The organism is Bradyrhizobium sp. LB8.2 (assembly GCF_040548035.1).
GTDB lineage: Bacteria > Pseudomonadota > Alphaproteobacteria > Rhizobiales > Xanthobacteraceae > Bradyrhizobium.
In genome coordinates this window covers 1-57,025 of the sequence record NZ_JBEPQV010000039.1, presented here as the reverse complement: position 1 = coordinate 57,025, position 57,025 = coordinate 1, and the positions used below count along the sequence as shown (strand labels likewise).

At 63.9% G+C, this 57,025-nt stretch carries 48 protein-coding genes and 3 pseudogenes (1 of these 51 cut by a window edge); 32 read left to right on the top strand and 19 right to left on the bottom strand.

All coding sequences use genetic code 11. The annotated features are described in order from the left end of the window. Together ABIB06_RS33865 and cyoD are read left to right on the top strand one after the other, a co-directional pair. A protein-coding gene (locus tag ABIB06_RS33865; RefSeq protein ID WP_354052361.1) for a cytochrome (ubi)quinol oxidase subunit III crosses the window boundary here: on the top strand, positions 1-71 show its end. 571 nt of this gene lie to the left of the window's left edge; the window shows 71 of its 642 coding nt (coding positions 572-642); the start codon falls outside the window, past its left edge; its stop codon occupies positions 69-71. Further along, positions 68-457 carry a cytochrome o ubiquinol oxidase subunit IV gene (gene cyoD / locus ABIB06_RS33860; RefSeq protein WP_247348214.1) on the top strand — a complete coding sequence of 130 codons (390 nt, stop codon included), beginning with the start codon at positions 68-70 and terminating at the stop codon, positions 455-457. Before ABIB06_RS33865 ends, cyoD begins: the two co-directional genes overlap by 4 nt. Before the next feature lie 219 nt (positions 458-676). Here cyoD and ABIB06_RS33855 read toward each other — a convergent pair whose 3' ends face one another. Further along, positions 677-1,465, bottom strand: coding sequence for a thermonuclease family protein (locus tag ABIB06_RS33855; protein ID WP_354052359.1), 789 nt, complete (start codon positions 1,463-1,465; stop codon positions 677-679). Positions 1,466-1,663: 198 nt separating this feature from the next. On the opposite strand from ABIB06_RS33855, the gene ABIB06_RS33850 reads away from it, so the two are divergent. The 3 genes from ABIB06_RS33850 to ABIB06_RS33840 are packed head-to-tail and all read left to right on the top strand — an operon-like array spanning position 1,664 to position 4,793. Next, the gene (locus ABIB06_RS33850; protein WP_354069922.1) at positions 1,664-3,262 is read left to right on the top strand and encodes a GMC family oxidoreductase; all 1,599 of its coding nucleotides are present in this window, start codon (positions 1,664-1,666) and stop codon (positions 3,260-3,262) included. Between the two features lie 7 nt (positions 3,263-3,269). Continuing rightward, positions 3,270-3,719 carry a gluconate 2-dehydrogenase subunit 3 family protein gene (locus tag ABIB06_RS33845; RefSeq protein WP_354052357.1) on the top strand — a complete coding sequence of 150 codons (450 nt, stop codon included), beginning with the start codon at positions 3,270-3,272 and terminating at the stop codon, positions 3,717-3,719. Between the two features lie 60 nt (positions 3,720-3,779). Beyond that, entirely contained in the window at positions 3,780-4,793 is a 1,014-nt protein-coding gene (locus ABIB06_RS33840) for a S1C family serine protease (protein WP_354052356.1), read from the top strand. A 169-nt stretch (positions 4,794-4,962) separates the two neighbouring features. Here ABIB06_RS33840 and ABIB06_RS33835 read toward each other — a convergent pair. Further along, positions 4,963-8,451 (bottom strand): annotated as a pseudogene (locus ABIB06_RS33835) (indolepyruvate ferredoxin oxidoreductase family protein); the annotation flags it as partial. Between the two features lie 152 nt (positions 8,452-8,603). On the opposite strand from ABIB06_RS33835, the pseudogene ABIB06_RS33830 reads away from it, so the two are divergent. The 3 genes and pseudogenes from ABIB06_RS33830 to ABIB06_RS33820 all read left to right on the top strand — a co-directional run. Further along, positions 8,604-9,053, top strand: a pseudogene (locus tag ABIB06_RS33830) (hypothetical protein); the annotation flags it as partial. A gap of 205 nt (positions 9,054-9,258) precedes the next feature. Continuing rightward, positions 9,259-9,963, top strand: a complete 705-nt coding sequence (locus ABIB06_RS33825) for a cysteine hydrolase family protein (protein WP_354052355.1) — start codon at positions 9,259-9,261, stop codon at positions 9,961-9,963. 10 nt (positions 9,964-9,973) lie between these two features. Next, positions 9,974-11,626, top strand: coding sequence for a regulator (locus ABIB06_RS33820; RefSeq protein WP_354052353.1), 1,653 nt, complete (start codon positions 9,974-9,976; stop codon positions 11,624-11,626). Here ABIB06_RS33820 and ABIB06_RS33815 read toward each other — a convergent pair whose 3' ends face one another. The 10 genes from ABIB06_RS33815 to ABIB06_RS33770 all read right to left on the bottom strand — a co-directional run bounded on the left by ABIB06_RS33815 (position 11,627) and on the right by ABIB06_RS33770 (position 20,770). After that, positions 11,627-12,451 carry a carbohydrate ABC transporter permease gene (locus tag ABIB06_RS33815; protein WP_247348226.1) on the bottom strand — a complete coding sequence of 275 codons (825 nt, stop codon included), beginning with the start codon at positions 12,449-12,451 and terminating at the stop codon, positions 11,627-11,629. It lies immediately after the preceding gene. Next, positions 12,448-13,386 (bottom strand): carbohydrate ABC transporter permease, encoded by a 939-nt coding sequence (locus ABIB06_RS33810; RefSeq protein ID WP_247348229.1) that lies wholly within the window; start codon positions 13,384-13,386, stop codon positions 12,448-12,450. Before ABIB06_RS33810 ends, ABIB06_RS33815 begins: the two co-directional genes overlap by 4 nt. Continuing rightward, on the bottom strand, positions 13,383-14,705 hold the full coding sequence (locus tag ABIB06_RS33805; RefSeq protein WP_354052352.1) for an ABC transporter substrate-binding protein: 1,323 nt from the start codon (positions 14,703-14,705) through the stop codon (positions 13,383-13,385). The genes ABIB06_RS33810 and ABIB06_RS33805 overlap by 4 nt, the downstream gene beginning before the upstream one ends. 78 nt (positions 14,706-14,783) lie before the next feature. After that, the gene (gene soxA, locus ABIB06_RS33800; RefSeq protein ID WP_354052350.1) at positions 14,784-15,566 is read right to left on the bottom strand and encodes a sulfur oxidation c-type cytochrome SoxA; all 783 of its coding nucleotides are present in this window, start codon (positions 15,564-15,566) and stop codon (positions 14,784-14,786) included. Further along, positions 15,563-15,880, bottom strand: coding sequence for a thiosulfate oxidation carrier complex protein SoxZ (gene soxZ, locus ABIB06_RS33795; RefSeq protein ID WP_247441222.1), 318 nt, complete (start codon positions 15,878-15,880; stop codon positions 15,563-15,565). Before soxZ ends, soxA begins: the two co-directional genes overlap by 4 nt. Continuing rightward, a complete protein-coding gene (locus ABIB06_RS33790) occupies positions 15,880-16,347 on the bottom strand; it encodes a SoxY-related AACIE arm protein (RefSeq protein ID WP_247441223.1) in 468 nt (155 codons plus the stop codon). Before ABIB06_RS33790 ends, soxZ begins: the two co-directional genes overlap by 1 nt. Positions 16,348-16,351: 4 nt before the next feature. Further along, positions 16,352-16,804, bottom strand: coding sequence for a sulfur oxidation c-type cytochrome SoxX (gene soxX, locus ABIB06_RS33785; RefSeq protein WP_247441225.1), 453 nt, complete (start codon positions 16,802-16,804; stop codon positions 16,352-16,354). Continuing rightward, a complete protein-coding gene (locus ABIB06_RS33780) occupies positions 16,797-18,068 on the bottom strand; it encodes an FCSD flavin-binding domain-containing protein (protein ID WP_354052348.1) in 1,272 nt (423 codons plus the stop codon). Before ABIB06_RS33780 ends, soxX begins: the two co-directional genes overlap by 8 nt. 54 nt (positions 18,069-18,122) lie before the next feature. Beyond that, positions 18,123-20,309: a xanthine dehydrogenase family protein molybdopterin-binding subunit gene (locus ABIB06_RS33775; protein ID WP_354052346.1), complete on the bottom strand. Its 2,187-nt coding sequence runs from the start codon at positions 20,307-20,309 to the stop codon at positions 18,123-18,125. Positions 20,310-20,320: 11 nt separating this feature from the next. Beyond that, a complete protein-coding gene (locus tag ABIB06_RS33770) occupies positions 20,321-20,770 on the bottom strand; it encodes a (2Fe-2S)-binding protein (protein ID WP_247441256.1) in 450 nt (149 codons plus the stop codon). Between the two features lie 263 nt (positions 20,771-21,033). On the opposite strand from ABIB06_RS33770, the gene ABIB06_RS33765 reads away from it, so the two are divergent. Continuing rightward, positions 21,034-22,653, top strand: coding sequence for a B12-binding domain-containing radical SAM protein (locus tag ABIB06_RS33765; protein ID WP_354052344.1), 1,620 nt, complete (start codon positions 21,034-21,036; stop codon positions 22,651-22,653). A 4-nt stretch (positions 22,654-22,657) separates the two neighbouring features. Here ABIB06_RS33765 and ABIB06_RS33760 read toward each other — a convergent pair whose 3' ends face one another. Beyond that, positions 22,658-24,046, bottom strand: a complete 1,389-nt coding sequence (locus ABIB06_RS33760; RefSeq protein ID WP_354069925.1) for an MFS transporter — start codon at positions 24,044-24,046, stop codon at positions 22,658-22,660. 163 nt (positions 24,047-24,209) lie between these two features. Here ABIB06_RS33760 and ABIB06_RS33755 point away from each other — a divergent pair, with 163 nt between their 5' ends. The 9 genes from ABIB06_RS33755 (at position 24,210) to ABIB06_RS33715 (ending at position 33,137) form a co-directional block, all read left to right on the top strand. After that, positions 24,210-25,271: an isocitrate/isopropylmalate dehydrogenase family protein gene (locus ABIB06_RS33755; protein ID WP_354052340.1), complete on the top strand. Its 1,062-nt coding sequence runs from the start codon at positions 24,210-24,212 to the stop codon at positions 25,269-25,271. An 84-nt stretch (positions 25,272-25,355) separates the two neighbouring features. Then, on the top strand, positions 25,356-25,529 hold the full coding sequence (locus ABIB06_RS33750) for a hypothetical protein (RefSeq protein WP_354052338.1): 174 nt from the start codon (positions 25,356-25,358) through the stop codon (positions 25,527-25,529). A gap of 64 nt (positions 25,530-25,593) precedes the next feature. Further along, positions 25,594-26,430, top strand: a complete 837-nt coding sequence (locus ABIB06_RS33745; protein ID WP_354052336.1) for an enoyl-CoA hydratase-related protein — start codon at positions 25,594-25,596, stop codon at positions 26,428-26,430. A 270-nt stretch (positions 26,431-26,700) separates the two neighbouring features. Continuing rightward, positions 26,701-27,573 (top strand): branched-chain amino acid ABC transporter permease, encoded by an 873-nt coding sequence (locus tag ABIB06_RS33740; protein WP_354052335.1) that lies wholly within the window; start codon positions 26,701-26,703, stop codon positions 27,571-27,573. Between the two features lie 4 nt (positions 27,574-27,577). Continuing rightward, complete coding sequence (locus ABIB06_RS33735) at positions 27,578-28,720, top strand: branched-chain amino acid ABC transporter permease (protein WP_354052333.1); 1,143 nt, start codon at positions 27,578-27,580, stop codon at positions 28,718-28,720. Further along, on the top strand, positions 28,717-29,475 hold the full coding sequence (locus tag ABIB06_RS33730) for an ABC transporter ATP-binding protein (protein ID WP_354052331.1): 759 nt from the start codon (positions 28,717-28,719) through the stop codon (positions 29,473-29,475). Before ABIB06_RS33735 ends, ABIB06_RS33730 begins: the two co-directional genes overlap by 4 nt. A 2-nt stretch (positions 29,476-29,477) precedes the next feature. Continuing rightward, positions 29,478-30,227: an ABC transporter ATP-binding protein gene (locus ABIB06_RS33725; protein WP_354052329.1), complete on the top strand. Its 750-nt coding sequence runs from the start codon at positions 29,478-29,480 to the stop codon at positions 30,225-30,227. Further along, positions 30,214-31,905 (top strand): AMP-binding protein, encoded by a 1,692-nt coding sequence (locus tag ABIB06_RS33720; protein ID WP_354052328.1) that lies wholly within the window; start codon positions 30,214-30,216, stop codon positions 31,903-31,905. Before ABIB06_RS33725 ends, ABIB06_RS33720 begins: the two co-directional genes overlap by 14 nt. 26 nt (positions 31,906-31,931) lie before the next feature. Beyond that, positions 31,932-33,137, top strand: coding sequence for an ABC transporter substrate-binding protein (locus ABIB06_RS33715; protein WP_354052326.1), 1,206 nt, complete (start codon positions 31,932-31,934; stop codon positions 33,135-33,137). 81 nt (positions 33,138-33,218) lie between these two features. On the opposite strand, the gene ABIB06_RS33710 is transcribed toward ABIB06_RS33715, so the two are convergent. Further along, on the bottom strand, positions 33,219-33,962 hold the full coding sequence (locus ABIB06_RS33710) for an SDR family NAD(P)-dependent oxidoreductase (RefSeq protein ID WP_354052325.1): 744 nt from the start codon (positions 33,960-33,962) through the stop codon (positions 33,219-33,221). 157 nt (positions 33,963-34,119) lie between these two features. On the opposite strand from ABIB06_RS33710, the gene ABIB06_RS33705 reads away from it, so the two are divergent. From ABIB06_RS33705 to ABIB06_RS33685, 5 genes and pseudogenes are all read left to right on the top strand, one after another. After that, positions 34,120-34,890, top strand: coding sequence for a methyltransferase domain-containing protein (locus ABIB06_RS33705; protein ID WP_354052323.1), 771 nt, complete (start codon positions 34,120-34,122; stop codon positions 34,888-34,890). A gap of 210 nt (positions 34,891-35,100) precedes the next feature. Further along, a complete protein-coding gene (locus ABIB06_RS33700) occupies positions 35,101-36,114 on the top strand; it encodes a DctP family TRAP transporter solute-binding subunit (RefSeq protein WP_247441263.1) in 1,014 nt (337 codons plus the stop codon). A 335-nt stretch (positions 36,115-36,449) separates the two neighbouring features. Continuing rightward, positions 36,450-36,695: pseudogene (locus ABIB06_RS33695) on the top strand (TRAP transporter small permease); the annotation flags it as partial. Between the two features lie 303 nt (positions 36,696-36,998). Then, positions 36,999-38,240, top strand: coding sequence for a TRAP transporter large permease (locus ABIB06_RS33690; protein ID WP_502916576.1), 1,242 nt, complete (start codon positions 36,999-37,001; stop codon positions 38,238-38,240). A gap of 124 nt (positions 38,241-38,364) precedes the next feature. Then, the gene (locus ABIB06_RS33685) at positions 38,365-40,296 is read left to right on the top strand and encodes an alkyl/aryl-sulfatase (RefSeq protein ID WP_354052320.1); all 1,932 of its coding nucleotides are present in this window, start codon (positions 38,365-38,367) and stop codon (positions 40,294-40,296) included. Between the two features lie 76 nt (positions 40,297-40,372). Here the strand turns inward: ABIB06_RS33685 and ABIB06_RS33680 are convergent, their stop codons facing one another. Beyond that, complete coding sequence (locus ABIB06_RS33680; protein ID WP_247348261.1) at positions 40,373-41,443, bottom strand: glycosyltransferase family 4 protein; 1,071 nt, start codon at positions 41,441-41,443, stop codon at positions 40,373-40,375. Positions 41,444-41,718: 275 nt separating this feature from the next. On the opposite strand from ABIB06_RS33680, the gene ABIB06_RS33675 reads away from it, so the two are divergent. From ABIB06_RS33675 to ABIB06_RS33655, 5 genes are all read left to right on the top strand, one after another. Then, entirely contained in the window at positions 41,719-43,482 is a 1,764-nt protein-coding gene (locus tag ABIB06_RS33675; RefSeq protein WP_354052318.1) for an ABC transporter ATP-binding protein, read from the top strand. Between the two features lie 56 nt (positions 43,483-43,538). After that, positions 43,539-45,743, top strand: a complete 2,205-nt coding sequence (locus ABIB06_RS33670) for an amylo-alpha-1,6-glucosidase (protein ID WP_247441268.1) — start codon at positions 43,539-43,541, stop codon at positions 45,741-45,743. Between the two features lie 21 nt (positions 45,744-45,764). Further along, positions 45,765-46,286 (top strand): PRC-barrel domain-containing protein, encoded by a 522-nt coding sequence (locus ABIB06_RS33665; protein ID WP_247348267.1) that lies wholly within the window; start codon positions 45,765-45,767, stop codon positions 46,284-46,286. Between the two features lie 23 nt (positions 46,287-46,309). Further along, entirely contained in the window at positions 46,310-47,623 is a 1,314-nt protein-coding gene (locus tag ABIB06_RS33660; protein WP_354052316.1) for an MFS transporter, read from the top strand. Positions 47,624-47,737: 114 nt separating this feature from the next. Further along, positions 47,738-48,682 carry an oxygenase MpaB family protein gene (locus ABIB06_RS33655; RefSeq protein ID WP_354052315.1) on the top strand — a complete coding sequence of 315 codons (945 nt, stop codon included), beginning with the start codon at positions 47,738-47,740 and terminating at the stop codon, positions 48,680-48,682. Positions 48,683-48,844: 162 nt separating this feature from the next. Here the strand turns inward: ABIB06_RS33655 and glgA are convergent, their stop codons facing one another. Then, on the bottom strand, positions 48,845-50,260 hold the full coding sequence (gene glgA / locus ABIB06_RS33650; protein ID WP_354052313.1) for a glycogen synthase GlgA: 1,416 nt from the start codon (positions 50,258-50,260) through the stop codon (positions 48,845-48,847). 191 nt (positions 50,261-50,451) lie between these two features. On the opposite strand from glgA, the gene ABIB06_RS33645 reads away from it, so the two are divergent. The 3 genes from ABIB06_RS33645 (at position 50,452) to ABIB06_RS33635 (ending at position 54,101) form a co-directional block, all read left to right on the top strand. After that, positions 50,452-51,648, top strand: coding sequence for a CaiB/BaiF CoA transferase family protein (locus ABIB06_RS33645; RefSeq protein ID WP_354052311.1), 1,197 nt, complete (start codon positions 50,452-50,454; stop codon positions 51,646-51,648). Between the two features lie 171 nt (positions 51,649-51,819). Further along, positions 51,820-52,887 (top strand): alcohol dehydrogenase, encoded by a 1,068-nt coding sequence (locus ABIB06_RS33640; protein WP_247348276.1) that lies wholly within the window; start codon positions 51,820-51,822, stop codon positions 52,885-52,887. 134 nt (positions 52,888-53,021) lie between these two features. Then, entirely contained in the window at positions 53,022-54,101 is a 1,080-nt protein-coding gene (locus ABIB06_RS33635) for an isocitrate/isopropylmalate dehydrogenase family protein (protein ID WP_354052310.1), read from the top strand. Between the two features lie 146 nt (positions 54,102-54,247). On the opposite strand, the gene ABIB06_RS33630 is transcribed toward ABIB06_RS33635, so the two are convergent. Both ABIB06_RS33630 and ABIB06_RS33625 read right to left on the bottom strand, forming a co-directional pair. Next, positions 54,248-54,565 carry an antibiotic biosynthesis monooxygenase family protein gene (locus ABIB06_RS33630; RefSeq protein ID WP_247441283.1) on the bottom strand — a complete coding sequence of 106 codons (318 nt, stop codon included), beginning with the start codon at positions 54,563-54,565 and terminating at the stop codon, positions 54,248-54,250. A 57-nt stretch (positions 54,566-54,622) separates the two neighbouring features. After that, positions 54,623-54,955 carry a DUF1330 domain-containing protein gene (locus ABIB06_RS33625; protein WP_456650823.1) on the bottom strand — a complete coding sequence of 111 codons (333 nt, stop codon included), beginning with the start codon at positions 54,953-54,955 and terminating at the stop codon, positions 54,623-54,625. Positions 54,956-55,037: 82 nt separating this feature from the next. Here ABIB06_RS33625 and ABIB06_RS33620 point away from each other — a divergent pair, with 82 nt between their 5' ends. Then, complete coding sequence (locus tag ABIB06_RS33620) at positions 55,038-55,937, top strand: LysR family transcriptional regulator (RefSeq protein WP_354052308.1); 900 nt, start codon at positions 55,038-55,040, stop codon at positions 55,935-55,937. Between the two features lie 4 nt (positions 55,938-55,941). Here the strand turns inward: ABIB06_RS33620 and ABIB06_RS33615 are convergent, their stop codons facing one another. After that, positions 55,942-56,763: an enoyl-CoA hydratase gene (locus ABIB06_RS33615; RefSeq protein ID WP_354052307.1), complete on the bottom strand. Its 822-nt coding sequence runs from the start codon at positions 56,761-56,763 to the stop codon at positions 55,942-55,944. Positions 56,764-57,025: the final 262 nt, after the last annotated feature.

Genomic DNA, 57,025 nt, shown 5'->3' with positions numbered 1-57,025 from the left:
TCTGGCATGCGCTCGACATCGTCTGGGTCGGGGTGTTCTCCGTGGTCTACTTGCTTGGGAGTGGCGTATGAGCGATCAGGCGCATGTGCGGACCGAACGCGACCTCGCGCCGGGCGAGGAAGAGCAACACAGTGTCGGCGCACGCATCCTTGGTTACGTGGTCGGCCTTGTGCTTGCGCTGCTGCTGACGGCGACGTCGTTCTTCATCGCCGGCACCGATCTGGTCTGGCAGCCTTCCATTCCCGTTGCGCTGATCGTGCTGGCGATCGCGCAGATGGGCGTGCATCTGGTGTTCTTCCTGCACATCACCACCGGCCCCGACAACACCAATAACGTGCTGGCGCTGGCGTTCGGGCTGCTGGTGGTCTTCCTGGTGGTCGGTGGCACCGTCTGGATCATGGCGCATCTGAATGCGAACATGCCGCCGATGGATCAGATCATGCCAATGCGCCGTTAGCGCATTGTGCAAAAAAGAAGAGCCGCTTGTTGTGACAAGCGGCCCAAGTCTAGGGAGGAAACGCCCGAGCAAAGCAATCGGGCCGGAACCGGATTGCCGCCAAGGAAACGCTCGCGCAAAGCGCTTGCGTACACATTTAAATGCAGCAACTCCCGATAGAGTTCAATTCCGGATGAATACTGTCTCCGGCTACCGCTCACGGCTGCGTGATGGGCTTCCTCATTTCGGCCGGCGGCAATTATAGGCCTTGCGGAAGCCCGCGGCCTGGGCGTCGTCCTCCGAGCAGAACCAGCGATCCGGCTTGGTGGTCGCGGGGTAACTCGGGCAACCCCGCAAATGATAGATGCCGATATTGCCGGTGACGCGCGCGCGCACCGCAAGCTTACCCTTAATGCTACAGCTCGGCGGCATGTTCAGATCCTCGGGAAACAACGCCGTGCGAATCTCCTTGTCGCGGTCGGCGCGGCAGGCGGCACCCAGGAGCGCGCCGTCCTTCTTGCCAGCGCGGAATTCTTGCGGTGCAACAAAGCAGCCCTTCCAGATGCCGGCCGAGGCCGATTTCGCGTCGGCTGCGGCCGACTTGACGTTCGCCTTGATCGGCTCGCGCGCGATGGCAAAGCCGAGCTTGACTAACTGCTCGTTCAAGCTGGTCTTGTCGCCCTCGGCCGTGCAGATCGCGCGGTGCCGCTTGCCGAAGCTTTTTTCGGGGCCGACATCGTCGCAACGCACGGATCGTTTGCCGATCAGCTTCGCGAGCTGGTCGCGGGCCTCGATGCCGCAGGTCCAGGGATCGGCGTGATCGTCGATACAGACCTGGTCCAGCTCGGGCGCGTCGACGCCGTCGAGGCGGTAGGTGACGTCGCCGAGCTGGATGGCGTTGCCGTCGCGGACCGTCGCGGCGGCGGTCAGTGCAGAGGCGGGGCCGGAGGTGCCCAGAAATCCGGACAAAGCGAGAAAGAAAACCAGCGCGAAAGCGCGAGCGGCGGAAAATGAATTCTCGAAGGACATACGGTCTCGCTATCGATTGGTCTTTCGCCTTGTTCCTAGCATCCGGATGTGGCGATACCAATGGTCTGCGCCCTGCGAAGTGCGACATTCCGGCCCCGCGGCTTTACTCAGCCGTAGCTCTGATCCTATCGTTGCCCGGCCTCGCGGACCGCGGAGGCCGAATCGCCCGTGAAGCGGCGAGGGAGGGAAAAGGTTGCGATGAAAGACCCCGTGGACGTCCTGATCATCGGTGCCGGCGCTTCAGGCGCGGCGGTGGCATGGTCGCTGGCCGAGACCAAAATGCACATTCTCTGCCTGGAGCAGGGTGGCTGGATGAACCCGGCGGAATATCCCAGCACGGGCCGGGACTGGGAGGCCAAGTTCTACGGCGAGTGGTCGTCGAGCCCCAACATCCGCGGCCGGCCCGAGGACTATCCGATCAACGACGACAATTCGCCGATCAAGGTCGTCAACTACAATGCGGTCGGCGGCTCGACGGTGATGTACACCGCGCATTGGCCGCGGCTGCATCCCTCCGATTTCAAGGTCAAGACGCTCGACGGCGTCGCCGACGACTGGCCGATCGACTACGACGCGCTGACCCCGTTCTTCGAAGAGAATGACCGGATGATGGGGACGTCAGGCCTGTCGGGCGATCCGCTCTCGCCGCTGACGCATCCGCCGATGCCGCAACAGCCGCTCGGCCTGTCCGGCGCCATCATCGGCAAGGCCATGAACGAGCGCGGCTGGCACTGGTGGCCGTCGGACACGACGGTCGCGACCATGGACTATGAGGGCCGCGCGCGCTGCATCAATCTCGGCCATTGCACGCCGGCCTGCGCGCAAGGCGCAAAATCCTCGACCGACATCACCTATTGGCCGCACGCGGTCCGCGCCGGTGTCGAGCTGCGCACCCATTGCCGGGTGCGCGAGATCACCACCGACGAGAACGGCATGGCCACGGGCGTGGTCTACTACGACAAGGATAGCGTCGAGCAGTTCCAGCCGGCGCATGTCGTCATCATCGCCTGTAACGGCGTCGGCACGCCGCGGCTGCTGCTGAACTCGGCATCGAACCGCTTTCCGAACGGGCTTGCCAATTCGTCCGGCTTGGTCGGCAAGAACCTGATGTTCCATCCCTATGCGCAGATCTACGGCTACGTGAAGGAGCCGACCGATAGCAACCGCGCGCCGCCGACCTGCCTGTGGAGCAAGGAGTGGTATGACACGGACCTCTCGCGCGGGTTCGTGCGCGGCTATGGCGTCCAGTTCGTGCGCGGCGCGGGGCCGGTGTTCGAGGCTGTCGTCAGCGAGCAGAAGGGCATTCTGCCGTGGGGCGCCGATCATCACCGCATCTTCCGCAAGCTCAACGGCCACCGCCTCGGATTTTCCGCGATTTGCGAGGACCTGCCGGAGGAGCATAACCAGGTCACGCTCGATCCGGTCTTGAAGGACAGCCACGGCATTCCCGCGCCGAAGATCGACTACACGATCAGCGAGAACAGCCGGAAGATGATGGAGCATGCGCTGGCGCGCGGCCGGGAGATTCTCGAAACGGCGGGGGCGAGCGACATCTGCGTCAACTCGCCGATCCCGTGGGGCGGCTGGCACCTGCTGGGCACGGCACGCATGGGCACCGACCCCGAACGCTCCGTCGTCAACGAATGGGGCCGCTCGCACGACGTGAAGAACCTCTTCATCGTCGATGGCAGCGTCTTCGTCACCTCGGGCGGCGTCAACCCGACCTCCACCATCCAGGCCATCGCGCTCTACGTCGCCGACCAGATGAAGCAACGCCTCGCCAATTTGTTCGATTGAGAATGATATGTCCGCAGAAAATCAACTGACACGCGCCCAACGCGACGACCTTCGCACCATCGCCGCGATGATCGTTCCCGCCAGCGACGCGTACAAGGTGCCCGGCGCCGATGATCCCGCGATCCAGGCCGACATGCTGGCGACGCTTGGCCGTGACAGCAGATTGGTGGCGGCGGCGCTCGACCATCTGGCGCGGCTTGCGGGCCAACCGTTCGCCGAGCTCGATGCGGCAAAGCGCGATCTGGTGGTGCAGGAGTTTCGCAATTCCGGCGGCGCGGCCGCGGTGACGCTCGTCCGCGTGGTGCTGCAATGCTACTACCGCGACGACCGTGTGCTGCACTCGCTAGGGCTCGAGCTGCGCGCGCCGTTCCCCAAGGGTTACGTGCTCCCGGATGGCGACTGGTCCCTGCTCGACCCGGTCAAGGCAAGGGCGGGCACGCTGCGGCGGGTGCCCTAAGCGGCCACTTGCGCTGGAGGGAACAGGCCACCATCTGTGTGACCCTCAAGGACTCTTGCCATGTTGGATTTTACCTCAGACATCGTCGATGACGCATCGCGAGCGACAGCGGCTGCCCCGGACAATGACCGGGTCCTGCTGGACGCCTATTCCAATGCCGTGATCGACGTGACCGATCGCGTCGGCCCTGCGGTGGTGCGCGTCGAAACCGGGCCGAAAGTGCCGAACGGCCGCGAGCGCGGCGGGCTCGGCTCCGGCATCGTGATCTCGCCGGACGGGCTCGTGCTCACCAATAGCCATGTGGTCGGCTCGTCGAAGGAGATCCGGCTGCGGGACGTCGAGGGTAATGTCGGCGAGGCCCGCGTGCTCGGTGTCGACCCCGATACCGACCTCGCGCTGCTGCGCGCCAACGGCGTGCGTGACTTGCCCTATGCCGCGCTCGGCAACTCCCAGAACCTGAAGCGCGGCCAGCTCGTGATCGCGATCGGCAATCCGCTCGGATTCGAGTCGACCGTCACCGCCGGCGTGGTCTCCGCGCTCGGGCGCTCGATCCGCTCGGTCAGCGGCCGCACCATCGAGGACGTGATCCAGACCGATGCCGCGCTCAATCCCGGCAATTCCGGCGGGCCGCTGGTGTCGTCGAATGCCGAGGTGATCGGCATCAACACCGCCATCATAAATGGCGCGCAAGGCATCTGCTTCGCGGTCGCCAGCAACACCGCGCAATTCGTGCTGTCGGAGATCATCCGCCACGGCTATGTCCGCCGCGCCTATATCGGCGTCGCCGGGCAGACCGCGCCGATCCCGCGGCGGCACGCGGTGCTGGCCGGCGTCGAGAACAAGATGGGCGCGTTGCTGGCGCAGATCGAGCCGGACGGGCCGGCGGCGAAGGCGGGCCTGTTGTCCGGCGATGTCGTGATCAGCCTCGACGGCGTCGGGATCAATGGCGTCGACGACCTGATCCGCGTGCTCGACCGCGACCGGATCGGCCGGCGGCTGGCCATGGACGTGCTGCGGCTCGGCCGGCTGCGGGCGATCGACATCGACCCGGTCGAGCGCAAGCCGGCCCGCTAGCTGTGGTCTTTCAGGAGGTTGTCCATCATTGCGAGCCAACGGGTCTGCGCGAAGCGCGGCCCGATGACGGGCTCCGCGAAGCAATCCAGACTGTCTCCGGGGAAAGACTCTGGATTGCTTCGTCGCAAGGGCTCCTCGCAATGACCAGGAGAGAGTTCGGGCCTAACCGCTACTCCGCAGCCACCGCAAAGCGGCTGTTCTCCAGCTCCGCTTCCAGCCGCGCCTTCTCGGCCGCGGCAAGCTTGATGTTGGCCTCCTTGACGTGGCCGAAGCCGCGGATCGTCTCCGGCAGTCGCGCAAGCTTTGCCAGCAGCGGGATCTGCTCCGCCTTCAGCCCGGCGATCCGCTGATCGATCATGCCGAGATAATCCGCGACCAGCTTCCGCTCGGTCCGGCGCTCCTCGGTGCGGCTGAACGGATCGAACGCGCCGCCGCGCAGGAATTTCAGCTTGGCCAGAACGCGGAAGGCGTGGATCATCCAGCCGCCGAATTCCTTCTTCTGGAGATGTCCGGTGGTCTTGTCGCGCTGTGCGAAGATCGGCGGGGCCAGATAGAACTTCAGCTTGAAGTCGCCGTCGAATTTCTCCGAGACCTTCTTGGAGAAGCTGCCGTCGGTATAGAGGCGTGCGACCTCGTACTCGTCCTTGTAGGACATGAGCTTGAATAGATTCTTGGCGACAGCCTCGGTCAGCTCCACGGACGCGGGCGAGGCAGCTGCTTCCGCCTTGCGCACCTTGGCGACGGCCGCGAGGTAGCGGTCGGCGTAGGCCTTGTCCTGGTAGCCACTCAGAAACTCCGCGCGGGTCGCGATGATGTCGTCGAGCGACTTCGCCGGCGCGGACGCCCGGCTCCTGAACTGGAGCACGCTGCGCACCCGCGACATGTCGTGGGCGGCGAGGCGTCCCCAGGTGAAGGCAAGCTTGTTCATCTCGATGGCGGCGCCGTTGATCTCGATGGCGCGGAGCAGCGCTTCCAGCGACAGCGGGATGGCGCCCTTCTGGAAGGCGAAGCCGAGCATGAAGGGATTTGTCGCAATCGAATCGCCCATCAGCGCCGAGGCAATGCCGGTGGCATCGATGATGTCGAGGTTCTTGTCGCCGACGGCGTCGCGCAGCACGGTCTGCATCGTGCCCATCTCGAAATCGAGATCGGGGTTTTGCACGAAGCTCGCGGTGGGCTGCAGGTCGGCGTTGACATAGGCCTTGGTCACGCCGCGCTCGGCACGGCTGAGCGCGGAGGGACCGGCCGAGACGATCATGTCGCAGCCGAGGATGACGTCCGCGCCGCCCGTGGTGATCCGGACCGCGGAGATGTCTTCCGGCTTCGCGGCGATGCGTACATGGCTCATCACCGCGCCGTTCTTCTGCGACAGGCCGGTGAAATCCAGCGCCGAGCAGCCGCGGCCGTCGACATGGGCGGCCATGCCGAGCAGCGCGCCGATGGTGATGACGCCGGTGCCGCCGATGCCGGTGACGAGGATGTTGTAGGGCGCCTCCAGCTCGCGCGCAGGCGGCAGCGGAAGGTCGGCGAACAACTGGCCTGAGTCTACTGCCGAGGTCTTCATGCGCTTCAGGCTGCCGCCATGCACGGTGACAAAACTCGGGCAAAAACCTTCGACGCAGGAAAAGTCCTTGTTGCAGTTCGACTGATCGATCTGGCGCTTGCGGCCGAATTCGGTCTCGAGCGGCTGCACCGAGACGCAGTTGGAAGCCTGCGAGCAATCGCCGCAACCTTCGCAGACCAGCTCGTTGATGAAGGCGCGCTTGGCGGGATCGGGATAGAGTCCACGCTTGCGGCGGCGGCGCTTTTCCGCCGCGCAGGTCTGGTCGTAGATGATGACCGTGAGGCCCTTGATGTCGCGCAGCTCGCGTTGAACGGCATCGAGCTCGCGGCGGTGATGAATGGTCGCGCCCTGCGGGAAGTAGTTGCCTTCAGGGTATTTGGTGGGATCGTCCGAGACGACCGCGAGCCGCTTGACGCCTTCGGCCCAGACCTGGTGCGCGATCTGCGCGACGTTGAAGCCGCCCTCGGCCGGCTGGCCGCCGGTCATCGCGACGGCGTCGTTGTAGAGGATCTTGTAGGTGATGCTGATGCCGGCGGCCGATGCCGCGCGAAGGGCGAGAAGCCCGGAATGGGTATAGGTGCCGTCGCCGAGGTTCTGGAAGATGTGCTGCTCGGTGGTGAAGGGCGCTTGTCCAATCCAATTCACGCCTTCGGCGCCCATATGCGAGATCAGATCGGTGCGGCGCGTCGGCATGCTCAAAGCCATGCCGTGACAGCCGATGCCGGCCATAGCGCGGCTTCCTTCGGGCACGCGCGTCGAGGTGTTATGCGGGCAACCCGAGCAGAAGAACGGCGTGCGCGCGAGCTTGATCTGCGTGCTGGTGGTGACGGGGTTGTCGAAGGCCTCGAGCCGCGCGAGCCGCTGCTCCAGCACCGGGCTGTGATGGCCGAGCTTGCGCAACCGCGCCACCAGCGCGGCCGCGACCAAGGTCGGCGTCAGTTCGCCCTCGCTCGGCAGCAGCGGTGCGCCGCGCTCGTCGCGTTTGCCCGTGACGGTCGGGCGGCGGGACGCATCGATATTGTAGAGGATGCGCATCAGCTGGTCTTCGATGAAGCCGCGTTTCTCCTCGATCACCAGGACGTCTTGAAGCCCTTCGGCAAAACGCTTGGCGCCGCTTTCCTCCAGCGGCCAGGTCATCGCGACCTTGTAGATGCGCAGGCCGAGGTCCTGCGCGTCCTTGTCGGTAATGCCCAAATCGGCGAGGGCCTGCCGCAGATCGAGATAGGCCTTGCCGGTCGCGACGATGCCGAGACGTGCTGGCTTGGAGTCGAGCACGATGCGGTCGAGCTGGTTGGCGCGGGCGAAAGCCTGCACCGCCGCCATCTTGGGGCCGAACAGGCGCCTCTCCGCGTCCAGCGGCGGATCGGGCCAGCGGATGTTGAGGCCGCCGGGCGGCATCTCGAAATCGTCGGGGAGCTTGATCTGGATGCGTTCGGGATCGCTATAGATCGAGGCCGAGCTCTCCACGGTCTCGCTGATCGCCTTGAAGCCGACCCAGCAGCCGGAGAAGCGCGACAGCGCAAAACCATAGAGGCCGAGATCGAGATAATCCTGCAGCGTCGCCGGATTGATCACGGGGATCAGCGCCGCCGCGAACACCTGCTCGCTCTGATGTGCCAGCGTCGAGGACTGGCAGCCATGGTCGTCGCCGGCAAGCGCAAGCACGCCGCCATTGAGCGAGGTTCCGGCCGCATTGGCGTGCTTGAGCGCATCGACCGAGCGGTCGACGCCGGGTCCCTTGCCGTACCAGATGCCGAACACGCCATCGACCTTGGCGCCGGGAAACAGGCCGACCTGCTGGCTGCCCCAGACGGCGGTCGCCGCGAGGTCCTCGTTGAGGCCGGGGACGAAGGCGATGTCGTGCTGCTGGAGGTGCGACTTGGCACGCCACAGCGCGTGGTCGTACATGCCGAGCGGGGAACCACGATAGCCCGAGATGAAGCCGCCGGTGTTGAGGCCCTGAAGCCGATCGCGTTCGCGCTGCAACATGGGCAACCGGACCAGCGCCTGCGTGCCGGACAGGAATATCCGCTTCGATTCGAGCCGGTATTTGTCTTCCAGCTCGACCTGCATCAGCGTCATTTCAGAAGTCCTTGTCTCTGGTTCGACTTTATTCGACTTGGGGTTTGCGCTGCGGGAGGGATTGCGGCTGCGCGACGCGAATTGTGACAGTCAAAGGCATGGGCCAGCGAAGTCAATATCGCTGGCCGCATCCGTGGCGCTCCTGCTAGTCATGGCTTCCAGTGGAGAACACCATGGGCGACCTCTATCCGTTCTCGCTGCAGCAAAAGATCGCCGTCATCACCGAGAACTCGCCGTATTACTCAGGTGCCGACAATGCTTCTTCGAATCCTTGGGGCATGGCGATCATCCCGATGGAGATGCTGAGCGTGCTGTTCCAGTACCGCTCGAAGAACGATCCGTTGCCGGCGAAGGGACCAGCCGTCGGCCTGTTCGCCGATCAGGAGATCAGGCTGGTGAAGGGCCCGCTCTTCGTCGAGGAGTACGAAGTCGAGCGCGAGGTGGTCGCGCTCTCCGGCAGCCGCCGCACCGAGAGTGCGTGGGTCAAGACGCGCGTGTTCGACAAGACGAATTCGGCGGTCGCGACCATGCTGCTGAACATGGCGACGCTGAAGGATTCCTACGCGCCGTATGAGCAAGAATATCGGCGGCGGTACGGAGAGACTGCCCGCTGAAAACGAGCTTCGTTGTCGCTCATCCTCTAGGCAAATGCCCGTCGCAAAGCCGTCGCACAGCGAATAAGCAGCCGCGAGCACTCTCGATAACGCGCTGATAGCGCAACGAATTTGCGCGCTTCGTCTTCCCGACCGTCATTGTACACAATGGCACGGCGCTTGCAGAACTCCTGGCACACAGAGTTCTCGCGAGGGGCGGGGCGTCATGTTGAACTCAAGCAAGCCGACACTGGGCGTCATCAGCGCCGAACCCGGGCCGATCGAGCTCGACTGGTCGGCTACCGCGCTCGTGATCATCGACATGCAGCGCGATTTCATGGAGCCCGGCGGCTTCGGCGAGACGCTCGGCAACGACGTCAGCCAGCTCGCGCGCGCGGTGAAGCCGATCGGTGCGGTGCTGAAGGCCGCGCGCGACACCGGCATGCTGGTGATCCACACGCGCGAAGGCCATCTGCCCGATCTCTCCGACGCGCCGCCGGCGAAAGTCGAGCGCGGCGCGCCATCCTTGCGCATCGGTGACCCCGGCCCGATGGGCCGCATTCTCATTCGCGGTGAGGCCGGCCACGACATCATCCCGGAGCTCTATCCGCTCGACAGCGAGATCGTGATCGATAAGCCCGGCAAGGGCGCATTCTACGCCACCGAGCTCACCGACGTGCTGGAGAAATACGGCATCGAAAATCTGCTGGTGTGCGGCGTCACCACCGAAGTGTGCGTCAACACCACCGTGCGCGAGGCCAATGACCGCGGCTATCGCTGCGTCGTCATCTCGGACGGCTGCGCATCCTACTTCCCTGAATTTCACGAGATGGGCCTCAAGATGATCAAGGCCCAGGGCGGCATCTTCGGCTGGGTCGCAAGCTCAGCCGCGGTACTGGAGGCGATGAAGACTTCAAATATTTCGGCTTAGGGGCATCACCATGAGCACAAGCACGACGGGGACGGCCGGCACCTCCGAGTTCAAGCCGGCACTATGGACACCGGGCGACTGGAACGCATTTTTCGGCTTCGGCACCAACATCCTCGTCAACATGCTGGTGCTCACGGGCCTGTTGCGGTTCGTATTGAAGATGCCTGATAGTCTGGTGTTCGGCCGCATCCTGCCCGCGCTCGGGCTGATGATGTGTCTCTCGACCTTCTACTATGCATACCTCGCCTATCGTCTCGCGCAGAAGACCGGCCGCAACGACGTCTGTGCGCTGCCGTCAGGCGTCAGCGTGCCGCACATGTTCATCGTCACTTTCGTGATCATGCTGCCGATCACGATCAAGACCGGCGATCCGCTGAAGGGATGGTCGGCCGGCCTGGTCTGGGTGTTCTTCCAGAGCTTCATCCTGATGATTGGCGGCTTCATCGCGCCGTTCATCCGAAAGATCACGCCGCGCGCGGCGCTGCTCGGCACGCTTGCCGGCGTCTCCGTCACCTTCATCTCGATGCGGCCAGCGCTGGAAATGTACATGACGCCGCAGATCGGCCTGGTCTGCTTCGCCATCATCCTGGTGAGCTGGTTCGGCGGCGTGAAATATCCAAAGAGCATCCCGGCGGGCCTGATCGCGATTGCGGTCGGCATGGTCATCGCGTGGGGCTCGAACCTGTTCGGGCTCAATCTCGGCGGCTTGAGCGTCAAGGGCGTCGGCGACGCCTTTGCCAGTTTCGGCTTCTCGGTGCCGATTCCCGCGGTGGGCTACGTCTTTTCCGGCTTCGAATTCCTCGGGGTCATCCTGGTCACCGCCATTCCGTTCGGCATCTACGACCTCGTCGAGGCCATGGACAACGTCGAGAGCGCGGAAGCGGCCGGCGACGAATATCCGACCACACGCGTTCTGACCGCCGACGGCGTCGTCAGCCTGATCGGCTGCCTGATGGGCAATCCCTTCATCAACGCGGTCTATATCGGCCATCCCGGCTGGAAGGCGATGGGCGGCCGCATCGGCTATTCGGCTGCGACCGGCATCATGGTGGTGGTGCTGGCGTGGTTCGGCATCATCCCGGTGCTGCTCGCGCTCGTGCCTGTCGTCGCGATCTCGCCGATCCTGCTCTACATCGGCATGCTGATCGGCGCACAGGCGTTCCAGACCACGCCGGTCAAGCACGCACCCGCGATCGTTCTGGCGCTGACGCCGCACCTTGCGGCGTGGGCCAAGCTCCAGATCGACACTATGCTGGGCTCGACCATGAATGCGGCTGCGATCGTCGGCGGAATGGCCGCCGACAAGGCCGACGCGGTCAAGGCTGCCGCGATCGCAGCACTTCCGCAGCAGGGCGTATTCTATCACGGGTTGGACGTGATGGGGGGCGGCTCCATCCTCGGCGGCCTGATCCTGGGTGCCATCGGCGTCTTCATCATCGAGCGTGATTTCGAGAAGGCCTCGGCGTTCGCCCTGGTTGGCGCCGTGCTCACCTATTTCGGCTTCATGCACGGCGAGGCCGTGGGCATCGGCGGTGGGTTCGGCGTCACGCCGTCCGTCGCTTTCGCCTACGCCGTGATGGCAGCCGGGCTGTACGCTCTCAGCCGGCGCAGCAGCGAGAACTACATGCCGCATGCGGAGATGACGGCCGCGCCGGCGGAGTAGCTATCCGCCCTTGACGGCCCCCGCGGTGAGCCCGGCGACGATCTGTCGCTGGGCAAACACCGTCAGCAGCAGTACCGGGAACGTCACGATCAGCGCGGCGGCGGCCAGCGGGCCCCAGCTCAGCTGGTCGAACGAGATCATGTTGTAGACAGCGACCGGCAGGGTGCGTGTCTCACGTCCCGCCAGCACGATGCCGAACACAAAATTGTTCCAGGAGAAGATCACGGCCAGAATGAAGGCAACGGCGATGCCGGGCTTGGCGATCGGCAGCGCGACGTGGCGGAAGACCTGCCAGCGTGTGGCGCCGTCGATGAGGGCTGCTTCTTCCAGCTCCATCGGCGTCGTCTCGAAATAGCCGATCATGATCCAGATCACGATCGGCACCGTGACCACGAGGTGGATGATGATCTGCGGCACCAGCGTGCCGAGCAGTCCCAGCCACTGGAACAGCAGGAACAGCGGGATCAAATAGGACAGGCCGGGCGTGATCCGGGCGATCAGGATCACGATCGCGGATTTGTGCGCGGCCATGCGTGCGATGCCGTAGCCGGCGGGGACACCGACGATCAGCGCAAGCAACGTCGCGCCGCCTGTCACGATCAGGCTGTTGATGAAATAGGTCAGGAAGCGGTTCGAGGCGAGCACGTCCGCGTAGTTCTTCCAGGCGATATGCTCGGGGAAGAACACCGGCGGGTAGGCGGCGTTGTCGATCTCGAATTTGAGCGACAGCGACAGCATCCAGAGAAAGAACAGGATTGCCGGCGATACGATGACGAACACCGAAAGCCACAGGCCGATTTTGCCGATGATCTGACGGGGTGTCATGCGTCGCTCGAGATTTCTGTCCACAGCATGCGCTGTCGGGCATAGAGCATCACGGCCGCAAGCGCGACGATCAGCAGGAAGAACACCACCGCGATCGCCGAGCCGTAGCCGAGGTCGTAATAGGAGAAGGCCACGCTGTAGAGATAGATGTTGATGGTCTCCGACGCCGATCCCGGTCCGCCCTGCGTGATTGCGAAGATGATGTCGAAACTTTTCACGGCGTCGATCATGCGGATCATGCCGGCGATGAACAGGAACGGCATGATCAGCGGCAGGGTGATGAAGCGGAAGACCTGCCAGATATTGGCGCCGTCGATCTGTGCACTTTCATAAGGCTCGGTCGGGATCGCGGCGAGGCCGCCGAGCACGATCAGCATGACCAGCGGCGTCCATTGCCAGGTCTCGACCAGCACCAGCGAAGGAATGACGGTCGCGGGATGGAACACCCAGAGCTGCGCAGGGATCCCGACCAGTGACAGCAAATAGTTCAGCACGCCGAGCTGCGGGTGGAACATCATGGTCCAGACCAGCGCGATCGCCACCGGCGTCGCCATCATCGGCATGATAAAGACGCCGCGCAGGAAGCCGCGGCCGGGGAATTTCTGGTGAAACACCACGGCCGCAAACGTGCCGAGCACGAGCGGCAGCAGCACGGACAGTGCGGTGTAGAACAGCGTATGCCCGATGGCCTCGATGAAGCGGGGATCGCTCGTCAGCCGCAGATAATTGGAGAATCCAGCGAAGGTGGTCGCCGAGCCGACCTTCCACTCGTTCAGGCTCATCCAGATCGTGAAGACCCACGGGAAGATGATGATCGCGAGCACGACGACCAGCGCCGGCACCACGAACGGCCAGTAGGACGGCGGTCGCAACTCCTTCTCCGGCGCGGCATCAGACTTTGCCGCGCCCGGAGTCGATTGTGTCAACGCACTCACGTCTTCTCGCTACGCTCCAGGATCGGCCGGTACTGATCGTTGGCCTTCTTCAGCTCGGCGGCAGGATCGGCGCCGGACAGGGTCGCGGTGACCGCGGCGCCGACGATGTCGCGGAATTCGGCGACCGGGATCACGACGGGCAGGCCCAGCTTGCTGATCTTGCCGGAATCGATCACCGATTGCAGCCACTCCTTGGTCTTCACGCCCTTCTGGACGTCGGGATCGCCGAGGATCGAGTTGCGGAACGGCACGCCGCCACCGGTCTGCAGCAGCCGCGCGCCCTGGGTCTTCGAGACCACCCATTGGCAGAGCAGATAGGCGGCTTCCTTGTTCTTGCTCGCCGCGGCAATGCCGATGCCGTCGCCATAGGTCGAGGAATATTGTCCCTTGGGGCCGGCGGGTACGACGGTGTAGCCGACCTTGCCGACAACGCGCGAAGCGGCCGGATCTTCCAGCGGCGGCGCCCAGCCGACGCCGTCGATCCACATCGCGGACCGGCCTTGCGTGAACGAGGCCATCGACTCCATCCAGTTGAAGCCGGCGACGCCTGGAGGCGCCGATTTCGTCAGGAGTGTCTGATACAGCTTGGTCGCGGCAATCGCTTCCGGACCGTCGGTCAGGATGTTGCCCTTGGCGTCGAGGAATTCCCCGCCATAATCGAGGAAGAAGTTGCTCCACATCGCCATGTTGGCGTTGCGCAAGCCGCGCCCGACAAAACCGTAGATGCCTTCCTTGGCATCGGTGAGCTTCTCGGCCGCCGCGGCCATCTCGTCGAGTGTCTTGGGCACGGCGACGCCCTTCTTCTCGAACAGCTCCTTGTTATAGTAGAGGATGAAATAATCGACCGACCACGGCAGCGACAGCATCTGGCCCTTGTCGTTCTTGGCGTATTGCAGGCCCGCGGCCGAGAAATCGCTCTCCACGAGATCAGGGGCGGTCAGCGTCGGATCCTTCATGAAGGGCGTCATGTCGGCGAGCCAGCCGCCCCTCTCGAACTGCCGCTTCTGCACGTGATAGCTGAGATGGACGACGTCGAAGCTCGGCCGTCCCGAGGTCAGCTCGATCACCACCTTCTGGCGCTGCTGCTGCTCGGGAATCTGCTCGGATTCGACCTGAATGCCGGTGAGCTCGGTGAACTCCTTGACGTATTTTTGCAGATTGTCGCCGCGGGGCCCCTTGGCGAGGATCACCTCAAGCTTGGTCCCGGCGTATTTCTTCCAGTTCACCTCGGCGCGCGCCGGCAATCCCGTCAGGCTGAGCGCGCCAGCGGCGGCAGTGCCCGTTAAAAGCGTACGACGCGAGATTTTGTGGTTGACCACTTTAGGTCCCTCCCTGTGACTCAATTTGGGCGGATACTAGCGGCCGTTCTGCGTCTGCCTAGTCCTAATCTGCGGAATTCAGGGCCGCACGGCCGGCGTTTCCACACTCAGGCCGCGCGCCCGCGACATCAGATAGAGTTCGAGCGCAACGAGCTCGGGCGAACCGTAATCATAGGCCTGGGCGCGAACGCCGGTCATGCAGCTGCGCAGCCGCCGCTCCAGCGAGCCCAGCGTCTGCCATTCCAGGCGATAAAGCGGATAGCCGGTCGGCTGTCCTTGCGTGATCGGCGCGCTGGCAAGACGCTTGTTGTAGTTGTCGTCGTGGCAATTGGTGCAGGCAAGGTTGAGCTGGCCCTCACGCTGCATGAAAAGGTCGCGGCCCTGTTCGACAAACGGCTTCAGCTGCGGATCGTCGCCAGCCGTGATCGCCGCGCCCCGCGATTGGTGCGCGACGAAGGCGGACAGGGCCAGCAGGTCGCGGCTCTCGTACGGCAGCGGCGTTGCCTGCTGATGATTGCTGCGGCAAAGATTAATGCGCTGGTCGAGCGTGACGGGGCGCGTCAGCGCCTTGTCGAAGGCCGGATAGCGCGCCGCGACGCCCTTCATGCTGCTGCGCGCATCGCCGTGGCAATCCGCACAGGCTTTGTCGGCGCTGCCGGTCTTCTTCGTCCACAACGCCTCACCGTCGAGCACGAACAGCATGCCGGGATTTGACGTGTCGTCATCCTGCATCGCACGTGTGTCAGGCCCCATGAACGAATAGCCGGAGCGGCGCGCGTCCGGCGGAATCTCGCCGGCGAGCAGGGCAGGGGTGGTGGCGAGGAGCGCCGCCGCCGTCGCTATCGCGCACCAAAAATTCATTCGACGGTGATCGACGCCGATGCGCTCGACGAATAGCCGTTGTCGCCGGTCCACTCGAACTCGAACTTGCCGCTCTCCTTGGCGACCGTGAAGAACGACAGATAAGGGTTGGCCGCGATCGCCGGAAACAGGTCAGCACGAAAAATCTCGGCGCCGTTGTAGCGGCACGTAAAACTCGTGATGATGTCGCGCGGCACCGGCGCGCCGTCCGCGGTGTGCCGGAAGCCGGTTTCCATGATGTGCGAGGTCAAAGTGCGGATCTCGACGACATCGCCGCGCCGGGCTTTTGCCGGAACGTTGATCAGCGCGGCCATCAGTTCATCTCCTCGGTGCAGGCGGCCAGCGTCACGACGATTTCGGTCGTGACCTGCCAGAACGAGTCGTCGGAAAGACGCGCGATCGCCACCACCTTCTGGGTGTCGGCGAGCCGGATCCGGGTCGAGATTTGGGCGCGGCCGGAGGAGGGGCCGAGATAGAAATTGCCGATATTCGGCTGCGGGTTCTTCTCATTGAAGACGTGGATGCTCTTGACGTAGTCGTCCGCCGTCATCGGGCTTGCGACGCTCACGGTCATCGGCACCGTGTTGCCGTTCTCGACCAGCGGCGGAATGTCGAGCTTCACCCTGCCGGTGCGCACAGGTGCTTCGCCGACGACGTTGCGGATCGCGGTGGTGAGCATCGCGGGCGTCGCTTGCAGCGGCCGCTGGGTGACGATCGGGATCGTCCCGGCGGCCGCGACGCCTCCGGCGATACTCAGGAAATGTCGTCGCGTGGTTTGCATGAACCTAGTCCCGAAGCGCTGCAAGAAAGGCCACGATGTCCTCGATCTCCGTGGCCGACAATATCGGCCTGCCGGCGAAATTGCGCCCGACGCGCATGAGATGGTCGTTGCGATAGTAGGACGGCATGATGGTCTCCGGGTTGAAACGCGCCGCATCGACCAGTCGAAGCCGCAACTGGCTCGTGGTCCAGCGGTTCCCCGCACCTGTGAGATCAGGCGCGAGGTCGCCCTGGAACCGCGTTTCGGGGAAGGGGCCGGAATGGCAGAGGATGCAGGTGGTGGTGCGCGCGAGCACAAGCGCGCGGCCGCGCGCGGCATCACCGGGCGCGCCGGTGAGCGATTCCGCAATGCCGTCGCCGGCGATGTTGTAGGGCAGGAGTTCCTCTGCCCCTGCATGGCAGGCGAAGGCGAAACTGGCGGCGATCAGCGCTGCGATATGGATCGATGATCTAGCCAAAGGTGTCTGCCGTGATGGTTTGAAACCAGCGCTCGGCTTCAGTCGCTTCCCGGGCGCGCAACTCGCGCGGAGCATCGACCGGGCTGGTCGCGCCGCCCTCGACCTCGGCGAAGATATCGCCCTTGGGCTGGTAATTGCCGGCGAGTGAAAAGCCGTAACCGGGCGCGACAATGTTGTAGCAGATGCCTGTCAATCGCGGCGTTTCCGGCGCCCGACCGGCGAGGAGATTCACGATGGCGGCAGCACAGGCCTTGCCCTGTGCACCTGCAGCGGACGCCGATTTGGGAATGCCGCCGCCGAGGCAGGCATCGCCAATGACGTGGATGTTCCGGACGAGTTTTGACTCAAAGGTAACAGGATTGATCGGGCACCAGCCGGTTGCATCCGTAGCGCCCGCGATCTCGGCAATACGCCCGGCGCGCTGCGGCGGAATGACATTGGCGACATCAGGCGTGTAGTTGCCGAACTCGGTGACGATGGTCCCGGTCGCGGGATCGACTGAGGTCACGCGGCCGCCTTGCGACAGCCCGATGCGTTCGATCATGTCGCCGTACAGCTCCTTCCACGCCTTCTCGAACAGCCGCTGCTGCGAGAAATTGTCCTTGGCATCGAGGATCAGAACCTTCGAGCGCGGCTTCTTCGTCTTCAAATAATGCGCGATCAGGCTGGCGCGCTCGTAAGGCGCCGGGGGACAGCGCGAGGGATTGGCGGGGATCGCAATGGCGACAGTGCCGCCGTCCGGCATTGCCTTCAACTGCCGGCGCAGCAGCAGCGTCTGCGCGCCTGCCTTCCAGGCGTGCGGCATTTTTTCTGATGCCGCGTCGTCGTAGCCGGGCAACGCTTCGAAATGGAAGTCGATGCCGGGGGAGAGTACGAGACGATCATAGGGCAGCGCAACGCCATCGGCCGTGATGACGCTGCGCAGCTGCGGCTCGATCGTGGTCACGGCCTGGCCGATCACGGTGACGCCCTCGGCGCCGAGCCTGTCATAGCCAAACTGCTGAGCTTCGATGTCGCGCAGGCCGGCAATCACCGCGTTGCTGAAGGGGCAGGAGGTGAAGACCGCATTGGGTTCGATCAGGATGACTTGCAAGTTTGCCTGCGCGCGCTTCAGCGCGCGGGCGCACGCGGCGCCGCCAAAGCCGCCGCCGACCACGACGACGCGGCCCGTCGATTGCGCGCGCAGGATGGAAGGTACGGCGAGCGATGTTGCCGCGACGGTGATGCCGAGGGCGGCATCCCGCCGTGTCATCGGCGCTTTCATGGGCCTCATCCGAAAAACGCTGCGGCGGCCATGGTGGCCGCCGCAGCTGTCGTCTCAAGCGAAGGTGATGTTCTGGTCGCGCAGCGGTACCGAGCGGATGCGTTTGCCCGTCGCCGCGAAGTACGCATTGAGCACCGCCGGCGCCGCGACGCCGATGGTCGGCTCGCCGACTCCGCCCCAGAACCCGCCGCTCGGCACCATCACCGATTCGACCTTCGGCATCTCATTGATGCGCATCGAATTGTAGGTGTCGAAGTTGGTTTGCTCGATCTTGCCGTCCTTGACGGTGCAGCCGCCGTAGAACAACGCGCTAAGGCCATAGACGAAGGAGCCCGCGATCTGCCGCTCCACCTGTGCCGGATTGACGACGTAGCCGGGATCGGTGGAGGCGACGATACGAAGCACCTTGATCTTGTTGCCGTCGGTCACCGAGATTTCGGCAGCGCCGGCGACATAGCTGCCATAGCCCATCACCTGCGCGATGCCGCGATAGACGCCCTGCGGCGCCGGCGTGCTCCAGCCGATCTTCTCGGCCACGGCATTGAGCACCGCGAGATGCTTGGGGTGATTGCCCATCAGCTTGCGGCGGAATTCGAGCGGGTCCTGGCCTGCGGCCTGGGCCAGCTCGTCCATGAAGCATTCCATGTAGATCGCGTTGTGATTGACGTTGACGCCACGCCAGAAGCCGGGCGGAACGTGCGGGTTGCGCATCGCGTGCTCGACCAGCAGGTTCGGCACGGAGTAGCCGAACGCGGCTTCGCCGGTCTGGGCGACGCCCTGGAATGCGGCCGGATCCATGCCGTTCTGCAGCGCTTCGGGACGCAGCGAGAACAGGATCGACTGCCCGGACAGACGGTAGTGCAGCGCGACCAGATTGTTGTCGGCATCGAACGCGCCGGTCATCTTGCACTGGGTGATCGGGTGATACTTGCCGTGCGCCATGTCCTCTTCGCGAGACCACAACAGCTTGATCGGCGTGCCCGGCATCTCCTTGGCGATGATGACGGCCTGGCGAACATAGTCGGTCTGGCCGCGCCGGCCGAAACCGCCGCCGGGCATCACCTTGTACACGTCGCACTTCTCCGCCGGCAGGCCGGAGGCTTCCAGCACCGCCGCGAAGACAGCTTCTCCGTTCTGTGTGCCACACCAGACCTCGCATTTGTCCGCCGTGTAGAGCGCCGTGGCGTTCATCGGCTCCATGGTGGCGTGGTTCTGGTAGGGATAGCTGTAGACGGCCTCGACCTTCTTGGCGGCAGTTGCAATCGCGGCCTTCGCGTCGCCGTTCTTGTTGCCGACATAGGCCGGCTGCGCGTTGTCGAGGCCCTCGGCCAGCCACTTTGCAATCGATTCGCTCGAGACCTTGGCGTTGTCGCCCTCGTCCCAGACGATCGGCAGCGCCTCCAGCGCGGTCTTGGCGTGCCACCAGGTGTCGGCAACGACCGCGACCGCGGTATCGCCGACCTTGACGATCTTCTTGACGCCCTTCATCCCGGCGATCTTGGCTTCGTCAAAGCTCTTCACCTTGCCGCCGAACACCGGGCAGTCCTTGATCGCGGCGTTCAGCATGCCCGGCAGCTTGACGTCGATGCCGTAGATCATGGTGCCGGTGGTCTTCTCGGCGGTGTCGAGCCGCTTCACGCCCTTGCCGATCAGCTTCCAGTCCTTGGGGTCCTTCAGCTTGACGTCGGCCGGTGGCGTCAGCTTGGCCGCGGCCTCGGCGACCTTGCCGTAGGTCGTGGTCTTGCCCGAGGGCGTATGGGTGATGACGCTGTTGGCGGCCGTGCATTCGGATGCCGGCACTTTCCACGTCTCGGCGGCGGCCTGGATCAGCATCACGCGCGCGGTGGCGCCGCCCTTGCGGACGTAGTCTTGCGAAGAGCGGATGCCGCGGCTGCCGCCGGTCGAGAAATCGCCCCAGACGCGCTTGCGGGCGACGCTTTGGCCGGGCGTCGGATATTCGGTCGAGACTTTCGACCAGTCGCATTCGAGCTCCTCGGCGACGAGCTGGGCGAGGCCGGTGAGCGAGCCCTGGCCCATCTCGGAGCGGGCGATGCGGATGACGACGGTGTCGTCGGGCCGGACCACGACCCAGGCGCCGATCTCGGGGGAGCCGTCGGCGGCGCGGACCACGGCGGGGCCGCCGAAGGGGATATCGAGGCCGATTGCGAGACCTGCGCCGACCGCGGCGGTGCCGATGACGAAGGCGCGGCGGTTGAGCCGCGGTGAAACATGCTTATTCATGTGGCGGCTCCTTACGCGCTTGCGATCGTGTGGATCGCTTCGCGCACCTGCTGGAAGGTGCCGCAGCGGCAGATATTGGTGATGGCCTCGTCGATATCGGCGTCGGTCGGCTTCGGCTTCTCGCTCAGGAGCGCCGCCACCGCCATGATCATGCCGCTCTGGCAATAGCCGCATTGCGGCACGTCCTGGGCGATCCAGGCTTCCTGCACCTTGTGCAGCGACTTGCCGGAGGCGAGCCCTTCGATGGTCGTGATCTTCTTGCCCACGGCCTCGCTGACCGAAACCCCGCAGGAGCGGGTGGCGACGCCGTCGATGTGAACGGTGCAGGCGCCGCATTGTGCAATGCCGCAGCCATATTTTGTGCCGGTCAGGCCGGCATTCTCGCGGATTGCCCACAGCAGCGGCGTATCCGGCTCGACGTCGAGCGTGAAGGCTTTTTCGTTGATTGTAAGGTTTGCCATCGCAGTCCCCTGATTGGTCCAATCCACCGATAGGACTCAGGGGCGCAATGTGTCCGGCAAATTGGAAACCTTCAAATCAACAGTCTGAGGGGTGGCTGGACCCTGGCTGGACCCTGCTTGGACGCCCGCGGCACGGCTTGGGGCGACGTATGCCGGCTTCCGCGGGCAGACACCCTTGGAACCGAGAGCGACAGTTTGTCCGTTTTGCCGGGGTGCAAGTCGACAATGCTCTGCTACAGTGGGATCAAGCCAAAAGGGGTTCCATGAACGCACCGCAGCCTTGCAACGTCCTGATGCTCTATCCGCTGTTCTCGGCAGAATCCTTCTGGAGCTTTGGCGAATCCTGCAAAGTGTTGGGCGTGAAGCGCCCCGCCGCCCCTTTGGGCCTGATCACCGTTGCCGCGATGTTGCCCGAGAGCTGGACGGTCCGGCTGATCGATTGCAACACGGAATCCTTCGGCGACGAGGATCTGTCCTGGGCCGACGTCGTCTTCACCGGCGGAATGATGCCGCAGCAGGCCGACACGCTGCGCCTGATCGAAACGTGCCGTGCCGCGGGCAAGCCGGTGGTGGTCGGCGGTCCCGATCCCACATCGAGCCCCCACATCTATGAGAGGGCCGACTTCCAGGTGCTCGGCGAGGCCGAGAGCGTCATCGACGAATTCATCGCGGCCTGGGACAGTGGCGCACGGTCCGGCGTCTTCATCGCACCGAAATTCCAGGCCGACGTCACCAAGACGCCGGTGCCGCGCTTCGACCTGCTGAAGTTCGAGGACTACCTTTATCTCGGTGTGCAGTATTCGCGCGGCTGTCCGTTTACCTGCGAGTTCTGCGACATCATCGAGCTCTATGGACGCGTGCCGCGGACCAAGACAAACGCGCAGATCCTGATCGAGCTCGATACGCTCTACGCAATGGGTTACCGCGGCCATCTCGACTTCGTCGACGACAATTTCATCGGCAACAAGAAGTCGCTCCGGCTGTTCCTGCCCCAGCTCGCCGAATGGCAACGCGCTCACGGCTATCCCTTCGAATTGTCGACTGAAGCCTCGGTCAATCTGGCCGACGATCCCGAGCTATTGAACCTGATGGGTGCGGCGAACTTCTTCGCCATCTTCGTCGGCATCGAAAGTCCGGACCCGGCGACGCTGGTCGCGATGCGGAAAAAGCAGAACACGCGGCGCAACATCGCCGAGAGCATCCACAAAATCTACGCCGCGGGCATGCTCGTCACCGCGGGTTTTATCGTCGGCTTCGACAATGAGAAGCTCTCGATGGCGGATGCCATGATCGACTTCATCGAAGAGGCGGCGATCCCCGTCAGCATGGTCGGCCTGCTCTATGCCTTGCCGAACACGCAGCTTACGCGCCGCCTGGAGCGCGAAGGCCGGCTGCACCCGGGCCACGACCTGGCGCCGACCATCGGCGCCGATCAGTGTACCGCCGGGATCAACTTCGATCCGGTGCGCCCGTTGCGCGACATCCTGATGGACTACAAGCGCGTGCTGGAGCAGATCTACAGCCCGACGGCCTATGCGAGGCGCATCGACCGTCTGATGACGCTGCTCGACCGCTCTCGCCAGCGCCAGGAGCTCGCGGAAGGCGATATCCGCGCCCGGATCGGCGCGATGGAAACGGTGCACAAGGTGGTCACAGCCCTTCCCGAGGCGCGTGGGCCGCTCTGGCAGACCTTCATGAACTGCGCCAAGCGCGACACGTCATCGGCGCGGATCGCCGTGCAGATGATCGCTGCCTATGCGCATCTCGGACCGTTCTCGCGCAAGGTCATCGATGCCATCGACGCACGCCTCGCTGCGCTCGATGAGGAGACGGTCATTCCGGTGGCGACGATCGACGCGACGGCGGCTCGACATCTGGCTTGAGGGGCTACTTCACCGCCAGCCGCAAGAAGCTCATCACGCTGCCGAGTGCGGCAAAGCCGGCGCCAAGTGCCAACGCGACGATGGCGCCGTCGTGACCGGCGAGGGCAAAGCACAGGGCGGCGAGTGCCGCTCCCGTGGTCTGCCCGGTCAGTCGCGCGGTTGCGACGATGCCCGAGGCGCTGCCGCTGCGGTGAGGCGGCGCGCTCGACATCACCGCCTTCATGTTCGGCGCCTGGAAGAACCCGAACCCCATGCCGCAGATCACCATCCGCCAGATGATGTCGGGGATCGCGGGATTGGCCGGAAGCGTCGCGAGCAGCGCCATGCCGATGCCGAGCAGCACGAGGCCGATGCCGCCCAACAATCCGACCGCATGCCGGTCGGAGAGACGCCCCGCGATCGGCGCCATGATGCCGACCACCAGCGGCCACGGCGTCATGAAAAATCCGGTCTCGACCTGCGAGCGGCCCAGCACGTCCTCGAAATAGAACGGCAGCGAGACGAAGGCGAGGCCCTGCACCGCAAAGGAGCACACGGCCGTCGCCGCCGACAGCGCGAACATCGGCCGGCTGAACAGGTCGATCGGCAGCATCGGCGCCGGATGGTCGGCATGGCGGCGCGTTAGGACGAAGCCGAGCACGAGCGCCGTGACCAGCTCGATGCCCACGACCACCGGCGACAGATTATGCGCGGCGCTGCCGATGCCCGTGATGAACAGGCCGAGGCAGGCCGACGCCAGGATCGCGCCGAGAAAGTCAAAGCCGTGATCGGCGCGCGGCGTCTTCGGCAGCATCGCAAAGCCGATGCCGATCGCGACAAGGCCGAACGGTATGTTGACAGCAAACAGCCACGGCCATGGGCCGACCGCCAGGATGGCGGAGGCAATCGACGGCCCGAAGGTGAAGGCGGTCGCGACCACCAGCGCGTTGTGGCCGAAGCCACGGCCAAGCATCCGGCTGGGATAGACGAAGAGCACCAGCGCAGTGTTGACGCTCATGATGCCGCTGGCGCCGAGCCCTTGCAGCGTGCGCGCAACCAAGAGGCTGTCCAGCGACCACGCCACCGCGCAGAACAGCGAGGCGATGGTGAACAGGATCAGGCCGCCGAGATAGATGCGCTGGTGCCCGACGATCTCGCCGAGCGCCCCGAGCGGCAGCAGCGTCGCCACCAGCGCGATCTGATAGACGTTGACCACCCAGACCGACTGCTCCGGTGTGACATGCAGATCGGCGGCAATGGCGGGCAGCGCGATGTTGGCGATCGCGGTGTCGAGCGAGGCCATCGCAAGCGCGGTGAAGATCGCGGCGATCGCCCAGCGCCGCCGCGCGACCGGCAGGCCGTCGGAAATGGTGTGGTCGGGCTCGCGCGCGGCAGCAGGTAACGTGATTGTCATTGCCTTGCGCGTTGCTCCGGCGGCGTGGCTGATAAGGACTCGGCATGTACTACGGCCGGGCCGCCTGCCACAGGCATATGCTTGCATGCTGTGTATGCGCGAAGGCTGGGCGATGAGCCTGCGCGCCGGCGTATGATCGCTGCTGCAATTTCAGGGGATCGCCATGCACATCGTCGTTCTGCCCGGTGACGGCATCGGACCGGAGATCACGACCGCGACATCAGGCGTGCTGCGCGCGGCCTCCGAGCGCTTCCAGCTCAATTTGCGGCTGGAGGAGCACGCGATCGGGCATGCGAGCCTCAAGCAGTTCGGCACGACCGTGCGTCCCGAGCTGCTCGACATCGTCCGCGCCGCCGACGGCCTGATCCTGGGGCCGACCGCGACGTTCGATTTCAAGGACGAGGCGCATGGCGAGATCAATCCGTCGCGGCATTTCCGCAAGAACCTCGACCTGTATGCCAATGTCAGGCCCGCGCGCACTTATGCAGGGAGTCCCGGCCGCGTCGGCGATTTCGACCTCGTCGTGGTGCGCGAAAACACCGAGGGGTTTTACGCCGACCGCAACATGGAGCAGGGCAATGGCGAGATGCTGGTTACGCCAGACGTCGTGATCTCGCTGCGCCGGATCACGCGCCTGTGCTGCGAGCGCATCGCGCACGCCGCCTGCCGTCTCGCGATGAAGCGGCGCAGGCATCTGACCATCGTGCACAAGGCCAACGTGCTCAAGATCGGCGACGGCATGTTTCTGGATATCTGCCGCGAGGCGGCGAAAGGCTATCCCGGCCTCGCGGTCGACGACATCCTGGTCGACGCCATGATGGCGCATGTGGTGCGCAACCCCGACCGCTTCGACGTCATCGTCGCCACCAACATGTTCGGCGATATCCTGTCGGATCTCACGGCCGAGCTCTCGGGCAGCCTCGGCCTCGGCGGCTCGCTCAATGTCGGCGACCGCTTCGCCATGGCGCAGGCGGCGCACGGCTCGGCGCCTGACATTGCAGGCCAGGACGTCGCCAATCCGGTGTCGCTGATCCTGTCGACGGCGTTGCTGCTGGCCTGGCATGGCGAGAACAGCGGCGCGGTTCGTTACGAGGAAGCCGCGCGAGCGATCGAGGCGGCGGTGGCGACGGCGATCGGAGAGGGCAGGGCGACGCGCGACGTCGGCGGCAAGCTCGGCACGATCGCGGCCGGGGCTGCGATCGCGGAGATCTTGCAGGCCGGGTGAGGTGCTTCTGCGGGTCCTTGCGCTTTTTTCTTAGGGGCCAAAACAAAAAACGCGAAAACAACCCCATGCACAGTAGAAGGCCCCTTGATCGATAAGGGATTTCCGAACCGCGTCACGACGACATTCCGTGCCGCGATCACGTTGACCCGTCGGGCAAAACACTGGCAGGATGTTATGCTGATTGCGATCCGGCCGAAGACCTTCGTGGCTTCCGCCCGCGCTGCTGCCGGCAGGGTGCTCTGCATTCCCGACCGATGACAGCCCTCCTGATCTCGGGCATGAACTTGTCAAAGGCAAAAAGCCTGGCGATCGGGAGGAACTCATGAGCTACCAGCACATCATCGTCGACGACCCGCGTCCGCGCGTCCGGCGCATCACGTTGAATCGGCCGGAGAAGCGCAACGCACTGAACAATCGCCTGCGCAGCGAGATATTCAAGATGCTCGAAGAGGCCGATCGCGATGGCGATGTCTCGATCACGATCCTGCGCGGCGCAGGGCCGTGCTTCTCGGCAGGTTACGATCTTTCCGCCGACAATCGCGTCGACCAGCCCTATCATTCGGCGTCGGGGCCGGGCCAATGGTCGCGTCACGTGGTCGAAGGCTGGTTTCGGATATGGGATCTCGCCAAGCCCGTGATCGCGCAGGTGCACGGCTACTGCCTTGCCGGAGGCACCGAGCTCGCCACCGCCTGCGACGTGGTCTACGTCGCCGACGACGCACAGATCGGATATCCGCCGGTGCGTCTGATGAGCCCGCCCGATATGCAGTACCATCCGTGGCTGGTCGGCATGCGACGCGCCATGGAGCTGATGCTTACGGGCGATGCGATGTCCGGCCGTGAAGCCGCCGAGTGGGGCTATGCGACACGATCCTTCCCGCTCGCCGAGCTGGAGGAGAAGACGCTCGATTTCGCCGAGCGCGCTGCCAAGGTTCCGGTCGAGCTGCAGCAGCTCAACAAGCGCAGCGTGCACCGCGCGATGGAGATCATGGGCGCCCGCGCCGCGATCCGTGCCGGCACCGAGATCCAGGCGCTGGCCTTCACCACTGAGGCGAGCAAGGCCTACATGGGCAGCTTTCGCCGCGATGGCAGCAGCGTGAAAGCCCAACTCGACCAGCGCGACACAGCGTTCGGGGACTATCGGACGAAGAAGGAGTAAGCCGCCGTGCCGTCGGCGAACACGACTTCAGGTAGCGCGAGCTTTGACAAGCGATCGGCGAAGGTACCAACGATAGCGCCTAGACACATTTCAGTTGCACGCACTTCGCCGCATGCAGCAAGTCTTGTGGCAAGGCGCTAAACGAGACCATTGAGCGCGCTATCACGTCTCATTCGATGGTCGCAGCGCTGAATTAATTAGCTGCTTGACTAACAACATCGACCGTCCTCATATCGAAAAAAACAGGCGCACGGCGCCATTGGGACGGAAATGCTCGATTTCACGCAGCAATTGATTAGCGGCGTCGCGCTGGGGTGTGTCTATGGGCTGATCGCCCTCGGGTTCGTGCTGATCTACAAGGCGACCGAGGTGGTGAATTTCGCGCAGGGCGAGATCATGATGCTCGGCGCGTTCATGTCGGTCACCTTCATCACCACGCTCGGGTTGAATTACTGGCTGTCGTTCCTGCTGTGCGTGATCGCGATGGCCATTCTCGGCGCGATCATGGAGCGGCTCGTGCTCCGGCCTATCCTCGGATACCCGCAATTCTCGATCGTGATGGCGACGATCGGCCTCGGGCTTGTGATCCGCGCGCTGGTCGGCATCATCTGGGGCACGGATGATTTGCGGATCGAGACGCCGTTCACCGATGGCGTATTCACGATCGGCAGGCTCGTTATCGCGTGGGACGCGCTCTCCATCATTGTCGCGACGGTGCTGCTTTGTGCCGCGCTGTACGCCTTCTTTCGTTATACGCGGATCGGTATCGCGATGCAGGCGACGTCGCAGAACATGCTCGCGGCCTATTACATGGGCATTCCGGTCAAGCGGATGTTCTCGCTGGTCTGGAGCCTCTCAGCGATGGTTGCGTGCGCCGCCGGGATATTGCTGGCGCCGATCACGCTGATCCACGCTAATCTCGGCTTCCTCGGCATCAAGGCATTTCCGGCGGCCGTGCTCGGTGGCTTTGGCTCGATCCCCGGTGCGGTCGCCGGCGGAATTACCATCGGCATCGTCGAGTCGCTGTCCGGCTTCTATCTGCCGGAAGGGTTCAAGGACGTCGCCGCCTATGTCGTCCTGCTCGCCGTCCTGCTGTGGAAGCCGCAGGGCCTGTTCGGCCTCAATGCCGTCAAGAAGGTGTAGGGCAATGGCGCATCACGTCCGCACCGATTACGGCGACAGCGATCCGCTGTTTCCGTCGAAGGCTGCAGTGTTCTGGTACGCCGTTCTGCTCGCAGGCCTTATCGCGGCACCTTACGTGGTGGAATCCTACTATCTCAGCCAACTCGTCTTCATCATGATCTACGCCATCGTCGGCGTGGCGCTGAATATTCTGTCGGGGCAGGCCGGGCAGGTCTCGATCGGTCACGCCGCCTTCCTCGCGATCGGAGCCTACTTCACTGCGGTTGCCCAGAAGCATGGGATTCCGCTGGTGCTTTATCTCCCGCTCGCCGGCGTCTTCACCGGCATCGCGGGCTATCTCGTCGGGCTGCCGGCGCTCCGGCTGCACGGAATCTACCTCGCCATCGCCACGCTCGCCTTTGCCTTCATCGTCGAGGAGATCATCGCGCGCTGGGAGAGCGTCACCCATGGCAACGAAGGAATGATGCTGCCTCCGCCGTCCGTGTTCGGGTTGAAGCTCGGCACCGAGGGCTTCTATTACCTCTGCTTGCTCGTCACCGTGCTGGTGATCCTCGCCGCCATTAACATCATCCGCTCCTCCACCGGGCGCTCCTTCATGGCGATCCGGGACTCCGAGACTGCGGCGCGCAGCATGGGCATCGACACCGCGCGCTACAAGACCACCGCCTTCGCGTTGTCCGCCGGCATCACTGGAATCGCGGGCGCGCTCTATGCGCACAAGATGTCGTTCATCTCGCCGGAGATGTTCAGCCTGGCCGTGTCGATCGATTTCGTCATGATCATCATCATCGGCGGGTTGGTGAGCCTGAGGGGCGCAGTGTTCGGCGCGATATTCATGATCATGGCCGATCCGCTGCTGATCATCCTCAAAGACAAGGTTCCGTTGTGGGTCGATGCGCTGACTCACGGGCTGTTCCTGCCTGACGCCGTGACCCAGGCGATACAGGCCGGGGTCCTGCGCGTGGTCAATGCGCCCGGTCTCAAATCGCTGATCTTCGGCATCATCATCATCGTCTTCATCATCTACGAGCCGATGGGCCTCGACGGCCGCTGGCAGCGCGTCAAAGCGTATTTCAAGCAATTTCCGCTGGCGCGCCAACGCAGCGCCCGTCCGCCCCGCATGTTCCTGAAGTCCGAGCGCCGATGACCTTCTTCGACGTCAAGAACCTGACGGTGAAGTTCGGCGGCCTGACGGCCGTGGACGATATCTCTTTCGGACTCAACGAGGGCGAGGTCTTCACCATCATCGGGCCGAACGGCGCGGGCAAGACCACGCTGTTCAACCTCATCAGCCGGCTCTACACGCCGAGTGCAGGCCAGATCATCTTTCGCGGTGAGGACGTCACGCGGCTCTCGGCGCAGCAGATTGCCGGGCGAGGCATCGCGCGGACGTTCCAGAACATCGAGCTGTTCGAGAGCGCCTCGACCTTGCAGAATCTTCTCGTCGGCCGCCACCGGCATTCGACCACGCGGGCCTGGCAGGACATTCTCCGCACGAAGAAGGTTCGCGACGAGGAAGTCGCGCACCGGCGCGCGGCCGAGGAGGTCATGGACGTGTTGCGATTGCAGAAGTACCGCGACACCACGATCGGCGCGCTTCCCTATGGCGTCCGCAAGGTCATCGAAGTTGCGCGAGCGCTGTGCGTCGGACCGACGTTGCTGCTGCTCGACGAGCCGTCGTCCGGCCTCAACGTCGAGGAGACCAACGCGATGGCGGAATGGATACTGGAGATCAACCGCCGCCTCCGCGTCACCGTGCTGATGGTCGAGCACGACATGTCGCTGGTCAACCGCGTCTCCAGCCGCGTACTCGCGCTGAACTACGGGAAGATGATGGCGCTCGGCACGGCGGCGGAAGTGCAGGGCCATCCCGACGTCATTGCGGCCTATCTCGGGACATGACGATGGACACGCAACCGATCCTGCGTCTCGCCAATGTCGAGAGCACTTACGGGCCGATCACCGCGATCCGCGGCATCAGCCTCGACCTGATGCAGGGGCAGATCGTCACCGTGCTCGGCGCCAACGGCGCCGGCAAGACCAGTATCCTCAAGACCATCTCCGGCGTGCTCGATCCCGTGAAGGGCACGGTCGAATTCGAGGGCCGCAAAATCGGCTCGATGGAGCCGGACAAGGTCGTTCGGCTCGGCATAAGCCATGTGCCGGAAGGGCGTGAGGTGTTTCCGTTCCTTTCCGTCCGCGACAACTTACGGATGGGCGCCTACATCCGCAAAGACGGCAAGACGATCGCCAGCGATCTGGAGAAGGTGTTCGACTATTTTCCGGTGCTGCGCGAGCGGCAGAACCAGATTGCGGGTCAGCTCTCCGGCGGCCAGCAGCAGATGCTCGCGATCAGCCGCGCCCTGATGAGCCGCCCAAAAGTGCTGCTGCTGGACGAGCCGTCGCTCGGGCTGTCGCCGCTGCTCGTGAAGGAGATTTTTACGATCATTCGCCGGCTCAATGCGGAGGAAGGCGTCTCGATACTGCTGGTCGAGCAGAACGCGAAGATGGCGCTGGAGACGGCGCACTACGGTTATGTGCTGGAGGTCGGTCGCGTCGTGATGCACGACACTTGCGCCAACCTGCTCCAGTCGGATCAGATTCGCGAATTCTATCTTGGTATGCACAGCGAAGGTGGTCATGGCGGGCGCTGATAGCGAGGCACTCTCGGTACGTCTTGTTGCGGCCCTCGCAGCGCACGGCGAGGCCACCGTCATGCGCTCGAAGCGCTACGGCCTCTGGCAGCCGCTCAGCGGAACGGAAACTGCGACACGCGTCAATGCGATCGCGCGCGGCCTGCGCGCGGTCGGACTGCAGGATAAGGACGTCGCGGCCATCTGCGGCGACACCTGTGCGGATTGGGTGCTCGCCGACCTCGGCATTATGGCCGCCAGCGGCGTCTCGGCGGGGCTCGACGCGGATGTCGACGCAAACGAACTGGCGCGTCTCCTCAATCTCTGTTCCGTCACCATTCTGTTCGTTGCCGGCGATACGCACCTGCACCGGGCGCTCGGCATCCGCGATCGCTGCCCGGGATTGCGGCTAATCGTCGTCATGCACGAGCAGTGGGACGACGGCGCGCGCGTCGATCACGTAATGACCCTTGCGGAGCTGCAGGCCCGCGGCGATGGCGTTGGTCCTCTTCCCGCGCCGGCCGCGACATCGGTCGCTGCGATCGTGATGACATCGGGCGTCACGGCGCCGGCGCGCGGCGCCTTGCTCACGCAAGCCGCGCTCGGCCGGCAGGCAGCGCGCATTGCCGGCGAGCTGCAATTGAACGAGAAGGACGAGCGCCTGTCGTTGACACCGCTGCATCATGTGATGGAGCGCGTGGTCGGCGTCTACGCTTCGCTGCTGGCGGGGTGCATTATCAATTTCCCCGAAAGCCGCGAAACGGCGCTCAGCGATCTCCGGGAGTTGCAGCCGACAATCGTGCAGGCGCCACCGCGGATGTGGGCGAAGCTGAAGTCCGGCGTCGAGCTCGCCGCGGCGGAAGCGACTGCCTTTCAGCGCCGCACGATCGCGATGGCTGTGAAGCCAGGAAGCGACGGGCCCAATCCGCTTCTCGATGCCCTGGTTATGGGGCCGGTCCGGCATCGCATCGGTCTATCCCGGGCGCGGCTTTGTCTGACGACCGGTGCGCCGGCGCGCGCCGATGTCGGCGCCTGGTTCGGGGCGATCCGGCGGCCGCTCACCGACGCTTACGGCCACGCCGAGTCCGGAGGGGTCGTAACCCTCATCGCACATCGCGGTACGCCCAGAACGCTCGACGGCGTCACGCTAGAGACGCTCGCGTCCGGCGAAATCCGGCTGCGATCCGACGCGCTGTTTGTCGGCTACGCCGGCGAGACTGCGAATGCCATCCGTGACGGCTGGTGGTACAGCGGCGATGTCGTCCATGCCGGCCAGCCGCATCCCGCGGGACGTATCGCGGACCAACTCGACAGCGGTGCGGCTTCGCTGAAGAGTGAGGCCGACCTCGTGACGTCGCCCTACGTCGCCGACGCCTTCCTGCATCGCGACGACAAGGGGCGGGTGATCGCTGCTGTCCTGATGGACCCGGACCCCGTCATCAAGTTCGCGCAGGACAACAGCATTCCGTTCACGCACTTTCTCAGCCTTTGCCGCTCGGACGAGATCCGCGCGCTGATCGGCCGCGTGATCGCGGAGACCAATGCGCGGGCGCCGTTCAAAATCGACGATTTCACATTGATCGATCGCTCGCTCGGCCCTGGCGATCCCGAAATCAGCGCCATGCTGGTGCTGCGCCGCCGATTGCTGCGTCCGCAAGACCGTTTGTCAAGAGAAAGCGCCATCTCACAGAGCGCATAACCAGAGCACAGGGAGAAATAGTAGTCATGACCTCACGTTTCCTTTTGTCAGCCGCGATCGTCGCGCTCACGGGACTGGCGGCGCAACCCGCGCTCGCACAGTTCAAGACGCAGGGCGTCACCGACACGGAGATCGTGATCGGCACGCATATGGACCTCTCCGGGCCGATCAAGTCGTGGGGCGTGCCGGCCTCGTCCGGCATGAAACTCGCGGTCGAGCAGATCAATGCCGCAGGCGGCATCAACGGCCGCAAGGTCAAGCTCATCCTGGAAGACGACAGCTACGATCCCAAGAAGGCCGTGCTGCAGACCCAGAAGCTGATCGAACTCGACAAGGCGTTCTCGATCGTCTCGGCGATGGGCTCGGCGACCACGCTGGCGCCGATGCCGCTGGTGCAGGGCGCGGGCCTGACGCATCTGTTCCCGATCACGGCCGCGGAATTCACCTTCAAGATGGATCCGGCCAAGCCCGAGGACCGGCTGAAGTTCAACATGTTCAGTCCGTACTACGACACGATGCGGTTGGGCATCAAATATGTGATGGAGAAGAACGGCGTCAAGAAGCCCTGCATCGTCTATCAGGACGACGAGATGGGGAAGAATTTTACCGACGCCTACTCCGATCAGCTCAAGGATTTGAAAGTACCCGAGGCGACGCGCGTGTCGTTCAAGCGTGGTGCGACCGACTTCAACTCGCAGGTCGCGCGCATGAAGGCCGATGGCTGCGATCTTGTCGCGCTCGGCTCGGTTGTGCGCGAGTCCGTCGGCATCGTCACCGCCGCCAAGAAGCTCGGCTGGACGCCGCTGTTCGTGGTGTCGTCACCGAGCTACGTGCCCGACCTGCACGAGCTCGGAAAGGACGCCACCGAAGGCATTTTCGGCGTCGGCCAGACCGAGATTTTCTATCCCGACACGGCGACCGGTAAGGTGAAGGAGTTCATCGAAGCCTATCGCAAGATGTTCGGCGTCGATCCCAATCTGCAGTCGACCTCCGGCTATGACGGCTTCATGGCGTTCGCGTTCTATGCCGGTCTCGCCGGGAAGAACCTGACGACGGAGACGCTGATTGCCGCGATGGAATCGGGCAAGGTGTTCGAAGACATCTTTGGCGGTGCGCCGGTGTCGTTCTCGAAGGACAACCATCTCGGTGTCTCCGCTGCGACCATCGGCCAGATCAAGAACGGCCGCTGGACGACGATTGCAAAGAACCAGTCGTACAAGAGCGAGAAGTAGATTGTTGATGATCGGCGATCCCTGAAGATCTCGGGGATCGCCGATCGTATCCAAGGGCCATGGGATGGGTAGGCGGGCTGTTTAGAACTGATACCTCCGCAACCCCCCATCCACCGGGATCACCGTCCCCGTGATGTACCGAGCCACGGGCGAGGCCAGAAACACCGCCAACGCCGCCAGATCTTCCGGCTCGCCCCAATAGCCGACGGGGATCTCTTCCTCCGCAAAGCGCTCGCGATAGTCCGGTGCGTAGTTGCGGCGGATCTGTTCGCTCATGATGCGGCCGGGCGGGATGCAGTTGATGGTGATGCCGTGCTCGCCGATCTCGCGCGACAGGCCCTTGGCCCAGGCGTGCACGGCGGCTTTCGCCGCGAATGCGGCGTTGAGGCCTTCGGGCTCGGACTTGCCGGTGATGTTGACGATGCGGCCCCATTTGCGTTCGATCATCTGCGGCAACAGGGCATGCGCGATGCGGCGGTAGCTGGTGAAATTCAGCGCGATCGCTTCGTCCCATTTGCTGTCGGGCGCATCGACGGGGAGGGGGCGGCTGCCGCCGGCATTGTTGATGAGGATGTCGACATGGCCGAGCTCTTTTAGCGCAAAGGCTGAAATCTTCTCCGCCGCGTCCTTTTCCATCACGTCCTGCTCGAACGGCGTGATCAGCCCGGAGCCGACTTCCTTCACCAGCTCGGCGAGCAGATCGGTGCGGCGTGCCACGCCGACGACGTGCACGCCTTCGGCGGCGAGACCCTTGGCGATGGCGCGGCCGATGCCGACGCTCGCGCCTGTGACGACAGCGGTTTTTGATTTGAGCCCGAGGTCCATGATCACACGCTCTCTTGTTTGCTTTTTTGCTTGTTGCTGTTCGTTTTGTTGTTCGTTTCCTGCACTGTCCCCGTCAGGGTGATTTGCCCGACCGGGACGAGCAGTGGTAACCAAGAGCCGCGTTGAAGGAAACATGAAAAAGAAAAGGCGCTGAGCGATGGTCTGGGATCCGCAGCAATATCTGAAATTTTCCGGCCACCGGCTCCGGCCCGCCGTCGACCTGTTGATGCGGATTCCGGATTCTGGTCCGCGTGCGATTGCCGATCTCGGCGCCGGCGCCGGCAATGTCACCAAGCTCATCAAGGAGCGCTGGCCCGACGCGACGGTGACGGGTGTCGAGGGCTCGGCCGAGATGGTTGCCGCCGGCCGCAAGGCAGCACCGGACGTGGAATGGTCCCATGAAGACCTCGGCCACTGGCGCCCGACGAAGCAGTATGACGTCGTCTATTCCAATGCCGCACTGCACTGGCTGCCCAATCATGCGGCATTGTTTCCTTCGGTCATGGAGAAGGTGACGCCCGGCGGCATGCTTGCGGTGCAGATGCCGCGCAACTTTCTGGCCCCCTCGCATGTGCTGATCGGCGAGACCGCGCTCAACGGTCCCTGGCGGTCCAAGGTCGAGCATCTCGTCACGCCGCCGCCGGTCGAAGGGCCGGCCTACTATCACGGTCTGCTTGCTCCGATGTCGGCCAATATCGACATCTGGGAGACCGAATATCTGCAGGTGCTCGAAGGCGAGAATCCCGTGAAGGAGTGGACCAAGGGGACCTGGCTGACGCGCTATCTCGACATCTTGCAGGGCGACGAGAAGGCCGCGTTCGAAGCGGCCTATGGCGAGCGGGTCGCGAAGGCCTATCCGAAGAATGCCGCCGGGCAGACGCTATTCCCGTTCCGGCGTCTGTTCATGGTCGCCCAGCGCAAGGGCTGATTGCACTGCCGCATTGCGACATAAGCGCTCGCTCTCGGGGATGGGAGCGGGTGCCGGGTTGCGCATTCAGCCGCCGCCAAGATAGCTTGGCTGCGGCAAATTGGGCTTAGGTCTAGTTGTTCGGGTGGCGGATTGCTGCCACTACTGGACCGCAAACTGGGCTGCAAAGCAAAAAAGACCCGCTTTTAGAGGTTGTTGGGAGGTTACTTCATGCGCAAGCTGCTTCTTGCGGTCGCCGCCGCGTCTGTTCTCTTGGCTCCTGCCTTGTCTCCCGTCTCGGCCCAGGCCCAGAGCCCGATCGTCATCAAGTTCAGCCACGTCGTCGCCAATGACACCCCGAAGGGCAAGGGCGCGCTGAAGTTCAAGGAGCTTGCCGAGAAGTACACCGACGGCAAGGTCAAGATCGAAATTTATCCGAACTCCACCCTCTATAAGGACAAGGAGGAGATCGAAGCGCTTCAGCTCGGCTCGGTGCAGATGCTCGCGCCCTCGACCGCGAAGTTCGCACCGCTCGGTATCAAGGAGTTCGAGGCGCTCGACCTGCCCTGGCTGTTCAAGGACGACGCGACCTATTCCAACGCGATGAAGGGCACCATCGGCAAATGGCTGTTCCAGAAGCTCGAGACCAAGGGCATCACCGGGCTCGCCTATTGGGACAACGGCTTCCACATGCTCTCCGCTAACCGTGCCCTGATGAAGCCGACCGATTTCCAGGGTCTCAAATTCCGCATCTCCGGATCGAAGGTCGCCGACCAATATCTCCGGATCATGGGCTCGATCCCTCAGATCATGGCGTTTTCCGAAGTCTACCAGGCTTTGCAGACGGGCGTGGTCGACGGCTGCGAGAACACCGCGTCGAACTACCTGACGCAGAAGTTCTACGAGGTGCAGAAGGACATCACCGTGTCCTATCACGCGCATCTGCAATACGCAGTCATCGTCAACTCGAAATTCTGGTCGGGCCTGCCGCCTGATATCCGCGCCCAGCTCGAAAAGGCGATGAACGAGGCGACCGACTACACCAACTCGATCGCGCGCCAGGAGAACGAAGATGCGCTGGCCGAGATCAAGAAGACGGGCAAGACCACGTTGCATTATCTGACTGACGCCGATCGCAAGGCATGGCAGGAGGCGATGCAGCCGACCTACAAATGGGCGAAGGGGCGGGTCGGGCAGGAGGTGCTCGATCTCCTCGCCAAGGAACTCGACGTCAAGATGAACTGACGCCGGCGCCGTTATAAGAACAACCATAACGGTCGGGGGTGATCGCACTCCCGGCCGTTGCTCTTGATGATGAGCCAAGCTGGGGGACTAAGTTGCTGCGTGTACTGAATCGTGTGCTCAATCATCTCGAGGAATGGCTGATCGCGACGTTGATCGCGGCTGCGACATTGCTCATCTTCGTTGCCGTGCTGCACCGTTATGGCGCCGGGCTGTCGATCGACATCGCCAAATGGGCGGAGGCGCGCAACCTGGCCTTGCTGGCCGTTCCCGCGCGAGCCGCGTTCGTCTGGCTTGCCGCTCTCGACCTGTCCTGGGCGCAGGAACTCTGCATCTACATGTTCATCTGGATGGCGAAATTCGGTGCGGCCTACGGGGTACGCACCGGCATCCATGTCGGCGTCGACGTCCTGGTCAACATCCTTCCCGGCGGATCGCGCCGCCGCGTCATCACTTTCGGCCTGATGTGCGGCGCCCTTTTCACCGCCATCGTGTGCTATTTCGGGGCCGCGTTTGTCGGCCAGATGTGGCAGACCGGCCAACAATCCAACGATCTCGAAGCGCCGATGTGGCTGGTGTATCTCACCATCCCGCTCGGCTCCGGGCTGATGTGCTTCCGCTTCCTGCAAGTCGCCTGGTCGTTCTATCGCACCGGCGAGCTGCCGCATCACGACATGGCCGGCGTCGAGGGCGTCGAGGCAGACCCGGTTCATCCGGCCCCGGTCACGCGCACTCAGGTCGCCCGCGACGAACGCAGCCCACTCGGCTGGGTCCTGATGCTGTTGCCGGTCCTGATCGTCGCCGTGTGCTTCGCGCATTCGGCGCACGTGATCACGCTGCCGCAGGGCCTGCGTGTCGCCGTGGTTTTCGGCCTTCTGCTGTCGTTGATGCTCACGGGCATGCCGATTTCGATTGCGCTCGGTCTGACCGTGCTCAGCTTCATGTTCACGCTGACCGACGTGCGAACGGAATCGGTGGCGCTGAAGCTGTTTACAGGCATCGAGAGCTTCGAGATCATGGCGATCCCGTTCTTCATCCTTGCCGGCAACTTCCTGACCCATGGCGGCGTGGCACGCCGGATGATCGCCTTTGCGACCGCGCTGGTCGGCCATTGGTACGGCGGCCTTGCGCTCTCGGGCGTGGTCGCCTGCGCGCTGTTCGCCGCGATCTCCGGCTCATCGCCGGCCACGGTGGTGGCGATCGGATCGGTGATCCTGCCTGCGATGGTCGCGCAGGGGTTTCCGAAGCGGTTCGGGGCGGGCGTGATCACGACCTCCGGCTCGCTGGGAATTCTCATTCCACCCTCGATTCCGATGGTCCTTTTTGCCGTCTCCACCAATACCTCCGTCGGCAAGCTGTTCATCGCCGGGATCGTGCCGGGGCTCGTGCTCGCCATGCTGCTCGGCGCCACGACGTTCTATCGGGCCTGGCGTAACGACTATCCGAGGATGCCGAAAGCAACCCTCTTCGAGCGGTTCGATGCGTTCCGCAAATCGATCTGGGGCATCCTGCTGATCGTGATCGTGATCGGCGGCATCTACAGCGGCCTGTTCACACCGACCGAAGCTGCCGCCGTCAGCGCGGTGTATGCCTTTATCGTCGCAGTGTTCATCTACAAGGATCTGAAGCTGCGAGACGTGCCGCGCGTGCTGCTGTCGTCGGCAAATCTGTCGGCGATGCTGCTCTACATCATCACCAACGCCGTCTTGTTCTCGTTCCTGATGACTTACGAGAACGTGCCGCAAGCGCTCGCGCAATGGATGATCGACCAGGGCCTCGGCTGGATCGGCTTCCTCCTCGTCGTCAATCTCCTGCTGCTGGTGGCGGGCAACGTGATGGAGCCGTCCTCGATCATCCTGATCATGGCGCCGATCCTGTTTCCGGTTGCGATCAAGCTCGGCATCGATCCGATCCATTTCGGCATCCTGATGACGGTCAACATGGAGGTCGGACTGTGCCATCCGCCGGTCGGCCTCAATCTCTACGTCGCCTCGGGCATCGCCAAGATGGGTATCACCGAGCTCACGGTCGCGGTGTGGCCATGGCTCCTGACCATGCTGGCGTTCCTTGTGGTCGTGACCTATTGGCCGGGCCTGTCGCTGTGGCTGCCCAGGCTGTTGGGCATGTAGCTGCGAACACGCTGCATCCTCTCCGCCTTTGGGCGCGGGGCTACGCATCACGCCGTCCTCCCGCCATGGCAATCGACCGCGAGATGCGGTTAGATGCCGCGCAACAGGCCGGGAGGAGATCAAGATGACAGACACGTCCAGCAGCGAGCCGAAGGACGCAACGGCGTCCGTCATCGCGCAGCAGACGGCGATGCTGAACGCGCTGCCGTTTTCCGACACGCGGGATTTCGACGATGCCGCACGCGGCTTTCTCGGCACGATCGACAACGCGAAGATTACAAACCCGCAAGGACGGACAGTCTGGAGCCTCGAACCCTACGGCTTCCTGTCGACCGAGCAGGCGCCGCCGACCGTCAATCCCAGCCTGTGGCGGCAGTCGCGGCTCAACATGCAGCACGGGCTGTTCGAGGTCGTGCCTGGCGTTTACCAGGTGCGTGGGCTCGACATCGCCAACATGACGCTGATCGAGGGCGATAGCGGCGTCATCGTCGTGGACACCTTGACCTCGATCGAGGGCGCGCGCGCGGCGCTCGATCTCTACTACAAGCATCGCGGCCAGCGGCCGGTCGCGGCCGTGATCTTTACCCACACCCACACCGACCATTGGGGCGGCGCGCGCGGCGTGCTGGAGGAGGATGCGCTCGCCACCGGGCGCGTGCCGATCATCGCGCCCAATTTGTTCATGGAGCATGCCGTCTCAGAGAACATCATCGCGGGACCGGCGATGCTGCGCCGGGCGCAGTACCAGTTCGGGCCGCTTCTCGCCAAGGGCGTGCGCGGGCAGGTCGATTGCGGCCTCGGCAAGTCGATGGCGGCAGGTTCAGTGGCGCTGCTGCGGCCGACCGATTTGATCATGGCGACCGGCGACAGGCGCGTGATCGACGGCGTCGAATTCGAATTCCAGATGGCGCCGAACAGCGAAGCTCCGGCGGAGATGCATTTCTTCATCCCGCGCTACAAGCTGTTGAACCTCGCCGAGAACTGCACCCACAATTTCCACAATCTGCTGCCGTTCCGCGGCGCCGACGTGCGCGACGCGCTGGCCTGGTCGAAATATCTGGGCGAGGCCTTGCAGCTCTGGGACGGCAAGGCGGAGGCGATGTGCGGCCAGCACCACTGGCCGGTGTGGGGACGCGACCGCATCGGCACGATGATCCGGCAGCAGCGGGACCTCTACAAATTCGCGCATGACCAGACCATCCGCCTGATGAACCACGGCCTCACCGCCGCCGAGATCGCCGAAACCATCCAACTGCCGAAGAGTCTCGAAGGCGCCTGGCATGGCCGCGGCTATTACGGCCATATCCGGCACAATGTGAAGGCGATCTACCAGAAATATCTCGGCTGGTATGACGCCAATCCGGTCAATCTCGATCCGTTGCCGCCGGTGGAATCCGGCAAGAAGTACGTCGAATATATGGGTGGTGCCGACGCCATTCTCGCGCGGGCGCGTGTCGATTTTGACAAGGGCGAATTCCGCTTCGTGGCGCAGGCGCTCGGCCATCTCGTCTTTGCCGAGCCGGATAATGCGGCGGCGCGCGCGTTGCTGGCGGACACGCTGGAGCAGCTCGGCTATGCCGCGGAAAGCGCGACCTGGCGCAACGCCTATCTGTTCGGCGCGCAGGAATTGCGCCAGGGCATGCCGAAGGTGCCGGCGCGCCCGCCGATGCCGCGCGAGACGCTGGCGGCGCTGCGCACCTCACAGCTCTGGGACGTGCTCGGCATCCGCCTCAACGGGCCGAAGGCGGAAGGTAAGCACATCGTGCTGAACTGGAGCTTTTCCGACACCGGCGAGACGTTCGTGCTCAATCTGGAGAATTCCGCGCTCACCTACACCGAGGGCGTGCAGGCGGAAGGCGCGGATGCCAGCTTCACGCTCGCGCGCTCAACTTTTGACGAGGTGATCGCGAAGCTGACGAGCTTCCCGGAAGCCGTCGCCGCCGGCAAGGTCAAGCTATCAGGCAACCCGATGCGGCTCGCCGAGCTGATGGGCCTGATGGACGACTTCCCGCGCATGTTCGAGATCGTGGAGCCGAAGCGGGCGGCGGTGAGATAAGCTTCTCGCGCCCCGGCTCTGCGCTGCAACGCAAAAGGCGTTGCAGCGCGTCCGGGACACGAGAGTGGTCAGCAAGCTACTCCGCGCTGCTCACCAGCTTGATCCGCGGCGCCTTCTCCTCGTCCAGGCTGCGATAGGCCGCGAGATAGTCCAGCGCCATGCGCCGCGCCGTGAAGCGCGTCTCGAACTGCTTGCGGATGGCAGAGCGGTCGAGTTGCTGCAGGCGGCCGACGACGCCGGCCGCGCTGAGGACGTCCTCGACGACGAAGCCGGTGAGGCCCTCGTCGATGATCTCCGGCACCGAGCCACGGTTGAAGGCGACGACCGGCGTTCCGCAGGCCATGGCTTCGATCATGACGAGACCAAACGGCTCCGGCCAGTCGATCGGCAGCAACAGGCCGAGTGCGCCGCTCAAAAAGTCCGACTTCTCGTGATCGCTGATCTCGCCGATGAATTCCACCAGCGGATTGTTTTCGATCATCGGCCGGATCAGCTCGTCATAGTAATCCTGGTCGGTACGGTCGACCTTGGCCGCGATCTTCAGCGGAATCCCGCAATGGGTCGCGATCTTGATGGCGCGGTCGACGCCCTTTTCCGGCGCGATGCGGCCGAGCACGGCGAGATATTCCTGCTTCGCCGGCTTCGGCGTCAACAGATTCTCCGGCAGGCCGTGGTGGATCGTCCTTACCCAGTTCGCCTGCGGCACCGGCCGCCGCTGCGCGTTCGAGATAGAGATGACGGGGACCTTCGAAAAGGTGTTGAAGACCGGCTGATGCTCCGGGAGGTCGAGCCGGCCGTGCAGCGTAGTCAGGAACGGCGTCGGCTGCCGGTAGAACAGCGACCACGGATAATAATCGAGATGGAAGTGGAGGAAGTCGAACTCCTCGTCGTCACATTTCTGCCGCACCCGCTCCAGCATCACCATGTGCAGCGCATTGGGATCGCGCACGGAACCGTCGAGGCGGAGCGCCCGCGGCCATAAGGCATCCAGCTTCGCCGAGGTCTGCGAATCGCCGCTGGCGAACAGCGTCACGTCGTGTCCAAGGGCCACCAGCTCTTCCGTCAACCAATGCACCACCCGCTCGGTGCCGCCATACAGCTTGGGTGGAACAGCCTCCGTCAACGGAGCTACCTGCGCGATGCGCATCTCGCCATCTCCTCTGCGATCATGAACGTGAAACCCCCAGTCTTTGCGGCACCGGCAATGCCAGTCAGGGGAACGTTCCCGCACTTGCGAAGTTCCTTCCCTCAGAGGTTACTTATTGGACACGTCGGGTGCTCGTCGCGGTGCTGCCATCACATCTCCGCAGATCGTCCGCATCCGCATGTCGTGATGGGTTTGCCCGGGAACCGAGGCGAAGTGGTCGATGTTCAGTCGACTAACAGAAAAATTGAAAACATCACGACGGGGTCGATAGTCACATGGATCATCTTTCTGGATACGCGCGCCGGCCATTCGCCTTTGTTTTGCGCTATCTCCGGCGTCGCCTGGCGTCGCATCTCGTGATCCTGACCGCTGTCGTTGCGGCCGTTGCCTGCTCCGTAGGCACGCAGTACGGCGTCAAATCTCTCGTCGACAGCCTGACCGCCGGAACTTCACATGGTGGCAGCGTATGGCTGGCATTCATTTTACTCATGTCGCTGATCGCCGCCGACAACTTCCTGTGGCGGATCGCGAGCTGGACGGCGAGCTTCACCTTCGTTCGTGTCACGGGTGATTTACGCCGTGACATATTTCGTCATCTGACCGGCCACGCGCCGAGCTACTTCTCTGACCGCATGCCCGGCATGCTGACGAGCCGCATCACGGCGACGTCGAACGCGGTGTTCACCGTCGAGAACATGTTCGTCTGGAATGTGTTGCCGCCGTGCATCGCCACAGTTGCGGCAATCGCTTTGATTGGAACCGTCAGTCCTTACATGGCGCTCGGCCTGATGGTGGTGGCCGGCGGCATGGTGCTGGCGATGTTCCGCCTCGCTGCTGCGGGCAAGCCGCTGCATGACGACTTCGCCGACAAGGCCGCCGTCGTCGACGGCGAGATGATCGACGTCATCAGCAACATGCCGCTGGTGCGCGCCTTCTGCGGTATCGGGCATGAGCACGAGCGGTTCGACGCGACGGTAAACCGGGAACTCACGGCACGCGGCCGCAGCCTGCGCTATCTGGAGAAGCTGCGACTTATCCATGCCGGCATCACTGTCGTGCTCACGATCGCCCTGATGGCCTGGGCGATCATGCTTTGGCAGAATGGCCAGGCGACCACCGGCGACGTCGTGCTGGTCTGCACCCTCGGTCTCTCCATTTTGAACGCGACGCGCGATCTCGCGGTGGCGCTGGTCGACGTCACCCAGCACGTTGCGCGGCTGACCGAGGCGATCGCCACGCTGCTGGTGCCGCATGAATTGCGCGACCACCCCGAGGCCGAGCCGCTGGTGAAGAGCGGCGCCGCGATCGCGTACAATAATGTCACCTTCGGCTATCCCGGCGGCGAGAAGATCTTCGAGCGGTTCAGCCTGCGCCTGCAACCCGGCCAGCGCGTCGGGCTGGTCGGCCAGTCCGGCGGCGGCAAGTCGACGCTGTTCACGCTGCTGCAGCGCTTCTACGATACCGACGAGGGCAGCCTCACCATCGACGGTCAGGATATTTCCAAGGTGACGCAGCTGAGTCTGCGCGAGGCCATTTCGGTCGTGCCGCAGGACATCTCGCTGTTCCACCGCTCGATTCGCGAAAACATCCGCTATGGTCGCCCGAACGCGACCGACGACGAGGTGCTCCGTGCGGCGATTGCGGCGCGCTGCGATTTCGTCGAAAGCCTGCCGGAAGGGCTCGACACCATGGTCGGTGACCGCGGCGTCAAGATGTCCGGCGGCCAGCGCCAACGCATCGCGATTGCGCGCGCCTTCCTGAAGGACGCGCCGATCCTGCTGCTGGACGAAGCGACCGCCGCGCTCGACAGCGAATCCGAGGAGGCGATCCGCGAGGCGCTGTCGCGGCTGATGCGCGGCCGCACCGTCATCGCGATTGCGCATCGCCTCGCGACGTTGCGCAATTTCGACCGCGTGGTCGTGCTGAAGGATGGTAAGATCATCGAGGACGGGTCACCCGAACGTCTGATGCAAGGCCACGGGCCCTATCGTGCGCTGGTCACGCAGGAAATGAGCCGGCTCGCGCAGGCCGCCGCGTAAACCAACAGTCGCGTTCGAGTCGGTTGCGTGTCGAAACAAGCGCAGGGGAACTGCTGATGTCGGCTGAAGCCGTTACTCAATTCATCTCCGTGACGCGAACCATGGACCAGGTCGCGGAGCAGCCTTTCTATATTCCGATGACGGGACCGTCGGCGCGGCCGCGGCGTTCGCTCAAGCACGACGATACCTTTATCGTGCTTGACAGCCATGGCGACATCGGCGCCTCGGCCGGCGGGCCCGACGGCCTGTTCCATCACGACACGCGCTACCTTGCGAGGCTTGAGCTCGTGCTCGACGATCTCCAGCCGTTGTTGCTGGGATCCAACCTGCGCGACGACAACTCGGCGCTGACGGTCGATCTCACCAATCCGGATATCTACCGGGAGGGCAGCCTCGTGCTGCAAAAGGACCTGCTCCACATCGTGCGCACGATCTTCCTGTGGCGCGGCACCGCCTATCAGCGCATCGGCGTGCAGAACCACGGCGACCGCCCGGCCAATTTCGGGCTGACCCTGCTGTTCGACAATGATTTCGCCGATCTGTTCGAGGTTCGCGGCGAGCGGCGTCCGCGTCGCGGCATTGGCTCGAGCCGGCTGTTGGGCCCGACCGACGTGCTGTTCGACTACCGCGGTCTTGATGACGCCGAGCGCACCACATGCCTGCATTTCGACCCGCGCCCGACGAAGTTGTCGGTGAATGCCGCAACCTGGCAACTCGAACTCGATCCGCATGAGTCGAAATCGCTGTTCGTGGCCGTGTCCTGCAATCGGCCGATCACGGAGAAGCCGGCGCGCTTTTTCAGGGGGCTGCTCGCCCACCGCCGCGAGATGCGGCAATCGACGATGGGGACCGCCAGCATCGAGACCTCCAACAACATCTTCAACGAGGTGCTGTGCCAGTCCATGGCCGACCTCAACATGCTGATGACGGAGACGCCGCAGGGCCGCTATCCGTATGCAGGGATTCCCTGGTACTCGACGACGTTCGGCCGCGACGGCCTGATTACGGCTCTGCAAATGCTGTGGGTCGACCCGCGCATCGCCAAGGGCGTGTTGCGGCGGCTCGCGCATTTCCAGGCCAAGGCGGTCGATCCGCTGAACGATGCGGCGCCCGGAAAGATTCTGCATGAGATGCGCGGCGGCGAGATGGCGGCGCTGCGCGAGGTGCCGTTCGCGCAGTATTACGGCAGCGTGGATTCGACCGCTTTGTTCGTGCTGCTCGCCGGAAGCTATTTCGAGCGCACCGGCGACGAGAAGACGTTGACCGAGTTGTGGCCGGCCATCGAGGCGGGGCTGGCCTGGATCGACGGCCCCGGGGACCCCGACAAGGACGGCTTCGTCGAATACCAGCGCGCCACGGAAAAGGGCCTCGCCAATCAGGGCTGGAAGGATTCCTACGACGCGATCTTCCATGCCGATGGCCAGCTTGCGGAAGGCAATCTCGCGCTGGCCGAGGTGCAAGGTTACGTCTTTGCCGCCAAGCGGCTCGCCGCGCGCTGTGCGCTCCGGCTGGGCAAGCCCGATCTCGCCAAAAAGCTCGAGGCCGAGGCCAAGGCGCTGGCCGAGCGCTTCGAGGCCGCGTTCTGGTGCGAAGAGCTCGGCACCTATGCGCTGGCGCTCGACGGCAAGAAGCGGCCCTGCAAGGTACGGACCTCAAACGCCGGGCAGGTGCTGTTCAGCGGCATGATCCGTGAAGATCGCGCCCGTCTCGTCGCCGCCGATCTGATGGGGCCGCACTTCTACTCGGGCTGGGGCATCCGCACCGTCGCTGTCGGCGAGGTGCGTTACAACCCGATGTCCTATCATGACGGGTCGATCTGGCCGCACGACAACGCACTGATCGCGCTCGGGCTCGCGCGCTACGGGCTGAAGCATTCGGTCGCGCACGTCTTCAAGGGACTGTTCGACGCTGCAACCTACATGGACCTGCGCCGGTTGCCCGAATTGTTCTGCGGTTTCCGGCGCGAGAAGCGGCGCGGCCCGACGCTCTATCCGGTCGCCTGCGCGCCGCAGGCCTGGGCCAGCGCAACCGCGTTCACGTTGCTGGAGGCGACGCTGGGCATCGAGTTCGATGTGGCGCGCGGAGAGATCCGGCTGCGCAATCCGCGTCTGCCGGCGTTCCTGCACGAGGTGATTTTGCGCGATCTGCGCCTGGGCGAGTCCAGCGTGGATCTGCGCGTCAGCCGCCATGGCGAGGACGTCGCGCTGGAGGTGTTGCGCACGCGTGGCCAGATCCAGGTCTCGATCGTGTTGGCGCGCTAGCGGCGCGCGGGAGGAGGGTGCATGCGTACCGCCGGATGGTTGATCCTGAGCGTGGTGATCGTCGCGGGATTGACGGTCGCCGTATCACGAGCTGCGGAGGAGTTGCCCGCGCCTTCAACTGAAGCGAATGCGCCGCCGACGCTGCAGCCGCCGGCGTCATCGGTCCCCGTCACGCCAAAGGATGCCGCGCCACCGCCGTCGGTCACGATCATCGGCGCCAGCGATGCGCATGGTGTGCTTGGCCGTGACGTGCTCAGCGCGGCGAACGAGGGCATGGGTCGCATTGTCGACGTCATCGTCGATCGCAGTGGCCATGTCCGCGCTGCAGTTATCGATTTCGGCGGCTTCCTCGGTGTCGGCAGCCGCAAGATCGTGGTTGACTGGAACGCTTTGCGGTTCGGCAAGATCGCCAGCAAGAAGGACAGCATCACGCTGGAATTGACCAAGGCGCAGGTCGCCGCCGCGCCGGAATACAAGGAAGACGCGCCGATGGTCGTGCTCGGCGCGTCCGGCAGCCTGCAACCGCTGCAAGCGGTTCAGTGAGGCGCGGGGAGGGATGGCCGCCTGTGCTGTTGTCGAGAAAGCCGAACCATGCAGATCGCGAGGGCCGCGTTAAGCACGACAACGATGCCGCGCCATTGCCTCCCGGCATTCCGGCACCGTCGCGCCAGAGCCTGCGCGGTCTCGACTGGTTCATCTTCTTTCTTGCCGACGTGCAGACCGGTTTCGGTCCCTTCATCGCGGTTTACCTCACAACGCAAAAATGGACCCAGGTCGAGATCGGCCTGGTGCTGTCGATCGGCGGCATCGTTGCTCTGATCGGACAGATGCCGGGCGGCGCCATCATCGATGCCGCAAAATCCGAACGGCTGGTCGCGGGCCTCGCCATCGCCACCATCGGCTGCTGCGCGCTCGCCTATGCGGCGATGCCGATCTTCCCCGTGGTGGTGGCTGCGGCCACCTTGCACGCGGCAGCAAGCTGCGTGCTCGGGCCGGCGATCGCGGCGATCAGCCTCGGCCTGGTCGGACCGTTCGCGATCGGCGAGCGGCTCGGCCGCAACGCCCGCTTTGCCTCGCTTGGCAACGGTGTTGCGGCTGCCGTAATGGGCACGGCCGGCTACCTCCTGTCGAGCCGCTCGGTGTTCCTGGTCTCCTTCCTGCTCGCGATCCCCACTCTGATCGCGCTGTCGCGCATCCGCGAGCATGAAGTCGACATTGCGCGCTGCCACGGCGAAATGCCGCGCGAGGCGAAGGATCGCGGCGACACCAATATCTGGCACCTGATCCGACAGCGTCCGCTCATCGTCTTTGCGCTGAGCGTCTTGCTGTTGCAACTGGCGAACGCCTCGATGATGCCGCTGATGGCGAGCGCGGTGACGGCGCGATCGGCCCAGTGGGCGACGGTGCTGGTCGCCTTTTGCATCGTCGTGCCGCAGGCGATCGTGGCGTTGCTGTCGCCGACGGTCGGACGCAAGGCGCAAGCGTGGGGCCGCCGGCCGCTGCTGCTGATCGGGTTCGGCGCGCTGGCGATCCGCGGCCTGCTGTTCGCCACCGTGCGCGATCCCTATTTGCTGGTGCTGGTGCAGGTGTTCGACGGCTTCACCGCCGCGGTGTTCGCAGTCATGATCCCGCTGATCGTGGCTGACGTCGCCTTCGGCAGCGGCCATTTCAATCTTGCGCAGGGCATCGTCGGCACGGGAATGGGCATCGGTGCATCGCTGAGCACCGTGCTCGGCGGCTATATCAGCGACAAGTTTGGCAATGCCACCGCCTTCTTCGGGCTGGCAAGCATCGCTGCGACGGGATTTTTGCTGATCCTGACGGTGATGCCGGAGACCCGGCGCAAGGGCATGATTGCGCCAAAAGAAATAGCCGGCTGAACCAATTCAGCCGGGGCGTCGTAGGATCGGGCCGGGTGAGAAAATCGCCGTTCATCGAATTGCCACAGGCCTCGCGGATCGTCGGTCCTCGCTCGCAATCGAAAGGCCCTGCAAGTGGTGTCCGCGAACGATCTGGAATTTGCCCTCGATCAAGTCCGCGCCAACGCCCCGGAGCAGGTCCCCGGCGTGTTCGGCCCGTCCTCGGTGACCTGGCGGATCGACCGCGAGGCCGTCATCTTTCTCGGCGCCGGTCGTGCGCTGATGCTGCAGTTGGCCCACCCTTGGGTCGCCGCTGCCATCGCCGAGCATTCCAAAACCTTCGCCGATCCGATCGGGCGATTTCACCGCACCTTCGACATCGTCTTTGCCATGGTGTTCGGCTCGCTCGACCGCGCGCTGTTGTCGTCGCGGCAATTGTACCGGCGCCACAGCATGATCGTCGGCGAGATGCCCGAGACCGTCGGTCCGTTCGTGGCCGGCTCGCGCTACTGTGCCAACGACATCCCTTCGCTGCGCTGGGTTCATGCCACGCTGGTCGAGACGGCGCTGATGGCGCACGATCTGGTTTTGCCGCCGCTCTCGGCGGAGGAGCGCGAACGCTACTGGACCGAGAGCCGGACGTTCGGCGCCTTGTTCGGATTGACGGGGGACGACCTGCCCGCGGATTGGTCAGGCTTTGCGGCCTACACCAATGCGATGGCACAGTCGGACACGCTGACCGTCAGTCCGGCCGCGCGTGAGATTGTGAGGCAGATCTTTGGCGGCGCGCGTCCGTGGTTGCGGCCGCCGCGATGGTATCGCGCGCTCACGGCGAGCTTGCTGCCGGAGCCATTGCGCGCGGGCTTTGGGTTTGAGCTCGACGAGCGCAACACCAGGTCGGCCGACAACGCACTGAAATGGATCCGGCGGGTCTACCCGAAATTGCCGGACCGGTTGCGCTATGTCGGTCCCTACCAGGAAGCGCAAGCGCGGCTAAACGGCGAGCCGCAGCCCGACTGGATGACCCAGTGCCTCAACAGAGCCTGGATCGGTCGCTCGCAGATGGATCAGCGCCGCTAAGAAGCGCCTCCCGCCTGTCCCGGACAAGCCGCGACGCGTGAGCGTTGCGGCGCAGAGCCGGGACCCAGGGGCCGCGAACTGCTGCGCGACATGGGCCCCGGCTCTGCAGCGCACCGTCGAAGAGACGCTGCGCCGCGTCCGGGGCACGAGAGAGCGCTGGCCTCACACCGCCGCCAGCTTCCGGTACAGCGCGTTGTAGCTGCCGGCCGAGATGCTCCAGGAGAACGACCGTCCCATCGCGCTGCGGCGCATGGTGTCGAGCTGGTCCTGCGCCATGAATGCCTCGAAGGCCCGGCGGACGCCGCCGAGGAAGGATTCGTGCGAGGGTTTTGAGAACAGGAAGCCGGTTTCGCCGTCGGTGATGGTCTCGGCGAGGCCGCCGGTCTGGTGGCCGATCGGCAGCGAGCCGAAACGCTGGGCGTACATCTGGCTGAGCCCGCACGGCTCGAAGCGCGACGGCATCAATGTGAAATCGCTGCCGGCGAAGATGCGGCGCGCCTGGGCGTCGTTGAAGCCGATCACGACGCCGATCGCGTCAGGCCGCCGGCGATGCGCGTCGATCAGCGCCTGCTCGAGCGCCGGCTCGCCGGAGCCGGTGACCACGATTTGCCCGCCGGCATCGACGATCTCGTCGGCCGCCGCCAGCACGAGGTCGATGCCCTTCTGGTGCACGAGCCGGGCGACGATGCCGAACATCGGGCCGCGCGACACCGCAAGTCCGAACTGTTTGCGCACATAGTCCGCATTGGCTTTCTTGCCGATCCAGTCGCCGGCGCCGAACTGCTGGGCGAGCTGGGCGCACGAGCGCGGGTCCCAGCTTTCGTCGATGCCGTTGAGGATGCCGGTGAGCTCGGCCGCGTCGGAGCGGGCTCGAAGCAGGCCTTCCAGGCCGCAGCCGAATTCGTCCGTGGTAATTTCCCGGGCGTAGGTGCCGCTGACGGTGGTGAGGTGCGAAGCATAGACCAGTCCCGCCTTGAGGAAGGAGAGCTGGTCGTAGAACTCGACGCCGTCGATATGGAAGGAGCTTTCGGGGACGCCGATCCGGCGCAGCGAGTCTTTGGGGAAAAGCCCCTGATAGGCGAGGTTGTGGATGGTCAGGATCGACGGCAGCTTGGCGCCGCGCCAGGCCAGGTAGGCCGGCACGAGCGAGGCCTGCCAGTCATTGGCATGGATCAGGTCTGCTGCCCAATTCTTGTCCAGCTTGCCCATGGCAAGCTCAGCGGCGGCCGAGGCCAAGCGCGCGAAGCGGATGTCGTTGTCCGGCCAGTCGCGCCCGGACTCGTCACCATAGGGATTGCCGGGCCGGTCGTAGAGTTGTGAGCACAACAGCACATAGACCGGAAGGCCGTCCTTGGTCGCGGCCCGGCCGAGCGAGCAGGCCGGCATCTCCGCGAATGCCGGACAGCGGCCAACGATCTGAATATGCGTGAGTTGTTCGATGATGTCGCGATAGCCGGGCAACATGACCCGGATATCGGCGAAAGGACGCAGCGCTCTTGGAAGAGCCGCGGAAACGGCTCCAAGTCCGCCGACGCGGACGAAGTCGTCCATCTCTGTCGTAACGAACAAGACCCTCAAGAACAGCTGCCCTCATCCGATCCCGTTGCTGCTATGCAAGAACGGGTCCAGTTGCCCTGGAATTCCCAGGCCCGCCCGCGCGGCGCATCGGTTCGGTAAAGACTTTCCTACTCAGCCGTCGCCCTCTAGGGTCGGCGCACCAACAACAGGAACTTCGATAGTTCCTAAGTGACCCGAGGACGCGAGCAGGCATGCGGCTATCAGAGAAGCATGAGGGGACGACGACAAAGGCCTTCGCCGGCCTCAGGGTCCTGGATTTTTCGACCACCATCGCCGGTCCCCATTGTGCACGGATGCTCGCCGACATGGGCGCCGAGGTCATCAAGATCGAGACCGACGGCGGCGAGACGATGCGGACCCGCCCGCCGCTGCGCAAGGGCTGCAGCACCGTGTTCGGTCAGCTCAATGTCGGCAAGAAGAGCGTTGTGCTGGACCTCAAGTCCGAGGACGGCAAGGAGGCGGTGCGCCGGCTGGCCGCGACGGCCGACATCCTGGTCGAGAACTTTCGTCCCGGCGTGATGCACCGGCTGCGGCTCGACTATGACAGAATACGCGCCGTCAATCCGAAGCTGATCTACTGCTCGATCTCCGGCTACGGCCAGAGCGGCCCGTCGGCCGAGCTGCCGGCCTACGCACCGGTGATCCATGCGGCCTCCGGCTACGACATGGCCCATCTCGCCTACCAGCCCGGCCGCAGCCGCCCGGATTATTGCGGCATCTACCACGCCGACGTGGTCACCGGCACCTACGGTTTTGGCGCGATTGCGTCGGCGCTCTACCAGCGCACGGTAACTGGGCTCGGCCAGCACATCGACGTCTCCATGCTGGAATCGATGCTGACGCTGACAGTGATCGAGTTGCAGAACTCGCAGTTCGCCGTGAAGCCGCCGCCGCGCCCGATGTTCGGGCCGACCGAGACAGCGAGCGGGTATGTCATGATCACGGTTGCCAGCGAGAAGACGTTTCAGGGGCTGATGGGGGTGATCGGCCGCTCCGAATGGATTTCCGATCCGCGCTTCGCCACCTACGCCGCGCGTCGCGACAATTGGGCCGACTTGATGGACGGTGTCGAGGCCTGGTCGCGGCAGCTCTCGACGGATGTCTGTCTTGTCGCGCTAGGTGCGGCCGGCGTGCCGGCCTCGGCCTACCGCACCGTGTCCGAAGCACTGGCCGATCCGCAGATCGCGCATCGTGAGGCGCTCTCGTCGGTGGAGGACGAAGGTGGCTCGTTCCAGGTCCTCAATCTGCCGTTTCGGATGAGCGGTGCCGACACGACACCGGGCAAGACGATGGCCGTGCTTGGCGAGCACACGGACCGGCTGCGGGCGGAGATCGGGCTCACCGACGGTGGACCAATTCCGTCAGGCAAAACAGCCGCGCAAGTCTGACGGCAAGTCTGACGGCAAAGCCGACGATAGCATCGTGCGGCAAGCAATGCGGCGTTGCGCGTGGTCGGCTTGCCATCATCCGCCAGCCTAAACTAGACAGGTCCGAGTTTGTCTCGTCCTGCCGCCCATGCCATGGTGGCGACGACAAGAAAAGCATCCGGGAGGACGCCGATGAAGAGTTTCAAGGTTGCCGATTTCAAGGCGCCGCTGCAGGAGTTCGACGAGGCGACGCCGCAGCCGTCCGGCACGCAGGTTCTGATCAAGGTGAAGGCCGCCGGCGTCTGCCATAGCGACCTCCACATCTGGGAAGGCGGCTACGATCTCGGCCACGGCCGCAAGCCGCTGTCGCTGAAGGATCGCGGCATCAATTTGCCGCTGACCATGGGGCACGAGACGGTCGGTGAAATCCTCGCCTTCGGTCCGGACGTGAAGCCGACCGACCAGGGCGATCTCAAGCTTGGCGACGTCGGCCTGGTCTATCCCTGGATCGGCTGCGGCAAATGCGCCACCTGCCTCGGCGGTGACGAGAACATGTGCCTGACACCGCGCTCGCTCGGCGTTTATTGCGACGGTGGTTATTCCGATCACATGCTGGTGCCGCATCCACGCTATTTGCTCAATCTCAGAGGGCTCGATCCCGCGTCGGCAGCACCCTATGCCTGCTCGGGTGTCACCACCTACAGCGCGCTGAAAAAGGTCGAGCAGCACTTCGACACGCCGATCGTGATGTTCGGTGCCGGCGGGCTTGGCCTGATGGCGCTGTCGCTCTTGAAGGCCATGGGCGGCAAGGGCGCGATCATGGTGGACATCGATGCGAAGAAGCGCGAAGCCGCGGAGAAGGCCGGTGCGCTCGCGACCGTCGATCCCAAGGCGCCGGACGCGCTGGAGCAGCTTGCCAAGAAAGCCGGTGGTCCGATCCGCGCCGTGCTCGATCTCGTCGGCAACGCCGCCACCACGCAGCTGGGCTTCGACTGCCTGACCAAGGGCGGCAAGCTCGTCATCGTCGGCCTGTTCGGCGGCGGCGCGACCTGGGCGCTGCCGCTGATTCCGATCAAGGCGGTGACGATCCAGGGCAGCTATGTCGGAAACCTGCGCGAGACGCAGGAGCTGCTCGACCTGGTGCGAACGAAGAACGTAGCGCCGATCCCGGTGACGCGGCAGCCGCTCAACAAAGCCAACGACGCGCTGGTGCAGCTGCAGCAGGGTGCGGTCGTCGGGCGCACGGTGCTGACGCCGTAGCGAAGGCCCTATCCTCCGTCATTGCGAACGAAGCGAAGCAATCCAGACTGCCTCCACGGATGCATTTCTGGATTGCTTCGTCGCAAAAGCTCCTCGCAATGACGGCCTCACTTAATTTTCGCGCAGGAAATCCGATGTGCGCAAACAACGCCTTCCACATTGCCGTGCTCGCCGGTGACGGCATCGGTCCCGAAGTGATGGCGCCGGCCATCGAAGTCCTGCGCAAGATCGAGACGAAATCCGGCTTGAGCTTCCGCTTCACCGAAGCGCCGGCGGGCGCCAATCATTACCTCGCCACCGGCAAGTCGATGCCCGACACCACGATCAAGCTGTGCGAGGAGGCGGACGCGATCCTGCTTGGGGCCTGCGGCCTGCCGTCGGTGCGCTATCCCGACAACACCGAGATCGCGCCGCAGATCGAGCTGCGCTTCATCTTCGATCTCTATGCCGGCGTGCGTCCGGCGCGGCTCATTCCGGGCGTGTCGAGCCCGATCGTCGGCGCCGACCAGCGCGGCATCGATCTCGTCGTGATCAGGGAGTCCACCGAGGGCCTGTTCGCCTCGATGGGCAAGGGCGTCGTCACCCATGAGGACGCCCGCGAGACCATGGTGATCACGCGCAGGACGTCCGAGCGCCTGTTCGAGTTCTCGTTTCGCCTCGCCGAGCGGCGCAAGGCGCGCGGCAAGCCCGGGATGCTGACCTGCGTCGACAAGGCGAACGTGTTCAAGGCCTTTGCCTTCTTCCGCGGCATTTTCGACGAGATCGAGAAGCGTCATCCCGAGGTGAAGACCGATAGGCTCTATGTCGATGCCTGCTCGGCGATGCTGGTGAAGCGCCCCTGGGATTTCGACGTGATGGTGATGGAGAACATGTTCGGCGACATCGTCTCCGACATCACCGCGAGCCTGATCGGCGGGCTCGGCATGGCGCCGTCGGCCGACATCGGCGACAAATATGCCGTGTTCCAGCCCTGCCACGGCACCGCGCCTGATATCATGGGGCAGGGCAAGGCCAATCCCACCGGCATGATCCTGTCGGCCGCGATGATGCTGGACTGGCTCGCCGACAAGCACGGCGTCGAGGGCGCGGCGGAAGCCGGTGAGACGATCGAGCGTGCGGTGGACAAGGTTTATGCCGACGGCATCAAGCCGATGGAATTCGGCGGCCGCAACGGTACCGTGGACATTACGAAAGCGGTGCTGGCTGCGCTGTAGGCTCGCGCCGATTTCGACGCGATGGGCAGGCAACCGATATACCCATCAGCGTACGTAGCGCCAGAACGCCTCCGCCCCAGACCTGCGCGCCGCTTCCTGAGGCTTCTACTCCGAGCGACTTGGCTGTCCGCCGATCGATAGTCAGTTCAAGCGCCGCGAATTGCCCTCGCAGTCCACGTCCGCTCCCGCATGACGCTGCAAATCTGGAACTTGAATTCGCTGAAGAAGGCTTCGACCCCACGCCGCTTTGCCTTGCCGTGCTCGGGATCAATCCGCCATTGATGAAGCGCTTCCTCGGTCTCGAACTCGACGATCGTCACTCGCTCTCCATCGTCCGCAACGAAGCCCTTGTGTGAAATGTAACCCGGTATTGTTCGCGCGAGTTCGCTCATGCGTTTTGCCATCGGCCCATACTCATCCTGAGCGCCGGGATTCATTCGAGTGCGAAATACAGTGACGATCATCAGATAGGCTCCTGTGTGGGACGAACTCGGTTCACGGCCTTTGCGGCGGCAGTCGCCCTAGTCGGCAATGCCGTCAATGATAATGAAGTCGGCGTCCGCATACTTTTGACGAATAATCCGCGCACTCTGATATTCCGGACTTGCGTAGCAGGCAGCGGCCGTGGAACGGTCCTTGAATTCGACCACGACGTTCCGCTCGCGGGCCTCTCCCTCCATTTTTTCGTACGCCCCGCCACGCACGATGAATTTTGCGCCGAATTTCTTGAACGCCAGGTTAGCCGCAGCAAGGTACTCGGGGTAGTTTTGCTCATCGCGAACCGAGACGCGTACAATCCAATAAGCCTTCGGCACGTCATTCTCCGTTGTTGTTTCCCGGATGGCAGAAGCCATCGTCCGTGCCGTGATCTTTACCTGAGGCGCGTAATCACATATAATGAATAATTATGATCTAATTGATCACACTGAGAGATGTATGGATCTGTCGGATCTGCGGATATTCATCGCTGTCGTGCGCGAAGGCGGCGTGACCCGCGCGGCCGAGCGGCTGCATCGCGTTCAGTCCAATGTGACGACCCGTATCCGGCAGTTGGAAGAGGATCTCGGCGTGGCCCTCTTCATTCGAGAGGGTAAGCGTCTTCATCTGGCGCCCCAGGGGCAAGTGCTGCTTGGCTACGCCAATCGCTTGCTCGCGCTTGCGGATGAAACACGCGATGCCCTGCAAGACGCAAAACCCCGCGGAACGTTCCGCCTCGGCGCGATGGAAAGCACGGCCGCTGTCAGGCTGCCGGGACTGCTCAGCGAATACCACAGACGGCATCCAGGGGTCGTTCTGGAGCTTCGCACCGGCAATCCGCAGGTTCTCGCGAGCGCCATTCTCGCCGGCGATCTCGATGCAGCCCTTGTTGCCGAACCCATCGCCGATGAGCCCTTTGAGAAGGTGCTCGCCTTCGAGGAGGAGTTGGTGATTATTGCGGCTGCCAATCATCCGCCGATCGTCAAGAAAGGCAGCAACCTGCCACGTACCATCATCGTCTTCGAACACGGATGCCCGCATCGCAAGCGGCTTGAAGACTGGTACGCAAGGCGAAACGAAATGCCGGTGCGCATGATCGAGCTGGCGTCGTATCACGCAATGCTGGGCTGCGTCGTTGCGGGCATGGGCGTCGCGCTGATCCCCAAAAGCGTTCTGACCACTTTTCCAGACAGAAGGCTGTTGAGCGTCCACCCGTTGGGACGAACGGAGAATCGGGCGTGGACTGTGCTCATCTGGCGCAGGGGAGCGGGCTCCGCGAACGTTCAGGCCTTGAAGGAGATGTTGCAGAGCTCCCGGTCGGTGAGTCAGAGGACAGTGAAGACAGCCACGGCCGTATGAGGCGCTACTTCCCCGAAAACTGCGGCTTGCGCTTCTCCATGAAAGCCTGCCGGCCCTCGCGAAAATCAGCACTGTCCATACAGGCCCTGCCGACTGCCTTGATCGCGTCCATGTCGCGCGCGCTTTCGTCCTTCAGCACTTGCGCGATGGTAGTCTTGGCCGCCTTGATCGCGAGCGGGGCGTTCTCGGAGATCGTCTGCGCGATTGTCATCGTCTCACCCCAGAGCTCATCGATGGGGAACACGCGCTCGACCAACCCGATGCGCAGCGCTTCGGTGGAATCGATGCGCATGCCCGTGTACATCAGGAGCCGCGCCCAGGACGGTCCGACCAGCGACACCAGGTGCTTCAATCCATCATAGCCGTAGGCGATGCCGAGTTTCGCCGCGGGAATGCCGAACTGGCTGCCATGGGAGGCGATGCGGATGTCGGCGAGCATCGCGACCTGCATGCCGCCGCCGAGGCAAAAACCCTGGATGCTCGCGATCGTCGGCTTGGGATAGTCGGCGAGCAGCGCGCGCTGGGCGGCGCTGCGTTTTGCATATTCCTCGGACGCGGCGGCGTTATGGCGTGTCTTCTCGAACTGGCTGATATCGGCGCCCGACACGAACGCCTTGCCGCCGGCGCCGCGCAGGATCACGACGCGCACGGCATCGTCGTCGCGCAGGCTCGCCAGTGCCTCGCCAAATCCCTCCCACATCTCCAGCGACATCGCGTTGCGCTTGTCGGGATTGTTGAAGGTAATCACGCCGACGCCATTGGCGATGTGCTTGAGGATCTTGCCGCTGGCGTAAGGTGTCTCGGTCGTGCTGGAGATATCAGGCATCGCGCGCTCGCTTGTCGTAGGCCGGGCGCAATGTGCGGCCGGGGCAGGGCCCGGGTCAACCGCGGCAAGGGATGCGGCTTTGCATCCGCCTGTCCCGCGATTGCATGGCGTTACTTATTGAGCATGATCTTTTCGGAGAACCGCTGCACGCTTTTCGGAGTCATGCCCTAGGGTCTGTTGGGATTCATCTGGAGTTTATCGCGGCCGCGGCCAGATAGATCATTGAAGTGAAGCTCTGGTGGGTCTTGTCGGCGCGCATTGC

What these genes read in the sequence shown, in the direction of transcription:
- cyoD (WP_247348214.1), top strand. Translation starts at nt 68, where the DNA reads ATGAGCGATCAGGCGCATGTGCGGACCGAACGCGACCTCGCGCCGGGC.
- ABIB06_RS33855 (WP_354052359.1), bottom strand. Translation starts at nt 1,465, where the DNA reads ATGTCCTTCGAGAATTCATTTTCCGCCGCTCGCGCTTTCGCGCTGGTT.
- ABIB06_RS33850 (WP_354069922.1), top strand. Translation starts at nt 1,664, where the DNA reads ATGAAAGACCCCGTGGACGTCCTGATCATCGGTGCCGGCGCTTCAGGC.
- ABIB06_RS33845 (WP_354052357.1), top strand. Translation starts at nt 3,270, where the DNA reads ATGTCCGCAGAAAATCAACTGACACGCGCCCAACGCGACGACCTTCGC.
- ABIB06_RS33840 (WP_354052356.1), top strand. Translation starts at nt 3,780, where the DNA reads ATGTTGGATTTTACCTCAGACATCGTCGATGACGCATCGCGAGCGACA.
- ABIB06_RS33825 (WP_354052355.1), top strand. Translation starts at nt 9,259, where the DNA reads ATGTTGAACTCAAGCAAGCCGACACTGGGCGTCATCAGCGCCGAACCC.
- ABIB06_RS33820 (WP_354052353.1), top strand. Translation starts at nt 9,974, where the DNA reads ATGAGCACAAGCACGACGGGGACGGCCGGCACCTCCGAGTTCAAGCCG.
- ABIB06_RS33815 (WP_247348226.1), bottom strand. Translation starts at nt 12,451, where the DNA reads ATGACACCCCGTCAGATCATCGGCAAAATCGGCCTGTGGCTTTCGGTG.
- soxA (WP_354052350.1), bottom strand. Translation starts at nt 15,566, where the DNA reads ATGAATTTTTGGTGCGCGATAGCGACGGCGGCGGCGCTCCTCGCCACC.
- soxZ (WP_247441222.1), bottom strand. Translation starts at nt 15,880, where the DNA reads ATGGCCGCGCTGATCAACGTTCCGGCAAAAGCCCGGCGCGGCGATGTC.
- ABIB06_RS33790 (WP_247441223.1), bottom strand. Translation starts at nt 16,347, where the DNA reads ATGCAAACCACGCGACGACATTTCCTGAGTATCGCCGGAGGCGTCGCG.
- ABIB06_RS33780 (WP_354052348.1), bottom strand. Translation starts at nt 18,068, where the DNA reads ATGAAAGCGCCGATGACACGGCGGGATGCCGCCCTCGGCATCACCGTC.
- ABIB06_RS33775 (WP_354052346.1), bottom strand. Translation starts at nt 20,309, where the DNA reads ATGAATAAGCATGTTTCACCGCGGCTCAACCGCCGCGCCTTCGTCATC.
- ABIB06_RS33770 (WP_247441256.1), bottom strand. Translation starts at nt 20,770, where the DNA reads ATGGCAAACCTTACAATCAACGAAAAAGCCTTCACGCTCGACGTCGAG.
- ABIB06_RS33765 (WP_354052344.1), top strand. Translation starts at nt 21,034, where the DNA reads ATGAACGCACCGCAGCCTTGCAACGTCCTGATGCTCTATCCGCTGTTC.
- ABIB06_RS33760 (WP_354069925.1), bottom strand. Translation starts at nt 24,046, where the DNA reads ATGACAATCACGTTACCTGCTGCCGCGCGCGAGCCCGACCACACCATT.
- ABIB06_RS33755 (WP_354052340.1), top strand. Translation starts at nt 24,210, where the DNA reads ATGCACATCGTCGTTCTGCCCGGTGACGGCATCGGACCGGAGATCACG.
- ABIB06_RS33745 (WP_354052336.1), top strand. Translation starts at nt 25,594, where the DNA reads ATGAGCTACCAGCACATCATCGTCGACGACCCGCGTCCGCGCGTCCGG.
- ABIB06_RS33740 (WP_354052335.1), top strand. Translation starts at nt 26,701, where the DNA reads ATGCTCGATTTCACGCAGCAATTGATTAGCGGCGTCGCGCTGGGGTGT.
- ABIB06_RS33735 (WP_354052333.1), top strand. Translation starts at nt 27,578, where the DNA reads ATGGCGCATCACGTCCGCACCGATTACGGCGACAGCGATCCGCTGTTT.
- ABIB06_RS33730 (WP_354052331.1), top strand. Translation starts at nt 28,717, where the DNA reads ATGACCTTCTTCGACGTCAAGAACCTGACGGTGAAGTTCGGCGGCCTG.
- ABIB06_RS33725 (WP_354052329.1), top strand. Translation starts at nt 29,478, where the DNA reads ATGGACACGCAACCGATCCTGCGTCTCGCCAATGTCGAGAGCACTTAC.
- ABIB06_RS33720 (WP_354052328.1), top strand. Translation starts at nt 30,214, where the DNA reads ATGGCGGGCGCTGATAGCGAGGCACTCTCGGTACGTCTTGTTGCGGCC.
- ABIB06_RS33715 (WP_354052326.1), top strand. Translation starts at nt 31,932, where the DNA reads ATGACCTCACGTTTCCTTTTGTCAGCCGCGATCGTCGCGCTCACGGGA.
- ABIB06_RS33710 (WP_354052325.1), bottom strand. Translation starts at nt 33,962, where the DNA reads ATGGACCTCGGGCTCAAATCAAAAACCGCTGTCGTCACAGGCGCGAGC.
- ABIB06_RS33705 (WP_354052323.1), top strand. Translation starts at nt 34,120, where the DNA reads ATGGTCTGGGATCCGCAGCAATATCTGAAATTTTCCGGCCACCGGCTC.
- ABIB06_RS33700 (WP_247441263.1), top strand. Translation starts at nt 35,101, where the DNA reads ATGCGCAAGCTGCTTCTTGCGGTCGCCGCCGCGTCTGTTCTCTTGGCT.
- ABIB06_RS33690 (WP_502916576.1), top strand. Translation starts at nt 36,999, where the DNA reads ATGCTCACGGGCATGCCGATTTCGATTGCGCTCGGTCTGACCGTGCTC.
- ABIB06_RS33685 (WP_354052320.1), top strand. Translation starts at nt 38,365, where the DNA reads ATGACAGACACGTCCAGCAGCGAGCCGAAGGACGCAACGGCGTCCGTC.
- ABIB06_RS33680 (WP_247348261.1), bottom strand. Translation starts at nt 41,443, where the DNA reads ATGCGCATCGCGCAGGTAGCTCCGTTGACGGAGGCTGTTCCACCCAAG.
- ABIB06_RS33675 (WP_354052318.1), top strand. Translation starts at nt 41,719, where the DNA reads ATGGATCATCTTTCTGGATACGCGCGCCGGCCATTCGCCTTTGTTTTG.
- ABIB06_RS33670 (WP_247441268.1), top strand. Translation starts at nt 43,539, where the DNA reads ATGTCGGCTGAAGCCGTTACTCAATTCATCTCCGTGACGCGAACCATG.
- ABIB06_RS33665 (WP_247348267.1), top strand. Translation starts at nt 45,765, where the DNA reads ATGCGTACCGCCGGATGGTTGATCCTGAGCGTGGTGATCGTCGCGGGA.
- ABIB06_RS33645 (WP_354052311.1), top strand. Translation starts at nt 50,452, where the DNA reads ATGCGGCTATCAGAGAAGCATGAGGGGACGACGACAAAGGCCTTCGCC.
- ABIB06_RS33640 (WP_247348276.1), top strand. Translation starts at nt 51,820, where the DNA reads ATGAAGAGTTTCAAGGTTGCCGATTTCAAGGCGCCGCTGCAGGAGTTC.
- ABIB06_RS33635 (WP_354052310.1), top strand. Translation starts at nt 53,022, where the DNA reads ATGTGCGCAAACAACGCCTTCCACATTGCCGTGCTCGCCGGTGACGGC.
- ABIB06_RS33630 (WP_247441283.1), bottom strand. Translation starts at nt 54,565, where the DNA reads ATGATCGTCACTGTATTTCGCACTCGAATGAATCCCGGCGCTCAGGAT.
- ABIB06_RS33625 (WP_456650823.1), bottom strand. Translation starts at nt 54,955, where the DNA reads ATGGCTTCTGCCATCCGGGAAACAACAACGGAGAATGACGTGCCGAAG.
- ABIB06_RS33620 (WP_354052308.1), top strand. Translation starts at nt 55,038, where the DNA reads ATGGATCTGTCGGATCTGCGGATATTCATCGCTGTCGTGCGCGAAGGC.
- ABIB06_RS33615 (WP_354052307.1), bottom strand. Translation starts at nt 56,763, where the DNA reads ATGCCTGATATCTCCAGCACGACCGAGACACCTTACGCCAGCGGCAAG.